35 protein-coding genes and 1 pseudogene (2 of these 36 cut by a window edge) are annotated in these 57671 nt (G+C 39.1%); 20 read left to right on the top strand and 16 right to left on the bottom strand.

All coding sequences use genetic code 11. The features are described from left to right. The 3 genes from IPP61_19090 to IPP61_19080 form a co-directional block, all read left to right on the top strand. Positions 1–26, top strand: the 3' end of a protein-coding gene (locus IPP61_19090) for an ATP-binding cassette domain-containing protein (protein ID MBL0327234.1). The gene continues 889 nt to the left of window position 1, outside the view; the window shows 26 of its 915 coding nt (coding positions 890–915); its start codon lies off the left edge, out of view; it ends in the stop codon at positions 24–26. Positions 27–35: 9 nt separating this feature from the next. After that, positions 36–1385: an ABC transporter permease gene (locus IPP61_19085; GenBank protein ID MBL0327233.1), complete on the top strand. Its 1350-nt coding sequence runs from the start codon at positions 36–38 to the stop codon at positions 1383–1385. Between the two features lie 160 nt (positions 1386–1545). Then, on the top strand, positions 1546–3045 hold the full coding sequence (locus tag IPP61_19080) for a peptide MFS transporter (GenBank protein ID MBL0327232.1): 1500 nt from the start codon (positions 1546–1548) through the stop codon (positions 3043–3045). Positions 3046–3079: 34 nt separating this feature from the next. Here IPP61_19080 and IPP61_19075 read toward each other — a convergent pair whose 3' ends face one another. Together IPP61_19075 and IPP61_19070 are read right to left on the bottom strand one after the other, a co-directional pair. Beyond that, positions 3080–3409 (bottom strand): translation initiation factor, encoded by a 330-nt coding sequence (locus IPP61_19075; GenBank protein MBL0327231.1) that lies wholly within the window; start codon positions 3407–3409, stop codon positions 3080–3082. 49 nt (positions 3410–3458) lie between these two features. Then, a complete protein-coding gene (locus tag IPP61_19070) occupies positions 3459–4325 on the bottom strand; it encodes a diacylglycerol kinase (protein ID MBL0327230.1) in 867 nt (288 codons plus the stop codon). Positions 4326–4359: 34 nt separating this feature from the next. Here IPP61_19070 and IPP61_19065 point away from each other — a divergent pair, with 34 nt between their 5' ends. Both IPP61_19065 and IPP61_19060 read left to right on the top strand, forming a co-directional pair. Then, positions 4360–4782, top strand: a complete 423-nt coding sequence (locus IPP61_19065; protein ID MBL0327229.1) for a nuclear transport factor 2 family protein — start codon at positions 4360–4362, stop codon at positions 4780–4782. A gap of 41 nt (positions 4783–4823) precedes the next feature. Further along, positions 4824–5240 (top strand): MaoC family dehydratase, encoded by a 417-nt coding sequence (locus IPP61_19060; protein ID MBL0327228.1) that lies wholly within the window; start codon positions 4824–4826, stop codon positions 5238–5240. Between the two features lie 76 nt (positions 5241–5316). Here IPP61_19060 and IPP61_19055 read toward each other — a convergent pair whose 3' ends face one another. The 3 genes from IPP61_19055 to IPP61_19045 form a co-directional block, all read right to left on the bottom strand. After that, positions 5317–5496 (bottom strand): histone H1, encoded by a 180-nt coding sequence (locus IPP61_19055; GenBank protein MBL0327227.1) that lies wholly within the window; start codon positions 5494–5496, stop codon positions 5317–5319. 133 nt (positions 5497–5629) lie between these two features. Beyond that, entirely contained in the window at positions 5630–6877 is a 1248-nt protein-coding gene (locus tag IPP61_19050) for a pyridoxal phosphate-dependent aminotransferase family protein (protein ID MBL0327226.1), read from the bottom strand. Positions 6878–7035: 158 nt separating this feature from the next. Further along, the gene (locus tag IPP61_19045; protein ID MBL0327225.1) at positions 7036–7683 is read right to left on the bottom strand and encodes a ribulose-phosphate 3-epimerase; all 648 of its coding nucleotides are present in this window, start codon (positions 7681–7683) and stop codon (positions 7036–7038) included. A gap of 197 nt (positions 7684–7880) precedes the next feature. Here IPP61_19045 and IPP61_19040 point away from each other — a divergent pair, with 197 nt between their 5' ends. The 9 genes from IPP61_19040 (at position 7881) to hslU (ending at position 33966) form a co-directional block, all read left to right on the top strand. Beyond that, positions 7881–8243, top strand: coding sequence for a hypothetical protein (locus tag IPP61_19040; protein ID MBL0327224.1), 363 nt, complete (start codon positions 7881–7883; stop codon positions 8241–8243). A 343-nt stretch (positions 8244–8586) separates the two neighbouring features. Continuing rightward, positions 8587–10428, top strand: coding sequence for a hypothetical protein (locus IPP61_19035; protein MBL0327223.1), 1842 nt, complete (start codon positions 8587–8589; stop codon positions 10426–10428). 2 nt (positions 10429–10430) lie between these two features. After that, entirely contained in the window at positions 10431–17423 is a 6993-nt protein-coding gene (locus tag IPP61_19030) for a hypothetical protein (GenBank protein MBL0327222.1), read from the top strand. Positions 17424–19015: 1592 nt separating this feature from the next. After that, complete coding sequence (locus IPP61_19025) at positions 19016–20458, top strand: hypothetical protein (GenBank protein MBL0327221.1); 1443 nt, start codon at positions 19016–19018, stop codon at positions 20456–20458. A gap of 277 nt (positions 20459–20735) precedes the next feature. Continuing rightward, positions 20736–21098, top strand: coding sequence for a hypothetical protein (locus IPP61_19020; protein ID MBL0327220.1), 363 nt, complete (start codon positions 20736–20738; stop codon positions 21096–21098). A gap of 202 nt (positions 21099–21300) precedes the next feature. Then, on the top strand, positions 21301–27402 hold the full coding sequence (locus IPP61_19015) for a hypothetical protein (protein MBL0327219.1): 6102 nt from the start codon (positions 21301–21303) through the stop codon (positions 27400–27402). A 31-nt stretch (positions 27403–27433) separates the two neighbouring features. Continuing rightward, positions 27434–30358, top strand: a complete 2925-nt coding sequence (locus IPP61_19010; GenBank protein MBL0327218.1) for a DUF11 domain-containing protein — start codon at positions 27434–27436, stop codon at positions 30356–30358. A 112-nt stretch (positions 30359–30470) separates the two neighbouring features. Beyond that, on the top strand, positions 30471–32360 hold the full coding sequence (locus tag IPP61_19005) for a DUF11 domain-containing protein (GenBank protein MBL0327217.1): 1890 nt from the start codon (positions 30471–30473) through the stop codon (positions 32358–32360). 217 nt (positions 32361–32577) lie between these two features. Further along, positions 32578–33966 carry an ATP-dependent protease ATPase subunit HslU gene (gene hslU / locus IPP61_19000; protein ID MBL0327216.1) on the top strand — a complete coding sequence of 463 codons (1389 nt, stop codon included), beginning with the start codon at positions 32578–32580 and terminating at the stop codon, positions 33964–33966. A gap of 15 nt (positions 33967–33981) precedes the next feature. On the opposite strand, the gene IPP61_18995 is transcribed toward hslU, so the two are convergent. After that, positions 33982–34509, bottom strand: coding sequence for a DUF255 domain-containing protein (locus IPP61_18995; protein ID MBL0327215.1), 528 nt, complete (start codon positions 34507–34509; stop codon positions 33982–33984). A gap of 188 nt (positions 34510–34697) precedes the next feature. On the opposite strand from IPP61_18995, the gene IPP61_18990 reads away from it, so the two are divergent. After that, entirely contained in the window at positions 34698–35888 is a 1191-nt protein-coding gene (locus IPP61_18990) for an amidohydrolase (GenBank protein MBL0327214.1), read from the top strand. Between the two features lie 415 nt (positions 35889–36303). On the opposite strand, the gene nth is transcribed toward IPP61_18990, so the two are convergent. Together nth and nspC are read right to left on the bottom strand one after the other, a co-directional pair. After that, positions 36304–36990, bottom strand: coding sequence for an endonuclease III (gene nth / locus IPP61_18985; protein ID MBL0327213.1), 687 nt, complete (start codon positions 36988–36990; stop codon positions 36304–36306). A 6-nt stretch (positions 36991–36996) separates the two neighbouring features. Further along, entirely contained in the window at positions 36997–38133 is a 1137-nt protein-coding gene (gene nspC, locus IPP61_18980; protein ID MBL0327212.1) for a carboxynorspermidine decarboxylase, read from the bottom strand. Positions 38134–38433: 300 nt separating this feature from the next. Between nspC and IPP61_18975 the strand changes: the two genes are divergently transcribed. Continuing rightward, positions 38434–39297 carry a hypothetical protein gene (locus IPP61_18975; protein ID MBL0327211.1) on the top strand — a complete coding sequence of 288 codons (864 nt, stop codon included), beginning with the start codon at positions 38434–38436 and terminating at the stop codon, positions 39295–39297. A gap of 24 nt (positions 39298–39321) precedes the next feature. Here IPP61_18975 and IPP61_18970 read toward each other — a convergent pair whose 3' ends face one another. From IPP61_18970 to IPP61_18950, 5 genes and pseudogenes are all read right to left on the bottom strand, one after another. Next, entirely contained in the window at positions 39322–39930 is a 609-nt protein-coding gene (locus IPP61_18970) for a hypothetical protein (protein MBL0327210.1), read from the bottom strand. Positions 39931–40073: 143 nt separating this feature from the next. Next, positions 40074–42916: pseudogene (carB, locus tag IPP61_18965) on the bottom strand (carbamoyl-phosphate synthase large subunit). Between the two features lie 157 nt (positions 42917–43073). Next, the gene (locus IPP61_18960) at positions 43074–44615 is read right to left on the bottom strand and encodes a DUF814 domain-containing protein (GenBank protein MBL0327209.1); all 1542 of its coding nucleotides are present in this window, start codon (positions 44613–44615) and stop codon (positions 43074–43076) included. Continuing rightward, positions 44608–45522 (bottom strand): phosphatase, encoded by a 915-nt coding sequence (locus IPP61_18955; protein ID MBL0327208.1) that lies wholly within the window; start codon positions 45520–45522, stop codon positions 44608–44610. The genes IPP61_18960 and IPP61_18955 overlap by 8 nt, the downstream gene beginning before the upstream one ends. Before the next feature lie 77 nt (positions 45523–45599). Further along, a complete protein-coding gene (locus tag IPP61_18950; GenBank protein MBL0327207.1) occupies positions 45600–46130 on the bottom strand; it encodes a hypothetical protein in 531 nt (176 codons plus the stop codon). A gap of 256 nt (positions 46131–46386) precedes the next feature. On the opposite strand from IPP61_18950, the gene IPP61_18945 reads away from it, so the two are divergent. Then, positions 46387–47208, top strand: coding sequence for a hypothetical protein (locus IPP61_18945; GenBank protein MBL0327206.1), 822 nt, complete (start codon positions 46387–46389; stop codon positions 47206–47208). Positions 47209–47308: 100 nt separating this feature from the next. Here the strand turns inward: IPP61_18945 and IPP61_18940 are convergent, their stop codons facing one another. The 3 genes from IPP61_18940 to IPP61_18930 form a co-directional block, all read right to left on the bottom strand. Beyond that, entirely contained in the window at positions 47309–48073 is a 765-nt protein-coding gene (locus tag IPP61_18940) for an FkbM family methyltransferase (GenBank protein ID MBL0327205.1), read from the bottom strand. A 467-nt stretch (positions 48074–48540) separates the two neighbouring features. Beyond that, positions 48541–48888, bottom strand: a complete 348-nt coding sequence (locus IPP61_18935) for a hypothetical protein (GenBank protein MBL0327204.1) — start codon at positions 48886–48888, stop codon at positions 48541–48543. Positions 48889–50511: 1623 nt separating this feature from the next. After that, on the bottom strand, positions 50512–50703 hold the full coding sequence (locus IPP61_18930; GenBank protein ID MBL0327203.1) for a hypothetical protein: 192 nt from the start codon (positions 50701–50703) through the stop codon (positions 50512–50514). 209 nt (positions 50704–50912) lie between these two features. Here IPP61_18930 and IPP61_18925 point away from each other — a divergent pair, with 209 nt between their 5' ends. From IPP61_18925 to IPP61_18915, 3 genes are all read left to right on the top strand, one after another. Beyond that, positions 50913–52700, top strand: a complete 1788-nt coding sequence (locus IPP61_18925) for a site-specific DNA-methyltransferase (GenBank protein ID MBL0327202.1) — start codon at positions 50913–50915, stop codon at positions 52698–52700. Next, a complete protein-coding gene (locus IPP61_18920; GenBank protein ID MBL0327201.1) occupies positions 52697–55501 on the top strand; it encodes a DEAD/DEAH box helicase family protein in 2805 nt (934 codons plus the stop codon). Before IPP61_18925 ends, IPP61_18920 begins: the two co-directional genes overlap by 4 nt. Positions 55502–55809: 308 nt before the next feature. Beyond that, positions 55810–57671, top strand: partial view of a histidine kinase gene (locus IPP61_18915; protein ID MBL0327200.1) — the 5' portion only. Its footprint extends 1183 nt past the window's final position; the window shows 1862 of its 3045 coding nt (coding positions 1–1862); its start codon is at positions 55810–55812; its stop codon lies beyond the right edge, outside the window.

Raw genomic sequence — 57671 nt, 5'->3', positions numbered from 1 at the left:
TTAAAGCAGTTAATCAATCAAACTAAAACCAGATTATGAAAAATATTTTACTGATTATTCAAAGAGAGTATCTGTCAAGAGTAAGGAAAAAGTCATTTATTATTATGACCATTCTTGGACCCTTGTTAATTGGTGCCATGTATGCTGTGGTAATTTATGCGGCAATTTCTTCTATTGATCAAAAGCAGATTATGGTTAAGGATGAAAGCGGACTTTTCAATGGGAAATTCAAATCTTCAGAAGAATTTGTATTTACGTTTTCGGAAGAAGGTATCGATAAACTTAAATCCCAGCTTGGAAAAGACAAAAAAGACGCCCTGGTGATTATTCCTGAAAATATTATGTCTGAAGGCTCAGGTGTTAAGATTTTTGCACAAAAAGGTGTTAGTCTGGAGCTCCAGAATAAAGTTGAAGGAGTCATAGAAAAGGAGATAGAAACCATAAAACTTACCGAGGCGGGTATCACAAAGAGTGTTTTGGAGAGTGCCAAAATGAATGTGAAATCTGAAACCCTCAGTCTGTCAGAAGGTTCTGAAAAGAAAAGCAGTGCTGCTGCAGCATCGGCTGTGGGCGGAATAAGTGCCTTTTTGATCTATTTAGCAGTGTTTATTTATGGTGCTCAGGTGATGCGTGGAATCACCGAAGAGAAAACCAGCCGAATAGTGGAGGTTATTATTTCATCGGTTAAGCCTTTCCAATTATTAATAGGTAAAATAGTAGGAGTAGCTCTGGTGGGCTTAACTCAATTTGGCTTATGGATTGTGCTTTCTGGCGGTGTAATATTTTTTGGACAAAAACTAGTTGGTGAAAAAATGATGGAATCCCAAAACGCAATTTCACAGGCACAAATGGCTAATTTACCACCCGAAGCCCAGGAAATGGCCAAAAAGAACATGAAAATGGGCTCAGGAATGGGTGCAGCAGGTGGTGTTTCAGAGATTATGGATGCTCTTGAAACTCTCCCAATGGCCACTATTATTGTTTCTTTCCTTTTTTATTTTTTAGGAGGTTACTTGTTGTATAGTGCATTATTTGGAGCAGTGGGTGCTGCAGTGGATAGTGAAACCGATACCCAACAGTTTATGATGCCCATTACGATACCTATCATAGCGGCATTTATGATGGCACAGTTTGTAATCCGTGACCCCAACAGTAATCTGGCCATCTGGACATCCATGATACCATTTACTTCGCCAATCATCATGATGGTGAGAATTCCTTTTGGAGTACCGGTTTGGCAAATAGTTATTTCTGTCTTATTATTGATAGGAGGATTTGTATTTACTACCTGGTTGGCTGCCCGAATCTATCGTGTAGGTATCCTGATGTATGGTAAAAAAGTAACCTGGAAAGAGCTTGGGAAATGGCTGTTTTATAAGGGATAAGAGAGTGAAGTTTAGGATTAAAAAAAGGAGAATAGTCGACTATTCTCCTTTTTTGTTATTTAGTATGTTTGGTGGTTTGTCTTTTCATTTGTAAGTTTGATTTCTGACATTAGAATTAACCTTTATCAAACTATATTTAATAAACCAAATAAATAAGAAAATGCAAGATAAATCATTTTTTGGCCATCCAAGAGGGCTTTTTGTATTGTTTTTAACCGAAATGTGGGAGCGTTTTGGCTATTACGGAATGCGTGCCATTTTGTTGTTGTTTTTAATAAGCCCAACTGCCAGGGGAGCCATGGGTTTGCCAGAAGCTGAAGGCACCTCCATTTATGCTCTTTATGTGGCTTCAGTTTATCTGCTCACACTACCTGGTGGTTGGATTGCAGACAATATTTTGGGTCAGAAAAAATCAATAATTTATGGAGGGGGATTGATTACACTGGGTTACGCTATTTTGGCAATTTCAAGTAGTCCATCTACATTTTATATTGGTCTGGTCGCAGTTGCCTTTGGTACAGGCTTGCTAAAAGCCAACATCAGTACCATAGTAGGTGAGCTTTATCCCGAAGGAGGAAGGAAAAGGGACGAAGCATTTTCTATTTTCTATATGGGAATCAACGTGGGTTCTACTTTAGGAATCGCGATGGTTGGCTATATTGGCGAAAAAGTAAACTGGCATTTGGGATTTGCAACGGCTTCTATTGCTATGCTTTTTGGACTAATCACCTTTATTTTTATGGGTCGCACTTACCTTAAAGGAATTGGTGATGAACCATCAGCCAAAGTGAAGGTTTCTGATACCAATGCAGTGGTTCATCCACCGATTAATAAAAATGTACTTTACATTATAATTGGAGCATTGGTGGTGTTATATGCAGCATTGCATTTTACCGGAAAAATTGATTTTTCCAATGCCCAGGGTTTAGCCAATGCGGCAGGAATTATCATAGTATCAATCACGATTGCCTATTTCCTTTTCATTTTGCTTGGTGGTGGTCTTAATACAGTTGAAAAGAAAAGAGTCGCGGTATTAGGAGTTTTATTTTTTGCAGTTTCTATATTTTGGTCAGGATTCGAGCAGGCTGCAACCTCTTTTCAGATATTTGCTTCCAGGCATACAGAAAGAACATTTTTTGGCTGGGAAATGCCTTCTTCATGGTTTCAGTTTTTCAATGCAGCATTTATCGTGATGTTGGCACCTTTGGTAAACAGCCTTTGGGCATTTCTTGAAAAACGAAATATGAATCCTTCAACTCCCGTGAAATTTGCCATCGGTTTGATATTAATGGGTGTTGGATTTTATGTGATGGTTCTAGGTGCCAATATTGCTGTTACCGGTGTGAAAGCATCTTTTATTTTCCTTTCTGTAACTTATGTATTGCATACTATCGGTGAGCTTTCAATTAGCCCCGTTGGTCTGAGTTCCTACACCAAGCTTGCTCCAAGACAATATGTGAGTCAGTTTATGGGTATCTGGTTTGTAGGTGCTTCTTTGGGTAACCTCATTGCCGGTATTTTTGCCGGTGGATTTACCGAAGGAAATTTACAACAAATGCCTTCATTGTTTAATCAGGTATTTGTGATAGGGATAGTTTCGGGATTGGTATTGTTGCTATTTGCCAAGCCTATCAAAAAGTGGATGGGTGGAATTGAATAAATGCCATATTTTATAAAAAAGAAAGCGGGAAGTTTTAACCTCCCGCTTTTTTTGCTTTATAGCCTTCTTTTAAAAGAAAAACCAGTATCTTATCCCGGTGATCTCCCTGTATCATTATCTCTTCATCTTTGGCAGAGCCACCTGAGCCACAAAGGTTCTGTATTTTTTTCTTTAAATTATTCAAATCATCCTCAGTACCTATAAATCCGGCAATCCGACTTACCACTTTACCGCCACCTTTGCGGTCGAGCCAGATTTTTAAATTTTGCTTTTCATTGGAAAGCGTTTTGGCAACTGCATTATCATCCTGATATTGATAATCTGGATTGGTAGAATATACTATACCTCCTTTATTGTTTTTCATATTATAAAATATTGATAATCAGTCAAATATTTCTTTTTTTTCAAAAATATTAAATCATAATTCCCAAGGCATTTTCCTTTATGGAAACTGAGATTCGGTCTGTTTCCAATTTCAGAGACTCGCCATCGATATGGATCAGCCATTGAGGCTGTCCTTTTAATTCAAAACTTTTCCCCCGATAATACTCCACGTATTTTGAAGTTCTTATTTTTCCTGCCATAAGCAAATAGCCCATCATGGTGCCGTACCATTTTGGGTGTGGACCAATAATGGAGCAATCGAGCATTCCATCATCTAAAATAGCATCCGGGGCTATAAATGCGTCATTCCCAAATTGGTTTGCATTGGCAAATGTCAGAGAAAAGTATTCCACCTCCTGACCTTGAAAGGCAACTTTTAATGGGGTATATCCAAAATAAGTCTGAAGAATGATTTTTACATAATTTGACAAACCTCTTTTATGGCTCCCTTTAGCAAAATGATAGGCACAAAGGGCGTCAAATCCAATACCGGATGTGCAGAAAAAAGGCTTTTCATTAATAAAACCTACGTCAATAAATCTTTTTGTACCATGGATAGCTTGTTGAAGAGCCTTTTCCCAATTCATAGAAATTCCCAGTGCCCGTGCCAGGCCATTTCCCGAGCCTACCGGAATAATAGACAGGCTTCCTTTGGTCTCAACCAATGCCGAGGCTACTTCGTTTACGGTGCCATCACCTCCAACAGCTACAAATTGCGAGAATCCTTTGGCAAGATATTCTTCTACAATTTCAAATGCATGACCTTTGTATTGTGTTTTTACGATTTCTGCCGACAAATTTTGCCCGGAAATTGTGTTTAGAATTGCTGAAGAAAAATCAATTTTCTTGGACCCGGCAATTGGGTTAATTATAAAAATGGAAGTTTGATTCGTCAAGTTTTTAAGATAATTTTGAAAAAAGTATACAAAAATGGGGAAAGTATTTTTAATAATCGTATTCATCTGGATGAGTTTTTCAGGTTTTGCTCAAAAAAAATCAGAAATCATGGAGGTTTTAAATCGTCAGCAGGAAAACTGGAACAAAGGAGACATCGAGACGTTTATGCAGGACTATTGGAAATCAGATGAGCTCAAGTTTATAGGAAAAAACGGAGTTGTAAAAGGATGGAATGCCACCCTTGACCGCTATCTTAAAAGTTATCCTGATCGTGCCACAATGGGCCAACTTAAGTTTGATATCAAAGAAATTGATTTTCATTCCAAAAAATCGGCCTGGGTTTTGGGTCAATGGCATCTAACCCGTCCTGAGAAAGGTGATGTGGGTGGTTTTTTTACATTAATATTTAAAAAAATTGATGGAAAATGGGTGATTGTAAGTGACCATACCAGCTAGTTTTTTTCTATTTTTGAGAAAATTTTATAAGTAAACCAGAAATGAAAGAAAAAATACCCGTAGGAGCGAAATTTCAACACGATTTTAGTTTTTCACAGGCTGATGTACAAGCTTTTGCTGATTTAACTGGGGACCACAATCCCATACATCTTGATGCCGAATACGCAGCCACCACCAAGTTTAAGGTACCGATTATACACGGACACCTTAGTAGCAGTGTATTTACACGGTTTTTGGGTATGGAGGTTCCGGGAGGTCCCGGCTCGATTTATATGAAACAGGAAACGGAATATTTGAGACCTATGATAGTTGATGTGCCTTATCAGGTAGTTTTTGAAGTGATAAGCGTTGATGCTACAAAACATGTTGCTCAGATAGCAACACAGGTAATCAATAAAGAAACCGGTAAAATGACCATCAGAGGCGTGGGGACACTTATTAATGAAGAATTATATTAAAAAATACTGACACAAAAAAAGCCGGTCCTTTTTGGGAACGGCTTTCATAATTTCTTTAAGATTCACATTTAGAAAATCAAAGACCTGCATTTTTCATTGCCTGAACTTCAGCTCTTACTGCTTTTGCCCACGCACCTACATCTTGCATACCTTTTCTAACTCTGGTACCGGCGGCCTTGTTTTTCTTGTCATAAAATTTGTCAAAGTCATCTTTCAAAGAAGTTACCAAATCATAAAGTTCAGAATACTTATTCATGAATTTAAAGGGGTTTTAAGTGTTAATAATACGTTTTCCGTGCAATTTAATATTATTTTCAAATAACCAAATTTAATTTTTAGAATAATTTTATTTTTTTCTGAAAAAATGGGATAAAACACTGTTTTTTTTATTATTCGGGCTTATAAGCACCTTCAGACAGCTTCTTTTTAACTTCTTCAAACTTATCCATAGTATATTCTACATCTTCAAGGGTATGCGAAGCGGTTGGAATTATCCTGAGTAAGATTACGCCTTTAGGTACAACAGGATATACGATAATTGAGCAGAATATACCCATATTTTCCCTTAAATCTTTGATAAGGTTGGTTACTGTAGGCAAATCATAATCTCCCTGCAAAAATACAGGTGTAACCGGTGAGGTTGTATTGCCAATTTCAAAGCCTCTTTTTCTGAACCCATCCTGCAGTGCATTTACGATGGTCCAGAGCTGGTCTTTGAGCTGAGGGTTTTTCTTGATAAGCTCCAGACGTTTCATTCCACCTAAAACAAAAGGCATTGGAAGAGCTTTGGCATAAGTTTGAGATCTGAGGTTATATTTCAGGTACATTACAATCTCTTTTTTTGCCGCAATAAAAGCACCGATAGCCGCCATTGATTTTGCGAAAGTACAGAAATGTAAATCTACAGCATCCTGAACACCAAAATGCTCAGGTACACCTGCTCCGGTTTTCCCCATTGTTCCGAATCCATGGGCGTCGTCAACCAATAGCCTGAATTTGAATTTTTTCTTTAACTCGGCAATTTTATCAAGACTACCTACAGCTCCAGACATCCCAAAAACACCTTCGGTAATCACCATTATTCCACCTCCTTGCTCTTCAGCTAGTTTAGTAGCACGTATTAGGTTTTTTTCGAGGCTTTCCATATCGTTGTGCTTAAAGGTATAGGTCTTTCCTCCTTTGGCACGATGAAGACGGGTACCATCAATCAGACAGGCATGCGATTCGGCATCATAAACGATGACATCACGGGGGTCAACCATGGCTTCAACCACAGACATAACACCCTGGTAACCATAATTGAGGAGAAAGGAATCTTCTTTTCCTACAAACTCTGCCAGTTCTTTTTCAAACTGCTCATGCAATTCAGTATTTCCGGTCATCATACGGGCACCCATAGGATAGGCAAGACCATATTCTGCAGCTGCTTTAGCATCAGCTTCTCTAACTTCCGGATGATTGGCCAAACCCAGGTAGTTGTTTAGCGACCAGTTGAGCATTTTTTTGCCGTTAAACGACATATATGGTCCTAGTTCGCCGGTAAGTTTTGGGAATGAATAGTAATGATGTGAATAATGAGCGTGTGAGCCGATAGGCCCCATATTATTGACTACTTTATCAAAAATATCTTCAATCATCTTGATTTTATTGGTAAACGTTCTCTGAAAAATTTTGCGAATTTAGCCATTTTCAGATAAAAAGAGTACAAAAAATCTAAAAATTGGGTACTGAAAATTAGATTTGGAGTCTTAAAGACCTAAATAATAAACTTTAGGAGTAAAAAATGCCCCAGGATTTATAAGGATTTGAGTTTTGAAATAATTTCCAGAGGATTTTGATGGTTAAAAACAAAACTTCCTGCCACCAAAGCATCCGCTCCGGCTTCTACAAGTTTAGCCCCAGTTTCCAGATTGACACCACCATCTATTTCAATAATGGTTTCAGCATTTTTTTGCAAAATAAGCTTTTTTAATTCTTTTACTTTCTGGTAGGTATTTTCAATGAATTTTTGACCACCAAAACCCGGATTAACCGACATCAATAATACCATGTCGCAGTCGGAAATGATATCCTGAAGGACAGAGACCGGAGTAGCCGGATTTAACACAACACCAGCTTTACAACCGGCTTCTTTGATCTGAGCCAAAGTCCGGTGGATATGCGGGCAAGCCTCCCAATGAACGGTTATTAAGTCAGCACCGGCTTTTGCAAAATCTTCAATGTATTTTTCAGGATTTACAATCATCAAATGTACATCCAGTGGCTTATTAGCATGCTTTTTAATGGCCTCTGTTACAGGAATCCCAAAACTGATATTAGGTACAAAAACCCCGTCCATTACATCAATATGAAACCAGTCAGCAGCTGATTGGTTGATCATTTCGGCTTCTTTTTGAAGATTGGCAAAATCAGAAGCTAATATTGAAGGGGCTATGATGGGCATTTTGAAATCTATTTTTTTACAAATGTAATGATTTGTCAAATATTTATCAATTTCTACCATTTACTCAGAATTTCGGGTAAACGGTTTAATGTAGGTTGACCATGAAAGTTTAAATGTGTTATTTAGATTTCACAAAGACCCAAAATATTGGGGAACAGGAGAAAAATTAACCCCTCAATTAAAATTTTACTAATGTCATGAACAATTATCAAAAAAAGGTTACCAGCGACAAGTTAATATTTAACTATGGTAAGCATGCCGTAGCTTTTAATTCCATCAAATACATTGAAAGTTTTGCTGGCAATTATTCCATGATCAGACTCGATGACAAAGGGTATATATGTAGCTCTTTTACCTTAAAACACTATACTTCACGCCTTGAAGGTGTGTATGATTTTTATTTGGCAAGAAAAGGTTTATTGCTTAATCTTAAATTTGTAGATGAAATAATCGAAGAAAAAGGGGCAAAATTGGTAAGGTTATCAACGGGAGAAGTTTTTAAATTATCGAGGAGAATCGGAGCAAGATTGGTTGATTATCTCCGTGAAAATACTGATTAAAATGGGTTAATTTATAGAATTGGTTAAAAGGAAAAGACACCTCAAAAGGGTGTTTTTTTTTGCAAAAAAAAAACTCAAATATTTGTTTATTTTTTGAAAAAGTTTTAAAAATCAGAGGTCAGAATTATGTAAAATTAACACGATTTAATGAGGGTGAAATTTTCCTGAAATTATATATTTTTCAAAAAAAAGGAAAAAATATTTTATTGTAATTATTTGACTAGTTGGTTGTTATAAAATAAGTAAAAATCATAAAGTTTTAGTGGCACAATTTTTGAATCCTTTTGTAAAAAATACAGGGCATTTAGTTCTGTAAGTTGGAGTTAAAATCCAAAAGGTATAAGTGCAATTTTTACAAAAAAGATATCAAAATAATCAGCCGGATGGCTCAAAGGCATTTCCTTACTCAAAAGTGAGGGTTTGCCTGTTTTTGTTATTCTTTTGGTTTGTCTCACAAAATGCTTTTGCAGTTATCAACTATTCCGGAGAAATTGCCGGAAATGAAGTTTTTCCTAACAGTTATGATCCGGCCATTATCACGAGTGTTGCAGCGGCTACTGCCACAAGTGGCACAATTGAATATAAATGGCAATACAGTACCAACGGGACCACATGGACTGATATTGCAAGTTCAAATTCTTTAACTTATAATCCAGCCACAATTACTACTACCACATATTATCGAAGATTGACCCGGAATGCTACTTCAGGAAGCTGGGAAGGAACTTCAAATATTGTTTCCAAAATTGTCACTGACCATATCATAACTACCCCGGCATCAATTACAGCCGGTAATTCAATCAATCTTGCATTTACGGGAACATATGATAATTGGTTAATTGATCAAATTACAAACGGGGATTTCAATGCAGGTATAAATGGTTTTTCTACTGATCTAGGTGGGACCAGGAGATGGATAGATAATCGTACAACAGATGTTTGGGGTGGAGCAGATAATGACTTCAGGGGAAGAGGCGGAGCCGGTATGATGTTTCTTATCGATTCAAGAAATACGCCCAATGACAGAGTTTGGTATGTTACTATCAATGTGACTGCAGGAAATACCTATGATTTAAGTGCTTACGTAAATGCGGTTGATGATCAAAATTTGCCTATTGTAAGTTGGTATGAAGGAACCACTGCATTGGGCACAGCAGTAAACACAACTGCTGATAATGGTTGGACACAAACATTAACTGCTACTTATACTGCGACAACTACAGGAGCAGTGGTATTTTCTATTCGAAATTCAAGATCTAACAATAACAATGATAGTAACGACTTTGCAATAGATGATATTACAATATATGAGCACACACCTATTACATATCAATGGACTGGACCCAGCGGCTTTTCAAGTACTTCCCTAAGTCCGGTTATTCCTAATGCCCAGAGTTTAAATAGTGGTATTTATACTTTAACAGTTACAAAAAACGGCTATTCTATTTCAATTTCTAAAAATATTACTGTATCAGCCACTCCTGTTATTTGTTTGCCACCTTCCGTTTCTCTGACTGGAACAAATATTTCTTGTTTTGGAGCAAATAATGGTAGTATCGCAGCAACAGGAACTTTTGGAAACGGGGGTACCGGAAGTCTTAGTTACCAGATTTTCGAAAATATACCCGGTTCGGCTGTTGTGGATTTAACCAGTAATTCCAATTATCCCAATAGTCCAAATAGTTCGATGCTGATTAATTCAGCAAAAGCACCTTCCAATTTTTTGGATACCTATGGTTCAAGAATGATTGGCTATATTGTACCCAGAACAACAGGAACGTATTACTTTTGGATATCTTCGGATGATAATAGTGAGCTTTGGTTAAGTACAACGAGCTCAGCAGCTAATAGGGTACAAATTGCCACCGTACCGGGTTGGACCAATCCAGAGGAATGGAATAAATACCCGGCAAATCAAAAATCAGCGGCTATTACTCTTACTGCTGGACAAATTTATTATTTTGAGATTTTGCACAAAGAAGGTGGTGGTGGAGATAACCTTGCTGTGGGTTGGTCAAGACCCGGGGATCCAACTGGGGCTCCATTTGAAATTTTACCTCCTTCTGCTGTACGGCCATTTATTCCATCGTCTTTGACCACCCCCGTATATCTATATAGTTTAAATGGAGGTGCTTTTCAATCATCTCCAAATTTTTCAAGTTTAACAGCCGGACCTATACAATAACATTGCAAGACTCTTATGGTTGTACGGCAACCGCAACCACAACATTAACTCAACCAGCCTCATTTACTTCAAGTGCTACTTCTAATTCTCCTATTTGCTCAGGCCAGGATTTGGATCTTACTGCTGGGAGTGTAAGTAGTGCCTCGTATAGTTGGGCTGGACCCAATGGCTTTAGTAGTACAAGTCGCACACCAAGTATCAACAATGCAACCTCAGCAGCAACAGGAATTTATACCTTAACTGTTACCAGAAGTGGTTGTTCTCAGACTTATACTACCAATGTAACAGTTACGGCGAGTCCTTCGGTTTCCAGGACATTTGTAAATAATACCTGTGGTTTTTCTAACGGAAGTATCGAATTTACAATAAATGATGATCCTGCACAAACCCAGATAAGCTTAAGTATAAATGGAGGAAGCACTTATACAACCATAAATGATAATGTAGGAACTTATACAATTAGCGGCCTTGCTGAAGGCTCATATAGTATAAGGGCAAGATGGTCTTCAGGAAATAGTTGTACCACTACAATTTCAACCGCCACGCTGAATGATGGAAATATTTTACAAGGTTTAAATATGATTTCAGATCCGGTAACCTGTGCAGGTACATCGGTGGTTATCTCTGGTTCTTCAAGCTCTGGTGTTTCACCATACTCATATTCTTGGAGTGGTGGTGGGTCAAGCTCTACAAAAACAGTGAGTCCTACTTCTACCTCAACCTATACTTTGACAGTTACAGACAACGCTGGATGTACTGCCACTGGAAATGTTGTGGTGAATGTGGTGAGTAGTCCTGGAGTGGTAATTAATACTGCCGATAGTTTAATTTGCGTAAATGGGTCTTCAACCATTAGCAGTACTATTGATGTTGTCGGAACTTATACTTATCAATGGCAGCAATCGCCGAATGGAACAACTGGGTGGGCTGATATTTTTGGAGCTACAGGAACCACCTTTAGCAATTCTTTTCTTACTGTTGGATCATATTATTACAGGCTCAGAGTAACGGGTTCTTCCGGAGCTTGTACTCCCGGACTTTCTAATGTATTTAAAATTAGAGTAGTATCTACTCCATCAGCAGCAGTGGTTGCTCCAGATTACATTACATGTATTGGTACGGTTGATACATTAAACGCAAGTGTATCTAATGGAGTAGGGTCAATTACATATCAATGGCAACAATCACCCAATGGAACATCAGGTTGGGCTGATCTTTCGGGTCAAACTGCCTCTACTTATTTTCCACCAGTTAGCACTCTGGGAAATTATTATTATAGAGTAATTGCATATATGACAGGGGTTGGTTGTTCTTATGCGGTTTCACCTAGCAGTACTTTTACTGTTCATAATCCAGGTTCAATAACTTTAAATCCTGCATTAACAGAAGTTTGTTTAAATGCTACTCAAACCATCACACCAACAGTGAGTGGAGTTAGTGGTGCATATTCGTATCAATGGCAAGTTTCACAGGATAATTCTACTTTTTCAAATTTGTCAGGGGCAACTGGGGGAACCTATAATGCATATACAGACTCCACCGGATTAAATTATTACAGAATTTTAGTGAATTTTAGTTCTTGTGGTTTGCAATTAACAAATTCAGTTGGTGTTCAGGTAAATGATGTTCATACTGTTAATGCCTGGATTACTAACCAACCCGTGTGTATTGGTGGTAGTACTCAATTACAAGGAGATGTACAAAATGCCACGGGAACCATAAGTTATCAATGGCAATCAAGAACATCATTATTTAGTTCATGGAATGATGTTAGTGGTGCCACATCAATAAATTATACTCCTCCAACTGCCACATCCGGAACGATATATTATAGATTGAGAGTAATAACCTCAGGTACAGGTTGTGGAACCCAATATTCACCTTCTATTACATTAAATATTGTTCCTCAGACCTCGGTTTCAATTACGCCAAGTAGTGCAGTAATTTGTATTAATGGGGTTTATTATCTTAATTCAACAATAACTAATGGTGTTGGGCCTTTTACATATCAATGGCAGGTATCATCCACAGGAGTTGGAGGACCTTTTACAAATATTTCAGGTGAAACCAATAATAATTATTTAATTCCTACAGCAACAACCAATACAAGATATTACAGGGTAGTGGTAAATGCTGCTGGTAATGGTTGTAACCCTGCAAATTCTAATGTACAGACTATTACGGTTTTACCAAGACCAAATGTGAGTGCAAATAATACCAGTAGTTTGGGTGGAACAGCAAACCAATGTTTGGGTACTTTAGTAAAATTAAATTCAAGCGTTTCAGGTTCTCCAACGGCAACCGGATATACTTGGTCCAGTGGATCAGGATTTACCAGTTCCTCACAAAATACAACGGCCTTATTGGCCACGGGTTCTTCCGGAGGTATTTATACTGTTACTGCAATGGGTTCGAATGGTTGTACCAATACAGCCACTACAAATGTAATTCTAAACACTAATTGTGCTGGATATTGTGGAACTGTTGTTGATATCAGACCCTTAAATCCTTCGGGTTGTTCCAATACTGATGGAAATATTACAGTAGATGAATTTGGTGGAAATAATTATGAGTCTAGTATGGATGGAATTACCTGGTACCGTGGCTACCGGGTTTATCCTAATTTGGGAGTTGGAACCTATCTTCTATTTTTAAGAGATTATACTTCAAAAATTATTTGTAGAACCGTCAATATTACAATAGAATCAAAAACAACTAGTTTTTACACTGGCGAGAATATTACAGGTTCTAATGGTTGTTTTGCAACCACAGGGGCTATTCAACTTTTAGGCGTTAATTCAACAGATCAGGTTTCCTGGATTTCACTAGCCAACAGGACATTTACTCCAGTTAATACTTTATCATCAAACACAATTACAGGATTAAAAGCAGGTACCTATTATGTTAGAGTAATTAGAGGTGGAATTTATTGCTTTAGTGAAAGAATTGTTACTGTTCCAAATACAGGTACTGCATGTCCCGCATCTGCAATTTGTTCGGTAGGACCTACAGTACCTAATCTATTTCCTAATGGTGATTTTGGTAGTGGTGCAACTGTCGCAGGACCAGTCTTGGGTACTAATGTTACTGGATATGGATATTCACTTCCATCTTGCAATGCTCCGAATGATGGTTTTTATTCGATTGCAAATACCACTGATTGTAACGGAGCATCACCTGGAGGTAATATTTTTGGAACTTGGATAATTTCGGAGGATCATACAACGGGGGATACCGGTGGATATATGATGGTAGTAAATGCTTCACACAACCCAGATGTGGTTGTAGAACAGACTATTTTAAATCTTTGTCCAAACACACAGTACAATTTTACTGCTTATGTAAGAAACCTAATTGATCCAGCTTATTACTCAACTCATATCTATCCAAATTTTTCATTTTTAATTGATGGAGTAATTCAGCACATAACTGGAAATATTACCAACCCTAACTGGAATTTGGTGGGATTTTCTTTTAAAACTGGTCCTACCACAAATCAGGCAATTTTTAGTATAAGGAATAATGCTCCGGGTGGAAACGGAAATGACTGGTTAATAGATGATATTACTGTTAATAAATGCCCCTTGGATATTGTATTAAGTGGTCAGACAGTGGCTTGTTTAGGAGCTACTAATGAAACAATAACAGCTTCTGTAACTGATCCTAATTCTGAACATGATTGGTATAAATGGCAAGAAAGTATTGATAATGGAGTAACATGGCAAGATGTAACCGGGGTATTACAGGGTACTTATGTCGGTACCACCATGAATGTTACGATCAATCTCCCAACACCAATTGTTTCAGCTTTAAGTGGAAAGCTTTACAGGATTAGAATGGCCACAACCTCAGCTACAGTTGATGATGTTCAGTGTTCAGTTATAAGTCAAATTACTCAGGTTATTGTACCACCGGTTGCAGTTTCCGTATCAGCACCTCAAACAATTTGTGAAGGCCAGTCTGCGACTTTAACAGCTACAGGTTCAGGAGGCACTGCACCATATACATATACATGGACCAATACTGCTTCAACAGGTTCACCAATAAGTGTTTCTCCTGTTGCAAATACGGTTTACACGGTGACAGCAAGAGATGTGGATAATTGTTCAGCAACTGCCACAACTTCAGTAACAGTTACTCCAATTCCTACTGCTAGTGCTGTTGGTCAAACCATTTGTTCAGGAAATTCTTTTTCTGTTTCTCCAACCACAAACATTGTAGGAACAACTTATACCTGGACTTCAGCATTGCAGAGTGGAACAGCCACAGGTTTTTCAAATCAAGCATCAGCAGTAAGCGGGCCTATTTCTCAGACATTAACTAATAACACTACAACCAGTGCGGTAGTTAGATATACAGTGACCCCTTATAATGGAATTTGTGCAGGTACAAATTTTACATTTGATGTTACTGTGAGGCCAACGATTGTAATTACTAATCCTGGTCCACAGACCGTATGTTCTGGTACTGCATTTAGTAGAACACCCACTTCAAATATTGCAGGTACAACCTATACATGGACTGCAGCTATTACAACTACCCCAACTTCGGGCACTATTACTGGTTTTTCAAACAATGCTGTGGCATCAGCTGCTCCTATTACGCAAACATTAACTAATTCTGGGACAACCTCCGGTGTTGTAACCTACACAATTACCCCTGTTGCAAACGGTTGTAATGGAACGCCATTTACTTTTGATATAACCGTTCAGCCAACAATAGTAATTACAAACCCAGGTCCTCAGACTATATGTTCGGGTGCAAGCTTCAGTAGGACTCCTACCTCAAATATAACAGGTACTACTTATACATGGACGGCAGCAATCACGACTGCCCCAACTGCAGGAACTATTACTGGATTTACAAATAATGCAGTAGCATCAGCTGCACCTATCAGTCAAACTTTAACAAATACAGGTACAACAAATGGGGTGGTTACTTATACTATTACTCCAGTGGCCAACGGTTGTAATGGTACACCATTTACTATTGCCATTACTGTTCAGCCTACAATGGTAATAACTAATCCTGGAAATCAAACCATTTGTTCTGGAGCTAGTTTTAGCAGGACTCCAACCTCTAATATTGCGGGAACTACCTATACATGGACAGCAGCAATAACCACTGCTCCAACATCTGGAACTATTACAGGTTTTTCAGATAATGCAGTAGCTTCTTCTCCACCAATTTCTCAAACATTAACAAATAATGGTACAACGAATGGTGTTGTAACATATACTGTAACTCCTGTTACAGCAGGGTGTACAGGTACACCTTTTACTTTTGCTATAACTGTACAACCGACTTTAACAGCAAGTTTAGCCAACCCGGCAACGATCTGTTCAGGAGCAAGTGTAGCATCAGTTGCACCAACAGCCAATATCGCAGGAACAACCTACACCTGGACGCTGCCAACGATGAGTGCAGGAATCAGTGGTGGAGCAGCACAGGCAACCGGTGTAGCAACTTTCTCAACAGGAGCCTTGACAAACTCAGGAGCAGCCAACGGCACAGCGACTTATACGGTAACGGCAACGAATGCAGCAGCATGTAATACAGTAACCTTTACAGTAGTAGTAACGATTAGACCAACCTTAACAGCAAGTTTAGCCAACCCGGCAACGATTTGTTCAGGAGCAAGTGTAGCAGCAGTTGCACCAACAGCCAATATCGCAGGTACAACCTACACCTGGACGCTGCCAACGATGAGTGCAGGAATCAGTGGTGGGGCAGCACAGGCAACCGGTGTAGCAACTTTCTCAACAGGAGCATTGACAAACTCAGGAGCAGCCAACGGCACAGCGACTTATACGGTAACAGCAACGAATGCAGCAGCATGTAATACAGTAACCTTTACAGTAGTAGTAACCATACAACCGACCTTAACAGCAAGTTTAGCCAACCCGGCAACGATCTGTTCAGGAGCAAGTGTAGCAGCAGTTGCACCAACAGCCAATATCGCAGGAACAACCTACACCTGGACGCTGCCAACGATGAGTGCAGGAATCAGTGGTGGGGCAGCACAGGCAACCGGTGTAGCAACTTTCTCAACAGGAGCATTAACGAACTCAGGAGCAGCCAACGGAACAGCGACTTACACAGTAACAGCAACGAATGCAGCAGCATGTAATACAGTAACATTTACAGTAGTAGTAACCATACAACCGACCTTAACAGCAAGTTTAGCCAACCCGGCAACGATCTGTTCAGGAGCAAGCGTAGCAGCAGTTGCACCAACAGCCAATATCGCAGGAACAACCTACACCTGGACGCTGCCAACGATGAGTGCAGGAATCAGTGGTGGGGCAGCACAGGCAACCGGTGTAGCAACTTTCTCAACAGGAGCCTTGACAAACTCAGGAGCAGCCAACGGCACAGCGACTTATACGGTAACGGCAACGAATGCAGCAGCATGTAATACAGTAACCTTTACAGTAGTAGTAACGATTAGACCAACCTTAACAGCAAGTTTAGCCAACCCGGCAACGATCTGTTCAGGAGCAAGCGTAGCAGCAGTTGCACCAACAGCCAATATCGCAGGAACAACCTACACCTGGACGCTGCCAACGATGAGTGCAGGAATCAGTGGTGGGGCAGCACAGGCAACCGGTGTAGCAACTTTCTCAACAGGAGCATTAACGAACTCAGGAGCAGCCAACGGCACAGCGACTTATACGGTAACGGCAACGAATGCAGCAGCATGTAATACAGTAACCTTTACAGTCGTAGTAACAATACAGCCAACCTTAACAGCAAGTTTAGCCAACCCTGGCAACGATCTGTTCAGGAGCAAGTGTAGCAGCAGTTGCACCAACAGCCAATATCGCAGGAACAACCTACACCTGGACGCTGCCAACGATGAGTGCAGGAATCAGTGGTGGGGCAGCACAGGCAACCGGTGTAGCAACTTTCTCAACAGGAGCATTAACGAACTCAGGAGCAGCCAACGGCACAGCGACTTATACGGTAACGGCAACGAATGCAGCAGCATGTAATACAGTAACCTTTACAGTCGTAGTAACAATACAGCCAACCTTAACAGCAAGTTTAGCCAACCCGGCAACGATCTGTTCAGGAGCAAGTGTAGCAGCAGTTGCACCAACAGCCAATATCGCAGGAACAACCTACACCTGGACAGCACCAACAATGAGTGCAGGAATCAGTGGTGGCGTAGCACAGGCCACAGGAGTAGCACAATTCTCAACAGGAGCATTAACGAACTCAGGAGCAGCCAACGGCACAGCGACTTATACGGTAACGGCAACGAATGCAGCAGCATGTAATACAGTAACCTTTACAGTAGTAGTAACCATACAACCAACCTTAACAGCAAGTTTAGCCAACCCGGCAACGATCTGTTCAGGAGCAAGTGTAGCAGCAGTTGCACCAACAGCCAATATCGCAGGTACAACCTACACCTGGACGCTGCCAACGATGAGTGCAGGAATCAGTGGTGGGGCAGCACAAGCAACTGGAGTAGCACAATTCTCAACTGGAGCCTTGACAAACGCTGGAGCAGCCAACGGAACAGCGACTTACACAGTAACAGCAACAAATGCAGCTGCATGTAATACAGTAACCTTTACGGTAACAGTAACAATACAGCCGACCTTAACAGCAAGTTTAGCCAACCCGGCAACGATCTGTTCAGGAGCAAGTGTAGCAGCAGTTGCACCAACAGCCAATATCGCAGGTACAACCTACACCTGGACGCTGCCAACGATGAGTGCAGGAATCAGTGGTGGGGCAGCACAGGCAACCGGTGTAGCACAATTCTCGACAGGAGCATTGACAAACTCAGGAGCAGCCAACGGCACAGCTACTTATACGGTAACGGCGACGAATGCAGCAGCATGTAATACAGTAACCTTTACAGTAGTAGTAACAATACAACCAACCTTAACAGCAAGTTTAGCCAACCCGGCAACGATTTGTTCAGGAGCAAGTGTAGCAGCAGTTGCACCAACAGCCAATATCGCAGGAACAACCTATACCTGGACGCTGCCAACTATGAGTGCAGGAATCAGTGGTGGGGCAGCACAGGCAACCGGTGTAGCAACTTTCTCAACAGGAGCATTAACGAACTCAGGAGCAGCCAACGGCACAGCGACTTATACGGTAACGGCAACGAATGCAGCAGCATGTAATACAGTAACCTTTACAGTAGTAGTAACAATACAACCAACCTTAACAGCAAGTTTAGCCAACCCGGCAACGATTTGTTCAGGAGCAAGTGTAGCAGCAGTTGCACCAACAGCCAATATCGCAGGAACAACCTACACCTGGACGCTGCCAACGATGAGTGCAGGAATCAGTGGTGGAGCAGCACAGGCAACCGGTGTAGCAACTTTCTCAACAGGAGCCTTGACAAACTCAGGAGCAGCCAACGGCACAGCTACTTATACGGTAACGGCGACGAATGCAGCAGCATGTAATACAGTAACCTTTACAGTCGTAGTAACAATACAGCCAACCTTAACAGCAAGTTTAGCCAACCCGGCAACGATCTGTTCAGGAGCAAGTGTAGCAGCAGTTGCACCAACAGCCAATATCGCAGGAACAACCTACACCCTGGACGCTGCCAACGATGAGTGCAGGAATCAGTGGTGGGGCAGCACAGGCAACCGGTGTAGCAACTTTCTCAACAGGAGCATTAACGAACTCAGGAGCAGCCAACGGCACAGCGACTTATACGGTAACGGCAACGAATGCAGCAGCATGTAATACAGTAACCTTTACAGTCGTAGTAACAATACAGCCAACCTTAACAGCAAGTTTAGCCAACCCGGCAACGATCTGTTCAGGAGCAAGTGTAGCAGCAGTTGCACCAACAGCCAATATCGCAGGAACAACCTACACCTGGACAGCACCAACAATGAGTGCAGGAATCAGTGGTGGCGTAGCACAGGCCACAGGAGTAGCACAATTCTCAACAGGAGCATTAACGAACTCAGGAGCAGCCAACGGCACAGCGACTTATACGGTAACGGCAACGAATGCAGCAGCATGTAATACAGTAACCTTTACAGTAGTAGTAACCATACAACCAACCTTAACAGCAAGTTTAGCCAACCTGGCAACGATCTGTTCAGGAGCAAGTGTAGCAGCAGTTGCACCAACAGCCAATATCGCAGGTACAACCTACACCTGGACGCTGCCAACGATGAGTGCAGGAATCAGTGGTGGGGCAGCACAAGCAACTGGAGTAGCACAATTCTCAACTGGAGCCTTGACAAACGCTGGAGCAGCCAACGGAACAGCGACTTACACAGTAACAGCAACAAATGCAGCTGCATGTAATACAGTAACCTTTACGGTAACAGTAACAATACAGCCGACCTTAACAGCAAGTTTAGCCAACCCGGCAACGATCTGTTCAGGAGCAAGTGTAGCAGCAGTTGCACCAACAGCCAATATCGCAGGTACAACCTACACCTGGACGCTGCCAACGATGAGTGCAGGAATCAGTGGTGGGGCAGCACAGGCAACCGGTGTAGCACAATTCTCGACAGGAGCATTGACAAACTCAGGAGCAGCCAACGGCACAGCTACTTATACGGTAACGGCGACGAATGCAGCAGCATGTAATACAGTAACCTTTACAGTAGTAGTAACCATACAACCAACCTTAACAGCAAGTTTAGCCAACCCGGCAACGATTTGTTCAGGAGCAAGTGTAGCAGCAGTTGCACCAACAGCCAATATCGCAGGAACAACCTATACCTGGACGCTGCCAACTATGAGTGCAGGAATCAGTGGTGGGGCAGCACAGGCAACCGGTGTAGCAACTTTCTCAACAGGAGCATTAACGAACTCAGGAGCAGCCAACGGCACAGCGACTTATACGGTAACGGCAACGAATGCAGCAGCATGTAATACAGTAACCTTTACAGTAGTAGTAACAATACAACCAACCTTAACAGCAAGTTTAGCCAACCCGGCAACGATTTGTTCAGGAGCAAGTGTAGCAGCAGTTGCACCAACAGCCAATATCGCAGGAACAACCTACACCTGGACGCGCCAACGATGAGTGCAGGAATCAGTGGTGGAGCAGCACAGGCAACCGGTGTAGCAACTTTCCAACAGGAGCCTTGACAAACTCAGGAGCAGCCAACGGCAAGCTACTTATACGGTAACGGCGACGAATGCAGCAGTAATACAGAACCTTTACAGTCGTAGTAACAATACAGCCAACCTTAACAGCAAGTTTAGCCAACCCGGCAACGATCTGTTCAGGAGCAAGTGTAGCAGCAGTTGCACCAACAGCCAATATCGCAGGAACAACCTACACCTGGACGCTGCCAACGATGAGTGCAGGAATCAGTGGTGGGGCAGCACAGGCAACCGGTGTAGCAACTTTCTCAACAGGAGCATTAACGAACTCAGGAGCAGCCAACGGCACAGCGACTTATACGGTAACGGCAACGAATGCAGCAGCATGTAATACAGTAACCTTTACAGTCGTAGTAACAATACAGCCAACCTTAACAGCAAGTTTAGCCAACCCGGCAACGATCTGTTCAGGAGCAAGTGTAGCAGCAGTTGCACCAACAGCCAATATCGCAGGAACAACCACACCTGGACGCACAACGGCAGGAATCAGGGGAGCACAGGAGGGTAGCACACCACAGGGCATTAACGAACTCAGGAGCGCCACGCACGCCTCGTAACGCAACGAAGCAGCAGCAACAGTCCTACAGTGTAGTAACCATCAACCAACCTTAACAGCAAGTTTAGCCAACCCGCAAACCCCCCCCCCCCCCTCACCCCCCCCCAGTTTGCAACGGCAACCATTGTTCAGGAGCAAGTGTAGCAGCAGTTGCACCAACAGCCAATATCGCAGGTACAACCTACACCTGGACGCTGCCAACGATGAGTGCAGGAATCAGTGGTGGAGCAGCACAGGCAACCGGTGTAGCAACTTTCTCAACAGGAGCCTTGACAAACTCAGGAGCAGCCAACGGCACAGCTACTTATACGGTAACGGCGACGAATGCAGCAGCATGTAATACAGTAACCTTTACAGTCGTAGTAACAATACAGCCAACCTTAACAGCAAGTTTAGCCAACCTGGCAACGATCTGTTCAGGAGCAAGTGTAGCAGCAGTTGCACCAACAGCCAATATCGCAGGAACAACCTACACCTGGACGCTGCCAACGATGAGTGCAGGAATCAGTGGTGGGGCAGCACAGGCAACCGGTGTAGCAACTTTCTCAACAGGAGCATTAACGAACTCAGGAGCAGCCAACGGCACAGCGACTTATACGGTAACGGCAACGAATGCAGCAGCATGTAATACAGTAACCTTTACAGTCGTAGTAACAATACAGCCAACCTTAACAGCAAGTTTAGCCAACCCGGCAACGATCTGTTCAGGAGCAAGTGTAGCAGCAGTTGCACCAACAGCCAATATCGCAGGAACAACCTACACCTGGACGCTGCCAACGATGAGTGCAGGAATCAGTGGTGGGGCAGCACAGGCAACCGGTGTAGCAACTTTCTCAACAGGAGCATTAACGAACTCAGGAGCAGCCAACGGCACAGCGACTTATACGGTAACGGCGACGAATGCAGCAGCATGTAATACAGTAACCTTTACAGTAGTAGTAACAATACAGCCAACCTTAACAGCAAGTTTAGCCAACCCGGCAACCATCTGTTCAGGAGCAAGTGTAGCAGCAGTTGCACCAACAGCCAATATCGCAGGAACAACCTACACCTGGACGCTGCCAACGATGAGTGCAGGAATCAGTGGTGGAGCAGCACAGGCAACAGGGGTAGCAACTTTCTCCACAGGAGCCTTGACAAACTCAGGAGCAGCCAACGGCACAGCGACTTATACGGTTACGGCAACGAATGCAGCAGCATGTAATACAGTAACCTTTACAGTAGTAGTAACCATACAACCAACCTTAACAGCAAGTTTAGCCAACCCGGCAACGATTTGTTCAGGAGCAAGTGTAGCAGCAGTTGCACCAACAGCCAATATCGCAGGAACAACCTACACCTGGACACTGCCAACGATGAGTGCAGGAATCAGTGGTGGGGCAGCACAGGCAACCGGAGTAGCAACTTTCTCAACAGGAGCATTAACGAACTCAGGAGCAGCCAACGGCACAGCGACTTATACGGTTACGGCAACGAATGCAGCAGCATGTAATACAGTAACCTTTACAGTAGTAGTAACCATACAACCAACCTTAACAGCAAGTTTAGCCAACCTGGCAACGATTTGTTCAGGAGCAAGCGTAGCAGCAGTTGCACCAACAGCCAATATCGCAGGAACCACCTACACCTGGACGCTGCCAACGATGAGTGCAGGAATCAGTGGTGGAGCAGCACAAGCAACAGGGGTAGCTCAATTCTCAACAGGAGCCTTGACAAACTCAGGAGCAGCCAACGGCACAGCGACTTATACGGTAACAGCGACGAATGCAGCAGCATGTAATACAGTAACTTTTACAGTAGTAGTAACAATACAACCGACCTTAACAGCAAGTTTAGCCAACCCGGCAACCATCTGTTCAGGAGCAAGTGTAGCAGCAGTTGCACCAACAGCCAATATCGCAGGAACAACCTACACCTGGACACTGCCAACGATGAGTGCAGGAATCAGTGGTGGGGCAGCACAGGCAACCGGAGTAGCAACTTTCTCAACAGGAGCATTGACAAACTCAGGAGCAGCCAACGGCACAGCGACTTATACGGTAACGGCAACGAATGCAGCAGCATGTAATACAGTAACCTTTACAGTCGTAGTAACAATACAGCCAACCTTAACAGCAAGTTTAGCCAACCCGGCAACGATCTGTTCAGGAGCAAGTGTAGCAGCAGTTGCACCAACAGCCAATATCGCAGGAACAACCTACACCTGGACGCTGCCAACGATGAGTGCAGGAATCAGTGGTGGGGCAGCACAGGCAACCGGTGTAGCAACTTTCTCAACAGGAGCATTAACGAACTCAGGAGCAGCCAACGGCACAGCGACTTATACGGTAACGGCAACGAATGCAGCAGCATGTAATACAGTAACCTTTACAGTCGTAGTAACAATACAGCCAACCTTAACAGCAAGTTTAGCCAACCCGGCAACGATCTGTTCAGGAGCAAGTGTAGCAGCAGTTGCACCAACAGCCAATATCGCAGGAACAACCTACACCTGGACGCTGCCAACGATGAGTGCAGGAATCAGTGGTGGGGCAGCACAGGCAACCGGTGTAGCAACTTTCTCAACAGGAGCATTAACGAACTCAGGAGCAGCCAACGGCACAGCGACTTATACGGTAACGGCGACGAATGCAGCAGCATGTAATACAGTAACCTTTACAGTAGTAGTAACAATACAACCGACCTTAACAGCAAGTTTAGCCAACCCGGCAACCATCTGTTCAGGAGCAAGTGTAGCAGCAGTTGCACCAACAGCCAATATCGCAGGAACAACCTACACCTGGACGCTGCCAACGATGAGTGCAGGAATCAGTGGTGGAGCAGCACAGGCAACAGGGGTAGCAACTTTCTCCACAGGAGCCTTGACAAACTCAGGAGCAGCCAACGGCACAGCGACTTATACGGTTACGGCAACGAATGCAGCAGCATGTAATACAGTAACCTTTACAGTAGTAGTAACCATACAACCAACCTTAACAGCAAGTTTAGCCAACCTGGCAACGATTTGTTCAGGAGCAAGTGTAGCAGCAGTTGCACCAACAGCCAATATCGCAGGAACAACCTACACCTGGACACTGCCAACGATGAGTGCAGGAATCAGTGGTGGGGCAGCACAGGCAACCGGAGTAGCAACTTTCTCAACAGGAGCATTAACGAACTCAGGAGCAGCCAACGGCACAGCGACTTATACGGTTACGGCAACGAATGCAGCAGCATGTAATACAGTAACCTTTACAGTAGTAGTAACCATACAACCAACCTTAACAGCAAGTTTAGCCAACCCGGCAACGATTTGTTCAGGAGCAAGCGTAGCAGCAGTTGCACCAACAGCCAATATCGCAGGAACCACCTACACCTGGACGCTGCCAACGATGAGTGCAGGAATCAGTGGTGGAGCAGCACAAGCAACAGGGGTAGCTCAATTCTCAACAGGAGCCTTGACAAACTCAGGAGCAGCCAACGGCACAGCGACTTATACGGTAACAGCGACGAATGCAGCAGCATGTAATACAGTAACTTTTACAGTAGTAGTAACAATACAACCGACCTTAACAGCAAGTTTAGCCAACCCGGCAACCATCTGTTCAGGAGCAAGTGTAGCAGCAGTTGCACCAACAGCCAATATCGCAGGAACAACCTACACCTGGACACTGCCAACGATGAGTGCAGGAATCAGTGGTGGGGCAGCACAGGCAACCGGAGTAGCAACTTTCTCAACAGGAGCATTGACAAACTCAGGAGCAGCCAACGGCACAGCGACTTATACGGTAACGGCAACGAATGCAGCAGCATGTAATATTGTTACGTTCACGGTTGTTGTGACGATTAATCCTGTAATCACCATGAATCCGATTGCAAATGATACCCTCTGCCATACAGAAGTTTTACCTGCAATTATTTTTTCAAGTACCCTGGGAACATCTTATTCCTGGACCAATAGTAATACCTCAATTGGTTTAGCTGCCAATGGAACTGGTGATTTGCCGTCATTTACAGCATTAAATTCTGGATTGAGTGTTGCCACAGCAACAATTACAGTTACACCTTATATTAATTCTTGTCCTGGAAATAATCAAACTTTCACAATAATTGTGAATCCGGTAATAACAATGAATCCTGTTTCGAATGATACAGTTTGTAGTAATGGACTTTACACAGGCAAATCATTCACAGGAACGTTGGCAACTAGTTATACCTGGACAAATAGTAATCCATCTATTGGTCTTTCGGCTAGTGGAACTGGAAATATTACTTTATTTACTGCTATTAATAATGGAGTATCTCCAATCACAGCGACTATTACAGTAACACCTTTAATAAACAATTGCCCCGGAAATACTGAAACATTTACAATCACTGTTTTACCTCAATTGGGAGCAAACATTGATCTTGATGATATTACAATATGTCAAACTGGTTCTATTACTTTAAATGCAAATATTACAAATCAAAATGGACCAATTGATTATCAATGGTCTAATTCTCAGGATGGAACCACCTGGAGTATAATTCCATCAGCAAATTCAAATAGTCTGGTTATTAACGGTTCAGCTGTAGATACTGTCTATTATAAAGTAGGTGTTAGAGCATCTGGAATCGGTTGTAATTACATGGATTCGGATAGTTCTGTTGTGATTGTTGTTCCGAATTTAAGTGTTAATGTTTCAATTCCTAGCTTTACTTTATGTCAGGGGGGAATTTTACAAATTGATGCTAATACAACCAATGGAACAGGAATTATCACATATCAGTGGCAGATTTCTTCTGATAATATTTCATTTATAAATATTCCGGGAGCCATTGGTGACAGTCTTTTGGTACCTACTTCAACTGTTGGAGTTAATTATTTTAAGGTTATTGCTACTGCAAGTGGTATCGGTTGTGGAACTTCAACATCTTCTGTTTCCACAGTAACCGTTGTTCCGAATTTATCGGTTTCAGTAGATATTCCAAATATAACAGTTTGTGAAGGGGCAAGTACAACGATTACTGCCACTCCTCATAATGCAACCGGCACTATTTCATATCAATGGCAGGTCTCGGCGGATAGCATAAATTTTGTAAATATTTCTGGTGCGAATAGTAATACAGTTCTGGTAAATACTGCGACCTCTGATACTTTGTTTTACAGAATTATAGCTACTGCAAGCGGGGTAGGTTGTGGAATGGATACTTCCTCAACAAGCAGAGTAATCATTGTTCCAAATTTAACAATCAGTGTAAATGTAGCAAATATGTCTATTTGCCAAAATTCACCTTTAGTTTTAAAAGGAAACCCATCTAATGGCACAGGTACAATTACTTTTCAATGGCAGCAGCTGGTCGGAGTTGTTTATAACAATATTCCGGGAGAAAATACAGATAGTTTAATTGTAAATACCGGAACTCCCGGTTTAAGAGGATACAGACTAGTTGCCACCGCCTCCGGAGCTGGTTGCGGAACCACAAATTCGGATCCGGCATTGGTTACCATTTATGCAAACCCAACAATATCAATTACCGCAGGAGAGTTTTGCACAGATTCTGATATCCAATTGGCTTCATCAGGGGGAAATATTTACAGTTGGACAGGCCCGTCAGGATTTAATTCAAATCTACAAAATCCATTAATTAGTAATGCAGATAGTACAACTCATAATGGTACATATTATTTGATGGTTACAGATTCTAACGGTTGTATTAATAATGATTCAGCTACAGTTTCAATCCTTCCTTTACCTCTACCTCCTTCATTATCAGGAAGTCAGATTTGCGGTCCGGGAAGCGTAAACCTGGGAGGGTCAAATTGTACTGGAACAATTACATGGTTTGATCAGCAATTTTCAGGAAGTGGTATAGCAACTGGTACGAATTTTGCTACTCCAATATTAAGTGAATCGAGAAATTATTTCGCATCGTGTATTTCGCCTAAAAATTGTTCTAGCACCTTTAGAAGTACTGTTGAAGCTAGAATAAATACTTATCCTGTCACACAAGTATTAGCAATTAATCCGACATGTGTTGGAAAACAAGTTCTGGATAACGGAATGCTAATATTGACAAGATTTAGAGAAAATGAAATGTATTCATTTAATCAAGGGGCAACATACAATTCAGGAACTGCCAATACGCCAGCTGTCATCCCTGTTAACGGGATAGTTTCAGCAACAATCGCAGGGCCAACCAAACTAAGTCCGCAGTCATATACAATAAGAATTATTAGTGCAGAAGGTTGTCCGATTGATCAAACAGTAAACGTAACAAATGTGTGTTTAGAATGTGAGATTCCGTACTGTCCTCCGGCAAATGTGGAAAAAACAAAATAGAAAAAACAATTTTAATTTATACTAATTTATCATGGAAAACAATTATTTGAAAATCAGACTTGCGTCTGTTTTTGGAGAAAAAACTTCAGTTTGGGTGGCCTCACTCACACTGGCGTTTTTGATGTTGTTTGCACATTTGTCAACGTACGCCCAGGTATGTAATCCTGCTCTGGCAATGACGATTACGACATTTGATGCATCCGACTCTGTCACTGCCAATGCCAAAATCAAGGTCAGTGGTATCCAAAACAGTGCAAGCAGAATCGGTTTAAGTGTAGGAAACTCCTACTCGGGCCCGGCATTTGGAGCTTCACCAACCTATGCCTCGCTGGTAGGTGGAATTGTAGATTCTACTTTACAAACTCCTGCAACTGCTCCCGGAAGGCAATACACCTTAAGAGTTTACAACTTTGATGGCTCTTGTTTTACTGACTCTACCTTTTATCTGCCCTATGTAAACTACAACTACACGCCTCAATTTGTTGATATTGAGACAACAATTACACGCTCCCCATCTGGCGATGTGCCAATGGGAGATACAGTCACAGTCACAGTTGCGGTTATTAACAGAGGGTCATTGACTGCAACTGGCGTTACTTTTGAGGTTGCTTATGCTGCAGGATTGACTTATTTCTCGAATGTTCCAAGTATTGGAACTTATTCTGATGCAACTAAGATATGGAATATTGGATCAATTGCTCCTGGTCCTGGAGGTACAGTGAGTTTGACAATGCGTTACATTGTTACCACAAGAGGTATTAAAGAAATTACAGCGGAAACTTTAACGCTTGACCAGTTAGATTTGGATTCCGGTCCTAAACCAACTATACAAGATGCAAACATTGAAGATGATGAAGGACAAATATGTATCACTACTCACCGGGATTGGTGTCCAGGTGATGAATATACTTTTACTTTGGCAAGTGGTATTTACACTGATGTAGTTTGGCAAAGAAGTACAGATAATGGAGCAACTTGGTCAACAATCACTGGAACCAATACTTTTGCTGATGTGACAGGATCGGGTTTAGTTATTAAGCAGATGGGTGATTACAAATATTACAAGGATTCTTCAGCATTATCTTGCGGTTTTGAAGGTTGTTGTCCAATTAAAGTAATTCCTGGTCTTCCTCCAATTTTGACAACTCCTACTAATCAGGTGATTTGTTTTGGAGCTCCTGCACCAGTTATTGAGTCAGCAAATACTCAGGCAGGTTATACTTCTACTACCAACGATACTTATGGTATTCAGGATGAACTTCCTCCATTCCTTTCTGATCAGGGAAGTTTTAGATATCAGTGGTGGAACAATAATGGCCCAAGTAATCCTACTCTTGACTCATTGACAGGGGAAGATACACTTAGATTAAATACCTTACCAACTGCTCCTGGTATATACCACTACAGATTAGTTTCTGAACAAAACGGTCATATTTCTTGCAGAGATACTACTGAGGTAACATTTACTATTAACGAACTTCCAATTCCGGTTGCTTCTTCCAACTCACCAGTTTGTGCTGAAGATACCATATTTCTTCAGGCATATAACTCCGAACCGAGCAATCCAATCAATCCAATTTTACCATTGACATGGAGCTGGTTAGGGCCTGACGGTTGGACATCTGCCGACTCAGTTGACAGAAGATTATTGGCAACAGAGGCTATGGAAGGTAACTATGTTGTTAGAGCAGCATATACCGCTAATACTTTGGAATGTGCTAGTACAGATACAGTTTTTGTAACTATTAATCCGCTTCCAGACAGACCAAATGCTATAGATACAGCTTATTGTCAGTTCATTGCTGCCAAAAGATTGTCTGCTCTTTTAAGCTCACCGGTTATTGATCATAATGGAGATAGCCTAAGATGGTGGCATGGCCCGGTTCTTCCGACTTCGGTTGACCTGCCTGATACTACTTCATTAATCGGTCATAATGTAGGACCATTTGCCAACACAGCAATCGTTGGCCAGGATCTCTGGTTTGTAGCACAGGTCGATGCCAATAATTGTCAGTCCCATCTCGATACCGTTCGAATAGACATTTGGGATCAACCAGATATGCCAACGGTACAGGATGTTGCATGGTGTCAAGATTATCCATCAGCACCGCTTACTGCTGTACACTCTCCTGGTAACTATGCTTTGATTTGGTATGGTTTGGATAAAACTGACCTTCCTGGTGACTCAACTGTAACTTATCCTGCTCCTCCCACTGGTGTTGTTGGAACGTTTACCTACTGGGTTTCACAATATGATAGTACACATAATTGTCAGTCAGATACTATTGATTTCGATGTAATTATTCATGATACTCCTGTTCAGCCTAATGCTGCCGATCCCGTATATTGTTTGAATCAAACAGCAACACCTTTTGATCATACCATTCTACAGGCTCCGAATGATTACCTTACATGGTATTGGTTAACTGACTCATTGGCTCGTCCGGCTACACCTCCTACACCATCTACTGCGGTAGCAGGAGCGACATGGGGATATGTAACTCAGACCAAAATGTATTTGTCACCTATCAACGATACCCTGCGATGCGAATCTCCGCGTGAGCCATTCCTCGTAACTGTTAATCCATTGCCGGTGGCTACTGTGATTCCTGTAAGTGCAATTTGTTTGGGAACTTTGACTCAAAACAACGGTATGCTCGTGTTGAACAGATTCCGTGACAACGATACAGCAGCCTGGAACTTAGGAAATACCTATAATCCAACTGCCAGTACAGGTCCAGCAGATTTAGCTGGAAATCATTTGGTTAACCCAATTCCTTCACATGGTATTTTGGTATCTAATTTACCAAACCCATCGGGACCATCGGATAACTATACAGTAAGGGTTACCAATGAATTTGGTTGTATAATTGACGTAACAGAACCTTTAATTGCCAAAGACTGTACTTGTCCTGGTGGATATTGTGAGCCTGCTACAGTTACAAAAACAAAATAATCTAGGATAATTTTAAAAGAGTATTCCTGAAAACTAAAATAGTAAGTACCTGATTCAATTCAGGTATTTACTATTTTTGATAAAAAAAGGAAACCAACAATACCCAAAAAAGATGGTAAATTTCAATTTGAATTACCGCATAAAAAATCCTCAAAGTCACATATTTCTTATTGGACTTTTCCTGATTCTATTTTCTAATTTTTCAGTAAAAGCTCATACCGATTCTCTGAATACTTTTTGCAAATATCCATCTTTTTCAACTCAAAGTACTGATGTAACTTCTCCAACCGCTTCAGATGGCTATCTGAGGGTATATAATATTTATGAAGCCACACATTATGAAATTATAGAAGGAAATAATACTCCTTTTGATTTTGGGCAGGCATTGCCACTTGAAAAAGGTCAAACTCAATTTGAAATTAAAAATATTTCGAATCCTACCGGGTCAAAGTTTTACCGGGTAAGATTTTATAATGGAAAAGAGACCTGTTTTACCGATCAAACAATAATTTTCCGTCATGTTAATTTTGCGACAAACCGCGATTATGTAAGGGTACAATTGGTGCAAGGAGTTGATAATTCAACACCCAAACTCGACGAAATAGTAACTTTTACTACTATTATCCAAAACAAAGGAACAAAAGAATCATTACCTCTTGAGGTGCGATTGATTCAAAGTGTAAATCTCGAAACCGTACATTATTTTGCAGAACAAGGGCAGTTTACCACTGTTGGGAATATCTGGAAAATTGGAGTATTAGCCGGTGGAAAATCTTTGAAACTCGTTATAAGAGCCAAAGTAAAATCGCAGGGACTCAATTATCTGTCTTCATACATCTCGCAGGAGGGAGTAATTGATTATAGTTATGACGAAGCTTTAACTATTGGTAATGAGGGTGAAAAAAGAGCTGGCACAAGCTGTACCACAGTTCCGATTGGCATTTCCAATAATGAAGTTTATAATATTGTTCTGAAGCAATATAAAGGCGTAAAGTGGTATTATAAAGACGCTTCAGGAAACTTTTCTGAAATCAACGACAAAACAAATTCAAATCTTGCAGTTATAAATCCGGATAGTTCACTTACGGTAAAAATGGGTGGGGAGTTTTCGTTTTCAAAGAAAGTTGGCGATTGTAATATTTCCAGTTGTTGTCCGATTATCGTCGAAACCTGTTCAGGCCCGCCAATTGTCATTGACTCGGTTTATTGTAACGCCTCCATTGACAGTTATAATATTTTGGCACATCTTGAAAATGATAAATACAGTATTATTGAGAAGGTGTTTTTTGCAATGTCAAACCTCAATTTTCCCGTATTGACCAATTATCTTTCCCGAATCAACGCACTGCCACTTACTTCGAGTTCGGGTTTTGTGACTTCACTTGGAAATAGTAAATTTAAAATTGAAAACATTCCTGCATTTATGCCAAATGTTACCCTGGTTTCCAGTGATTTGTCAGGAAAATGCCGAAATATCAGAATAGTAAATGCTCCTAACTGTACTTCTCGTCCTTTGGGGTTGCCTTTACTTGACGAAACTGTTCAATATAAAAATGAGAATAAATCAGCTCCAGCCTTTGTTGTAATAAGTAAAGAAGTTGATACTGAAATAGTGTGGTTTGAAGACGAGTTGGCTCAAAAAGAATTACACGTAGGTAAAAAATATAGAGCCAAAAAAGTCGGCACTTATTATGTAGCTTACAGAGATAAAAACACAAAAGCACTGGGACCCACTACAAGAGCCTATCTCAAAGAATTACAATTAGAAAAACCCGGGAAATTCGGTGGTGAAGATGTGTGCGATTGTGATAATCCATTGATGGTACCATTTGGCGATGTGGGTGACATCACTACTGCCAAAGCATACCCAAATCCAGTAAGTGACATACTTACCGTTGAATATCGTGTACCAGCAAGTACAAATCGGGCTGAACTGAATTTTACCAACGTAAATGGTCGCCTGATAAAAAATATTCCCCTCGAAAAACAAAAAGTGAAGTAAAAGTAGAAACCTATAAATGGGTTGATGGACTATATTTCTACAGTTTGATAATTGATGGAGTGAGAACCATCAGCCAAAAAATTGTAGTTTCACATCAATAAAAATTCCCAAGTCATATCCGGGGTTTTTTATTCTGAAAATGTTTTTTTTAATCATTTCCTTGTTTTTCATTGTAAAGCCTCAATAATTCATTTTTTTTGCATACAATTTTTTTTAAATGAATATAGAAATACAAAATCTGACTCCGGGTCAAATTGTGGCCGAGCTTGATAAATATATTATTGGTCAAAAAGACGCTAAAAAAAACGTAGCCATCGCTCTTAGAAACAGGTGGCGACGAATGAACGCCTCAGAAGATATGAGAGCCGAGATTATTCCCAATAATATTCTGATGATAGGCTCAACCGGTGTTGGTAAAACCGAAATCGCACGCAGACTCGCAAAATTGGCCGATGCCCCGTTTACTAAAGTTGAAGCTTCGAAATTTACAGAAGTGGGCTATGTCGGCCGTGATGTGGAAAGTATGGTCAGAGACCTGGCCGAGCAATCCATAAATATTGTCAAAACCAAAAAGAAAGAAGAGGTTAAAATCAAGGCAACGGAAGCCGTTGAGGAAAAAATCCTTTCAATTCTTATTCCCCCTGTAAAAAAACCGGCAGGCCTCAAAAAAGTGGTTGAAGAACAGCATATTGAATCAGAAAAGTCTGATTATGAATTAAATATTCAAACCAGGGAGGCTTTCAGAGAAAAAATCAAAAAAGGCGAACTCGATAACCGTAAGATAGAAATTGATGTAGCCGGTCATGGTATTGCTCCCATAGGGGTGATGGGTGGGCCCATCGACGATGTTTCAATGATGAATATTCAGGAAATGATCGGAGGTTTTTTGCCAAAAGGAAATAAAAAACGGAAAGTCACGGTGGCCGAAGCCCGTAAAATCATGATGGAGGAGGAATCCGCCAAACTGATTGACATGGACGAGGTAAAAGAAGAAGCCATCTGGAAAGCCGAAAACCTGGGAATTATTTTTATTGATGAAATTGACAAAATTGCCTCAAGTGGTGGAAAATCAGGCCCGGATGTGAGTAGGGAAGGGGTTCAACGAGATTTGCTCCCAATAGTCGAAGGCTCTACAGTCAACACCAAACACGGAAGTATTAAGACAGACCACATTCTGTTTATTGCTGCCGGAGCATTTCATGTTTCAAAACCATCAGATTTAATTCCTGAACTTCAGGGTAGATTTCCGATCAGAGTCGAGCTGGAAGCTTTGACAGAAGACAATTTTTATCAGATATTAAAAACCCCAAAAAACGCACTTACAAAGCAATATACAGCAATGCTTGAGGCAGAAGGGGTCAAACTGGAATTTACAGACGAAGCCCTCAGAGAATTGGCATCTCTCGCTTTTCAAGCCAACTCAGAAGTCGAAAATATTGGTGCAAGAAGACTTCAAACGGTTATGAGCCAATTGCTCAATGATGTGCTATTTGACGTGCCGGAGTTAATCCCTGCGGGAACAGTCGTAAACGTTAGTCGGGAAATGGTGACTGAAAGACTTGCCAACCTTATCAAAAATAAAGACCTGAGTCAATATATTTTGTAAGAACTGAATTTTGATCTAAAGTTTAATACTTTTGAATAGATTCTTATAAGTACCTGCTTTATAAGCTTCGAAATTTTCCTTTTTGTGGTAATTTCCCCCAAAGTAAGTTATGATTGGGTGAAAAGCTTTGGCATCCTGATATCCAGGAATGGGCTGAATCATATTAAATTTTTCGTCGAGATAAACCAGGCTTGGATAGCTCATCTGACCCTGGAGTAATGCAACGGCAGCCATATTGGCCCTGTTGCTTTCATCATATTTATATACCTTTCCTGCAATTTTAATATCTTTTTTTCCTTCAGCATCAAGTTTTACAGCGTAATAATTGGCGTTGATATATTTGGCTACTTCTGAGTTGGAAAAAGTGTTTTTGTCCATCACTTTACACCACCCGCACCAATCGGTATAAACATCAACTATGGTTTTCTTAGGCGTAATCTGGTTGCGTCTGTAGGCTTCTTCTATACTTATCCAGTTGACTTTTGTCTGCCCGAAACCAATATTTGACATCAACAAAAGTCCAACAAATACTATATTTTTCATTTTAAAAATTTCAATTTTTTAGATTAAACGCAAATAGCATTCCAAAAATTTCAAAATATTATAAGATGTTTATAACGAGAAATTTATGAGGTAACTTTCTGGAAAATATTGGCAAAATTTTTCAAAAAAAATATCAAATCAATGTTTATGCCTGCAAAAGCACTAATTTTGAAGCAAATTTGGCGTTTATGGAATTAGAACAAAAGATAAAAGGTCTGGCAAGGGACTTTTTTGATTTTTCAGTAAAAAACAGAAGATACCTTCACCAGCATCCTGAATTATCTTTTCAGGAAAAAAATACGGCTGCCTATATATCCAAAACTCTGAAAGAAATAGGTTTAGAGGTAAGTGAAGGTATTGCCGGCAATGGATTGGTGGTTTTGATAAAAGGAAATAATCCCGATAAAAAGACAGTTGCACTTCGGGCTGATATTGATGCCTTGCCCATAGAGGAAAAAAATGATGTGCCCTATAAGTCACAGAATCAGGGTATTATGCACGCCTGCGGTCATGATGTACATACTGCTTCTTTGCTTACTGTTGCCCGTATTTTGAATTCCCTGAAAGAAGAATTTGAAGGAACTATAAAACTAATTTTTCAGCCAGCCGAGGAAAAAGCTCCCGGTGGTGCCTCGCTCATGATTAAAGAAGGCGTGTTGGAGAGTCCGGCAGTGCAAAGTATTCTTGGACAACATGTTGCACCCAATATTCCGGTTGGGAAAATTGGATTCAGAGAAGGCATGTACATGGCCAGTACTGATGAGATATACATGCGTGTAATAGGAAAAGGAGGACATGGTGCTGCACCGCATCAGGCAGTTGACCCAATAGTAATTGCCTCACACATCATAGTGGCCTTGCAACAAATAATCAGCCGTAACCGAAATCCGGCCTCACCTTCGGTGCTTACATTTGGAAAAATGCAGGCCGATGGTGCTACCAATATTATTCCCGGTGAAGTTTATATTGAAGGAACTTTTCGGTGCATGGATGAACAATGGCGGGCTGAAGGAATAGAAAGAATGAAAAAAATGGCACAGGGAATGGCCGAATCAATGGGAGGAAGCTGTGAATTTTGGATTGAAAAAGGATATCCTTATCTCAAAAATCAACCGGAATTGACCCGCAGAACCCGCTCAGCTGCCGAAAAATACGTGGGTACCGAAAATATAGTAGATTTGGACCTGTGGATGGGTGGAGAAGATTTTGCTTTTTATAGTCAGGTAGTTGATGCCTGTTTCTACCGCCTGGGTACCAGAAATGAGGCAAAAGGCATAGTTTCGGGTGTTCATACTCCTACATTTGATATTGACGAACAAGCTTTAATCTTTGGTCCCGGATTAATGAGCTATTTGGCTATCTCAGAGCTTGCCTCATAGTTTCATAACCAGATATTTTGAGTTTATTGCCACTTATCGAATCTAAATAAAAATATTGGATTTTGGCACTGAATTAGCATAATTTAGTTCAGGAATTATATATTTATGCTATTTTATGTAAATTTGTTTATTCAGTTAGCAGGCTCAGTCACACTATATCTTTGGTTCTTTTCTAATGGAAAGTTTTTTTATTTTTTAAATAAATATAAAAACTCGAATCCGATATTTTTGTTTTGCCTGCTTTTCGGTTTTATTGGTTATCCGGCAATTCTCGCTTTTTGCTATAAATTGTCGTGGGATTATTACTATGATAATCTTTACCTAACGGCTTTTCTTTATACCATTGCCCCAGTAATTTGTTTTTTGATAGGCTTGAAAGTTTACATAATTCTTGACCACAAAAGATGAGGCTTTGTTAGTTTATTGAAGGTAGTTTTTTATCATTTTCAGCGACACCTTCTTTTAAAATCCTGGGGTAAGAATCGCAGAGATTTTTCAATCCACAAGCTTCACATTGAGGATTACGAGCCATACAAGTATATCTGCCATGTAAAATCAACCAGTGATGTGCTTTGGGGATGATGTCATCAGAAAAATATTTTATCAGTTCTTTTTCTACCGCCAGCGGAGTTTTGGCTGTCCTTTTTACCAATCCCAGCCGGTGCGAAACCCTGAATACATGAGTGTCAACAGCCATAGTGGGTTGATTGTGAATCACTGAGGCAATCACATTGGCGGTTTTTCTGCCCACACCAGGCATTTTGGTTAGCTCTTCTACTTTATCAGGCACTTCATTCTTAAATTCCTCCGTAAGTATTTTAGCCATGCCTACCAGGTGTTTTGCTTTATTGTTGGGGTACGAAATACTCCTGATATATTCAAATACCTCATCAGTGTCAGTTCGGGCAAGAGTCTGTGCATTGGGAAATCTTTTGAAAAGTTCCGGTGTAACGATATTTACTCTTTTGTCGGTACATTGGGCCGAAAGGATAACAGCAACCAATAATTCGTATGGGTTTTTATACTGCAGTTCTGTTTCAGGGTTGGGCATATTTTCCTGAAAATAAGCAATCAACCCATCAATTTTTTCCTTCTTTTTCATGAAAGCTTAAATCTTGTCTTTAAATGTTTCATAACCAAAAGATTTGAGCAGTTCAAAAGTATCATTTTCATGCCAGATACCAATGGAGGGCAAGCCAACACCATTAAAAGTGGTAGTTTTGACCATCGTATAGTGAATCATATCATCAAAAATCACCGTATCGCCGATCTGAAGCGGTTTTTCGAAAGAATAGCCGCTCATAAAATCACCCGCAAGGCAGGTCATTCCTCCCAGTCGGTAGGTAGGTTTGCCTTTTTCAGGCTCAGTTGCTCCCCATACTTTCGGCTTGTAGGGCATTTCAAGTGTATCGGGCATGTGTGCCGCAAATGAAACATCCAATATCGCCACATCTACTCCCTGAGCGTCCACTATATCAAGCACTTTGCTTCTCAGGTAGCCGGTTTGCCAGGCTATGGCTGATCCCGGTTCCAGAATTATTTCCAGATTATAGGTAGATTTTAACCTTTTTATGATTCCAATCAAATGCTGATGGTCATAGCCTTGACGGGTCATCAAATGCCCGCCACCCAGATTAAGCCATTTAATCTGATGCAGCAAATCGCCAAATTTCTCCTCAATATGTACCAGTGTGCGTTCGAGCGTGTAGGAGTCGTTTTCACACATGGTATGTGAATGTAGGCCCTCAATTCCCTCTGGTAAGGTATCTCCCAAAGCATCCCGGGTAATTCCCAATCGGGAACCCACTATGCAGGGATTATACATATCGGTTTCTACCTCAGCATATTGCGGGTTGATTCTTAGCCCCATCGAAATCTTTCTGTCAGAGGCTTGTACCTGATCTTTAAACTGATTGTACTGATTGAGCGAATTAAAAGTAATATGGCTGCTATAGCTCATCATTTCTTCAAATTCCTCAGGTTTATAAGCTGGGGCGTAGGTATGGGCATGGCAATGCATCTCCTCAAAAATCAAACGGGCTTCGTTGAGCGAACTTGCTGTGGCTCCAGCCAGATATTTTTTAACCATCGGAAAGGTTTTATACATCGAAAAGCCTTTCAGGGCAAGGATGATTTCCGCACCGGATTCTTCCTGCACCCATTTCAAAAGTTCAAGGTTTTTTCTAAGGAGTTTTTCCTCCAAAACATAACAAGGCGAGGGAATCTGCGAAAAATCTATTGGCATCAAGCTTAATTTTTTCTGCAAAATTAGGGATATCTTTTAGGAAAAATGGAAAGTGGAGGTGGAAATAAGAAAATTTTAAGATTATTAAAAGCTGCATTGCTTGTGGATTGTTAGGTTAATCAAAAAGGGATAGTTTTTTAATACGAAAATTATTTTTTCAAATAGTCTAAAATAAAAAATTGTATTTCTTCTCTAGAAAATTCATACCATAAAAAAGTAACCTAACTCATTGAAATTAAAAATTATAAATACTAAATTTAGTATTTATAAAATGTCTTTTTCTTTAAATAAATTTTCAACATGAACATAATCACACTTTGGTTTGAAAGGATATTCAATAAACTTGAAGCAGGGCTTTCAGGAAAGTTTTTTGACAAACAACTGAGTACGGTATTGGTTTTTGTATTTTTAGTTAGCCAGCTTATAGCATTGGCCAATGATTTAATGCCCGATATGGTGCCCGTTTTTCTGAAAAGTGTCAACCATTTTTCGGGAATAACCATCACATTCAATTTTCTGCTCTATTTTGAGTTATTGGGGTTGATATTTGTGATTCCGCATTCTATTGCCAATAGTATTGGAAAACAATATGAAATTCTGAGTTTAATCTTACTGAGGTCGGCCTTTGAAGAGTTTGCTCATTATGATTTTCATGCCGGATTTGAACAAAATCTTCCTGAAATCCTGAAGATGTTTTCTGATGGGGCTGGGGCACTCATAATTTTTGGTTTAACGCTCATATTTTATGCATTCCAAAAACACCGCCAAATTACGATGGAACCCGGTGATAAAGAGATATTTATTCGATTGAAAAAGGTGGTTGCTTCAGGCGTTTTTCTTAGTTTTATTTTTATTGGTTTTCGTGACCTCAATCACTTGTTTCATTCGGGGCATTTTGTGCAATCATTTCAGTTGTTTTATCTGATGTTGATTTTCGCAGATATGCTTTTTTTGCTTATTTCACTGCGATATGAAATTCATTACGCCAATATCTTCAGGTATTCGGCTTTCGTTTTGATTACCATTTTTATCAGGATGTCATTACTTGCACCGGTATATTATAATGGTGTAATGGGCGTTTTCTCTGTTTTATTTGGGATTTCACTTATTTATTTACACAATCGCTATTTTGAAGTTTTGAAACCGGAAAGTGGAGGGCATTGAATTTGGTTGTCAGGCTTTGGTATATTATAAACTACTGATTATTTTATTTATTTTATCAATAGTTTTATAAGTGATTTTATCAATATTTTTCTCTTTATCTATCAAAATTGACCATCTTTCGGTCTTGAAATTTCTACTCGATTTATTGTTTCCTTTTAAATTGGGAGACAATGAAACATTAAAACAAAGTGCATCTTTTGGATAGTAAGCAAAAAATATTGGGATGTCAGACCCCGACATTTTTTTGTAAAGATTTGGAACCACTAGCAATCCAACGATAGATATGGCAACTCCTAATACTTTTTCAGGTGTCTCTGTTACTTTTCCACCGCAAAATTTGAAGCTTATGAAATTTTGTTCACCTGGTGTTATTTTATGAAGTTTATAGGGGTAAAAGCTATTATTGAATTTTTTTATTGAATACTCCATCATTTCATCAATTCTTTCTGCATATTGAATGGGTACATCCTTGGTTACGCTCCAATCAACCGCCAATTCTTTTAGATTTGACCTTTTTGCTTCCGGTACTTTTATGTGTGAGCCAACACAAGATTGAAGGAGAAGAATTGCAGATATAAAAAGTAAAATTTTATAATTTTCAAATATAGAAAATGGATTTTCAGTTGATTTCATATTGGGATTATATTAGATTTTCCATCAATAAAAAGCAGCATTTTAAATGCCAAAATTTATTTTTTTAAAAAAAAGTGGGATAAATTTTTTAGAAAAAAAATAAACCCTTCAATTTACTGAAGGGCTTATAAATAATATTTATTTTACCTACTCATATACATATTCCTTTCAGAATACACTTGCAGGAAGAAATCATCAGTCAGATCATCAATAAAAAAAATGCCTTCACCGGTTGACTTCATTTCAGGTCCCAATTCTTTGTTTACATTAGGGAATTTATTGAAAGAGAATACCGGAATTTTGATGGCAAATCCTTTTTGAACCGGTTTAAATTCAAAGTCAGTCACCTTATTTACTCCCAGCATTACTTTGGTGGCATAGTTTACATAAGGTTCCTGATATGCTTTACAAATGAACGGAACAGTCCTTGATGCCCTTGGGTTGGCTTCGATTACATATACAATTTCGTTTTTGATAGCAAACTGTATATTGATTAATCCTTTGGTATCCAATGCGATAGCAATACGTTTGGTGTATTCTTCGATTTGTTTCAAAACATTTTCACTCAGATCAAAAGGCGGCAAAAGGGCGTATGAATCGCCGGAGTGAATTCCCGCGGGCTCAATATGCTCCATGATTCCAATGATGTAAGCATTTTCTCCATCACAAATGGCATCGGCTTCGGCTTCGATGGCATTTTCAAGGAAATGGTCCAAAAGAATATTGTTATCAGGAATATCGCTCAGGATTTTCAAAACATGCTGCTCCAGTTCGTTTTCGTTAATCACAATTTTCATACTTTGACCACCCAAAACATAGCTAGGACGAACCAATAAGGGGAATCCAAGTTTTTTGGATACCTCAACCGCCTGATCTGCTGTCCTTACGGTATCAAATTTGGGATATGGTATATCAAGTTCGACCAGTTTTTCAGAGAAACGGCCCCTGTCTTCCGCAAGATCCAATGCCTCGTAGCTGGTGCCAATGATTTTGATGCCATATTTGGTGAGTTTTTCTGCCATTTTCAAGGCAGTTTGTCCACCCAACTGTACGATTACGCCTTCAGGCTTTTCATGCTGAATGATATCCCACACATTTTCCCAGAAAACAGGCTCAAAATACAATTTATCGGCGATATCAGGGTCGGTTGAGACCGTTTCAGGGTTACAGTTAATCATGATTGTTTCATAACCACATTCTTTGGCGGCCAGCACTCCATGCACACAAGAATAGTCAAATTCAATACCTTGTCCGATACGGTTTGGTCCGGATCCCAGCACCACAATTTTCTTTTTATCACTTACAACAGACTCATTGTCAGGGTTTTCGAAAGAAGTATTGAAGGTAGAATAAAAATATGGGGTTTCGGCAGGAAACTCAGCAGAGCAGGTGTCAACACATTTAAACACCCTCTTGATATCAAGATCATTGCGTTTTGGTTAACTTCACTCTCTTTACATCTGAGCATGTGGGCAATCTGCCGGTCAGCAAAGCCCATCTTTTTGGCCTGAACCATCATTTCAGAAGGAACGTCCTGAATGGAAAATTCTTCCATTTTATGTTCCAGCTGTACCATTTCTTCAATCTGCCGCAAAAACCACTTATCGATTTTTGTGAGTTTTTGAATCGTATTAAATGAAATTCCTGCCTTGAAAGCATCATGAATATGGAACAATCGGTTCCAGCTCGGATGCTCCAGACTATATTTTAACTTTTCAGTGTCTTTTTCTTCTTTACCATCGGCACCTATTCCATTTCTCTTTATTTCCAGAGATTGAGCTGCTTTTTGCAATGCTTCCTGGAAATTGCGGCCAATACCCATGGTTTCACCCACAGACTTCATCTGAAGACCCAGCTTGCGGTCACTTCCGGGGAATTTATCAAAGTTCCATCGAGGAATCTTTACAATCACATAATCTATGGCCGGCTCAAAAAACGCCGAAGTAGAACCTGTGATCGGGTTCATCAATTCGTCAAGATTATAACCGATGGCCATTTTTGCAGCAATCTTGGCAATTGGATAACCGGTTGCTTTCGACGCCAAAGCTGAGGAACGACTCACCCTGGGGTTGATCTCGATGGCGATGATTTCGTCGGTATCTGGATGCAATGAAAACTGGACGTTACACCCTCCGGCAAACTGCCCGATTCCGTTCATCATTTTGATAGCCATGTCCCGCATTTTCTGATAGATAGTGTCAGGCAATGTCATGGCAGGGGCTACTGTGATGGAGTCACCAGTATGTACTCCCATCGGATCAAAGTTCTCGATGGTACAAATGATTACAATATTCTGATTATGATCCCGAAGAAGCTCCAATTCATATTCTTTCCAGCCCATTATTGATTGCTCTATCAACACCTCATGAACAGGAGAGGCATGTAAACCGTGATTTAGTGCAGAATCAAATTCTTCAGGTGTATTTACAAATCCGCCCCCGGTACCACCAAGGGTATAAGAAGGACGTATTACCAAAGGGAATCCAATTTCCTGTGCAATTTCTTTACCTTCCAGAAAAGACTTGGCTGTGCGGCCTTTACAAACTCCCACGCCCAGCTCAAGCATTTTCATTCTGAACAGTTCGCGGTCTTCGGTAGTCTCAATGGCTTTGATATCTACACCTATGATGCCCACATCGTATTTTTTCCAAATACCGGCTTTATCGCAGTCAATGGCAAGATTTAAGGCTGTTTGGCCTCCCATAGTAGGGAGCACATGCGTGATAGGTTTGCCAATTTCCTGATGTTTTTTCAGGATTTCAATGATTGATTTTTTCTCGAGTGGCTTTAGATATACATAGTCGGCATTCATGGGGTCTGTCATGATGGTTGCCGGGTTGGAGTTTATCAGTGCTACTTCAATTCCTTCCTGTTTAATTGATCGGGCGGCCTGGGAGCCGGAGTAGTCAAATTCACAAGCTTGTCCTATGACAATGGGCCCTGAACCGATGATCAGGACTGACTTAATGCTAGAATCTTTAGGCATTTTTTTTTGGAGAGGTTTCGATTTGATTATCGAAGTACAAAGTTAATAAAGAATGACTTTACAGCCTTGAAAAATTTTGAAAAAAAGCTACTAAAAGTATCAATTGTGATTTCTCTAAGGATTTTTATTGTTTTTTTTAGGCGTACTTTGTTTAATTTCAACCAGAAAAAGGAGCAACTATCAATACCTTTTCTTTATCCACAATCACCTGACCAGCAGGCATTCCCTTGCCTTTTCTTACGTGTTTTTTTTGGGTAAAAATAACCGGAACTACGGTTTCACTGCTTCTTTTTGAATAAAATGCCGCAATGGATGCCGCGTGCTCCGCCACGAAGTCCGGTATGGCTTTTTTGTTGGGATTTTTTATCACTACATGTGAGCCTGGGGTATCACGGGCATGAAGCCAATAATCTTCTTTTTGTGCATGTTTTTGGGTGAGCAGGTCATTGTTTTTAGCATTTTTTCCAACCCAAATCTCCCAGTTTTCAAAATTAAATACTCTGAACGGACTTTCCTGATTTTTGATATTTTCGGTCCTGGTTTCTACTTTTTGAAAGTTTTTTAGCTCTTTAAGTGACTCAATGGATTCGATTGTAAGTAGTTTATTTTCAAGAAAATCTATCTTTTTTTCTGCTGCATTAATGTTGGAATCAATGGCCTCAATTTCTATTTTTTCGTTTTTACTTTTTCGGTAAAAATTCTCTGCATTTTTTTGTGGAGAGAGGTCCTTTTTTAGTTTTATGGTAATTTTTTGCTGATTGTAGAAATCATCCAACTCTACACTTTCTTGTCCTGAATTAATCTGGTGAAGGTTGGCCATCAGGATATTGGCAATCTTTTCTTTTGATGTGCCATCAAGCAATGCAAAGAGTTTATTTTCAGTGTTTTCTTTATAGTTTTTTGTTTTCAGAATTTCCTTTTCAAGCTGCTTTTTTAATTTTTCTTTTTCTGAGAAAAAAGTAATTTCTTTTTGGTAAAAAATATAAAAATCATTGATAGCCGCAGTAGCCGTGTCAAATGTTTTTAATTTTCCCGGAAAATCAAGCAGACTTAAAACCGGCTTTTCGTTGAGAAAACCTATGTGGAATTTAGGGCTTTCAAATTGGGTAATAAACTGATTTACTATTTTCCATTTTTCAGATAAATCCTCATTATTTACCTGATTTTCAATAATCTCAGAAGCAGTTTTTCCTAATGTAAACCAGGTTTTTCTGATATTTCCATTGTTTTGAATAAACGAATCCAGGCTGAAATCGGGCTTTTTGCCAAAATCAATTAATTGCAGATTTTTATCTGTCAAAAGGGCATTGTTAAATAGATAAATCAATATTTCTTCCTTGAAAATCAGCAGATTGGGCCTGTTTCCGAAAAACTTAAAAACGAGTTTGTAATTATTTTGAATTTGGATATAAAATGCCCTTTCGTGTTCAAAGACCTCAATTTTCAGTACCTCCAGTCCATAGATTTCTTCCCAAAGATTCACCGAATTCCGACGAGCCCTGCCAAAACTTTCCAAAATAGTAACACTTGAAAAATCAGGACGCATCGTAGCTTTTAAGAACGTTTCTTTTTGATTTTTGGTGAAGCCCAAAACGAGCTCATCTTTTTCCTGGCTGAAACAAACCTCAAGTATTGCACCCGTAAGACTGGTGTTGAATTCTGAACTTAAATGCTTAAGAAAGAAGTAGTTGTTATGCATTTTCTATTTTTGCCATTACGCCTTCTTTCAGTGCAAAATTTGAGATTTTGATTTGTGCAATATGGTATGTTTGCAAAAGGAATTTAATCAGAATCGTGGCTACCACCATCATATCGACCCTCAGCGGAATCATACCACCGATTTTAGATCTTTCTTCATGGTTGGCAAAAACTATAAGTTCGTAAGCATGAGCAAATTCTTCTATCGGGTACTCGAATCCATGGATTTCATGTGGGGCAAAATCACCCCGGTTACGCCAGAAAAACATATCATTCAGGGTATCAAATGAGCCGGAAGAACCAATCAAAATTTTTGGTGAATATTGATGCACTGCATTGGTCAGGGGCAATAAGGTCTCCCGAAGGTATTCTTCCAGTCGGTTGATTTCAGAGACCGGAATCGGGTCTTTTTTCATAAAACGCTCCAAGAGCCTTTGGCCCCCGATTTCGAAAGATTGCAACCAGAGCACTTTTTCGGCATTACAAATGATAAACTCAACACTGCCACCGCCAATATCCACAATAAGTGAAGGGTATTCGATTGTAACGGCCTGTTTTACACCCTGATAGATGAGTTCAGCTTCTTCTTTTCCGTCGATTACATTAATCTTAATACCTGTTTCTGCCTTCACTCGTTCCAGAAATTCGGTCTGATTGCCCGCATTTCTGACGGCACTGGTTCCAAAAGAATGAACGTTTTCGGGAGCAACTTCAAATTCGGTTATTTTGGATTTAAACTCTCCTAAGACTCCCAGAGCCCTTTGTATGCCATCTTCGGTTATGAAACCTGCATTGATGCCCCCCATGCCGATTTTGGCAGCTTTAGAAGTTTTGTAAAGCACCTGGTGGTTTTCTACAATCATCAGATGAAAAGTATTGGTGCCGAGGTCAATGATGGCGTATTTCATTTCTTGAGAATTTTGGACAAAATTACCAAAAAAATCAGGGAATGCGGACTTGAATTTAACAATAAATTGATTTCAATTTACGCCTTCATTTTTTCTATAAAACTATCATAAATCTCCTTAATTTCACCTTTAAAATTATCATCAGTCAGGCGAGTTTTCATGAAAGTTTTACCATCATTTTTAAGCTCATCAGGTAAAACCAAAATGATAGGGAAGGCTTCGCAATGGCTGCATTTTTGGCCTGAAATATTTTTTACTTCATTGAACACCAGGTTGTACCCGAATTTCTCATCTTTTTTCTCAAATGTACTTCCACAACAAGTCACAAACACCAATGATTTGATTTTATCAAGATTACTTTTTACAAAATTCTTCAAAGGGACAATAAATTTGCCCATAAAAATAGGTCCGCAAAGTATTACCCTGTCATAATCTTCGAGCTTAGATTTTATGGGTTTATTTCCAAAATTTATACCCATAAGCATCAATAAATGACTGTTGATTTTGGGTATTATTTCTTCGATCGGGCAATCAAAATCTTTGGCGATTCTTTGTGCAAGGTATTTGTTGCTGCCATTGTGGGAAAAATACAATACGATGGTTTTCATTTTTCTTTTACTAAATAGAACATTATAAAAATATGATAATCAGATTATTAAAATTTATTCTTCTATTTCATATTTATTCAAATTAATACCTTTTTTAAATATCATCCTAGAGAATATTGATGGTCGGTTGCTGTAAAATCAGGTTTTAAAACATTTTCAGAATTAAATACAATTTTGTTTGGAGATTATTGAAATAATATCGTTATTTTTATATTGTTTTTATATTCAACAATCTGATAGTCAATGATATTGTAAAATGAAAAAGGCAATGTTTTATCTGTTGGCCATTCCGATGCTTGCAGGTGATGTATTTCAGGAATTAGGAATTAATGCCACCGAAGGCCAGTCTTATTTTTTTAATTCAGTTACGCTGGGAAGCACATCCTTCCCGGGAGGAGCAGCCAAAATCCCCAATGATCAAAAAGTGCGGGTAATTAGATTTTTGGGAGAATACTTCCGGAAATATTACAAAACTGAAGATTTTAAAGGCCGCTACGACACCTGGTGGAAAGAACAGGAACCTGAAAAACCCGAAACGCCTGAACAACGCTTGGCTAGAGAAAAACTGGAAAGAGAAAATCAGGAGAAAGAAGGGGAGAGAAACGCCCTGGAAGGTGAAAAAGCTCTGAGAAAGCAAATTGCCGAAACCAAAGACGCTGCCATGAAAAAACAGCTGCAGGAAATTTTGGAAAGTACCCTAAAAATTCAAAAGCAATTAAAGGAACAGCTTAACAATCCTGAGTTTAAGAAACAAATGAAGGAAATGGAGACGTTTCAAAAACAAGCCTATGAAGAGGAATACAAAATAAAAGCCGCTGAGTACCAAACCGACCTCGGGCGATGGAATGCAATAAAGAATCCCGATGTTTTGCTCAAAGAAAAGCTGGAGGAATTTCTCGACCGAAGTGCTGATATTGATTTCTCAGCTAAACTCAAAGAGCAATATGGCCACAAGGTTTTTGTAAACCCTGACTTTGAATCCAAAGACAGTTTCTGGAAACTATGCTTCCGAGCCGGAAAACCTGCTATGGAGGCAGCCAGAGCGATTGCTATTGAGTGGTTGGGAGAGATGAAGTAGATTTTTAAAATATTAAAACAATAACAAATTCTTTTTTGATTCTATCAGGTTTTTAAATGAAAACTGCCTGAGAAAGATGAGTATTTTTAGTTTTAAATAATTATTTATTGAAAATTAAATTTGCAAAACCCGGAATTTCGGAGGAATGAGTTATGAGCCTGTCAGGTCCATCAACCCATAAACATTTATAATCTTTTTTATTGAAAAAATCAAAAACACTTTCTTTGGTTTCTTCCCTTACTTCAATGAGAAATGTTGTTTCGGGTAAATCGATTGTCAATCCGGAAATCACTTCATATTCAAAACCTTCTACATCAATTTTTACAAAATTTGGATTTCCAAATGATTTAATTAAAGTGTCAAATTTCATTAAACTTACTTTTGTAGAAAAACCTTTAAAGTTATTGCCTACAAATTGTTTTTTAAATGAGCCCATCCTTCCCCCTGTTTCAGTGTCTCTGAAAAAATCCAACTCAGAGTCTTCATTTCCAACCCCGCAATTAATGCAACTTACATTGATGCACTGATTGATATTCATGTTAAACTGTAAAAAAGAAAAATTTTTATAATCTGGTTCAAATGAGAATACTTGACCATTTTGTCCGACTAATTCACTGAAAGGAATCGCATATTGTCCAATATTACCCCCAATGTCGAATACAATATTTCCAGGATAGATATATTTTGGTAATTTTTGCTGGATATTCTCCTCATATTTTATGGTTTTTTGGAATAAAAAATTGAGATGTTGTGCTTTTTCATAATACAGGGTTTTATTAATTCCACTGTATTTTTTTCCTGTAATCTCTCCTTTAGTGATAAATTTTAAAAAATGTCTAATTATTGCAAACGCAAATTGTTTCATCAATGATTTATTTATGAGGGCGGTTAGAGTTCAATTTTCTATAGAGTTATAACGTTTAAATATTTTTTGAGAAAATTATTCGAAATTGAAAAATCAGGATTCCCTTTTTTTTTTTTTAAATTCTCAAAAATATACTAATAAAACCCACGAATTTATAACCACTTATTTACTTTAACAAAGAAAACTCCTGCTTTTTGGATAATTCGGTTCTATATTTTTTGGTGTTTAAAATTATTTTTTGCCCGGGAAATCAATCTTTATATTTGAGTTACACCTATTTCAAACTTTGATTTAGAATCTAAAAAAACATTCTAATATTTTTCTATATTTTAAGAATGTATTAATTGCAGGTAGGTTTTTAGTTTTTTTTGCGGTTGAAAACCAAAGTGTTAAATTTTACATATAAACAATTAGCAAAAGAAATGGGCCAATCTACATTGACCCACTTCCACAAAAAAGATCTACAACTATTCAGTTTTTGCGACCCTCTTTGGTTTTTTCTTCAGAGACTTTTTGGTGCCTCCGGCCATCTGGTATTGATTGGAATCTTTGCCAAATTTGGCTCCAACTCCGATCAACATCCTTTCTGAAAAATCCCTAAGTACCGTCTCCTTTTCAGTAATACGGTTTCTTAGTTCACCCAAACTGGCAACCTGGGTATTGTACTGGTTTACCAGGGCTTCCACATCAGTGATGGCTGTCTGGTAATTGTCAACAGTGAGACCATTTCCGAGGTCCAAATCGGCTGCAATCGATCGCACTCCGGCGATCCTTGAAACTGCAGAGGTCAGAGTACTACTCTGTGTTGTTTTCATCTTAAATCAATGTTTAAAATGAGAAAAAATGGCCCCGGAACTTGATAAATCTCAAATGTTGACATAAATTGAATCGTCAAATTACATTTACGTCATCAGGCTTCTCCTTTTTTGGGGAGGCCTTTTGATTTTTATGGTCGGCCCGGAGACCGGATATAACTGATATTCAGTTCAATTTTTACAAACAAAACAAACACAATTCTCCCTTGTTTGATCGCTTTTTTTAGCAATCAAACCGCTTTTTTGGTCATTGACAAGGTGGGTTTGCTAAAATTATATCCATTATAATCCTGGATATTTTTCATCCACTCTTCAATAACCTTATTATGGTTAAGAGTTCTGGCAACAATACGGGACAAGCCCTTTTCTTTCTAAACAGCTGAGGAGAAAGTGTTTCGATTAGTTCTATACAAAGCTAAGGAAAATTAAAATTACCGACCAAATTTTTTCGCAAATCGGACCATTTATTTTTTAAATTAAACGTATTTTTGGTGTTAATTAAGGGTAGGAAAAGTGGAGGTTTTTAAGGAAATGTATTTGTTAAGTCCCTGATGATGAAGTATTTAAATATTATATTTTTTTAAATACTTGAATTGTTCTTTTGATTGTATTTTTAAAAAATAATTTTGTTAACAATTAAAAAGTTTTTTCAATAATCAATAATTTCATTTTCTGGAATAATAAATTCATCTAAATGTTTATCTTCTATTTTATTTACTTCATCTTTTAATTCTTCTAATTCAACATCTATCTTATCTTAATCTTCTTCTAACTGATTCTTGAAGTTCTTCAATCAAGTTTCTTTAAAGTCTTCAACCAAATTGTTTTTCATTCTCTCGAATCATTTGAAATTTGATTTGATAACATATTCCTATATATAATTTAAACTTGTTCATTCCTTTGCAAAAAACATTTCTTCTTTAGTAATGGATGTTTCTTGCTTTGCAACAAACGTTTCTTCTTTAGTAATACATGTCTATTCCTTTATAACAAACATCCATTCTTTAGTAATGCATGTTCATTGGCTTATAAAAAACGTTTGCTACTTAGTAACAAACGTTCATTGGTTTATAACAAACATCTTTTCTTTAGTAACGCATGTTTGTTGGCTTATAGAAAATGTTTTTTGCAAAGCAAAACTTGTTTTGTATACTTGTCCTATTTTTTTAAACATGAAGATATTTAAGGAATTAAAGGCCTGAAAAATTCTAACTTTCTAACTTTCCACCTTTCCAACAGAATACCTGCTGCCAACTCACTGCTACCTAAATTTCGCAAAAGCCACAAAGAAGGCACAAAATGCACAAAGGTTTTTTTTTAAACATTAATGGCATGAAGGGATTAAGGACATTTAGAATTCACTCTTTCCAACTTACCACCTCTAAATAACTGTTGCCTACTGCCTGTTGCCTATCTCCTTAAATTACACAAAATCCACAAAGAAGACACAAAATGCACAAAGGATGGTTTTAGATTTAGCCATGAAGGACATTTAGAGTCTGATATTTCAATCATAATCTTCCAAAAACTTAGCATATACTAATATTTTAAAGAAAATTACTCCTGCACTATTTTCAAAAACAATGATTATTTGAGTAGTATTGCATAAAAAAACTGTAAAAACTATCGATTAAACCAAAGCGTGTAAGAAATATATTCAGCGTTTAGCTTAAAAATCCTGTTATCAGAAACTACCACTTTCAGAAAAACAACGGGGATGAAGCAAAAAACGCCTGCGGTCATGCGTGGGCGTTGCTTTATTTTGTTGTTTGGGCTGTGGTAGGCCTCTGATAGCGAATAATTGCGACGTTCCACGTTTTTTTATTTGTAATGACCGTATGACCAAGCTTAAAGAAACTCTGCTCGACATCCTCAAAGAAGACCAAAGACTGTTTGACGAACAGGCTGAACTCAAAGAAAATCTGCTCAGAGAACTCATTGACCAGTATGACCCCCAACTCATAGGGCTGCTTTTAAACCACGAAATCACTCGACAAAAGTTCTTTGTTTCTGCCGGAAAAGCCATGGTTTTTAAAGGCAATGACTTCAAGTTTTTTATTGACGAAAACAAGCTCGACAATAGCTATACCCAATTTGAAAACAAAATAGGGCTTAAAGTTGGAAGTAGGCTGCTGAGAGAATACCGTGATGTGGTGCTCAATTTCCCCTACAAAGACTGCGTGCTGGAGGGCGGACAAAGTACTGAGGAGGGAACAGATACCTATTTTGAATACAACAAGGAATCAGGCAACTATGACGAAAAGAAGGCCAGACGGAAAGAAATATTTTTTAATCAAATACTGGCCAAAGATGAGATAGACCGTCTTTTTGAACCCAAGGCTTTTGCCAATGTGCGGAAATACCAAAAAGATGAGAATGGTAGTATTACTGAAAGCGAAGCAAAAGAATTTACCAGAGACAAAAATGGGGATATAAAAGATAACCTTATCATCAAAGGAAACAATTTATTGGCCTTGCATAGCCTGAAAGAGCAGTTTAGAGGGAAAGTGAAACTAATCTATATTGATCCGCCTTACAACACAGGAAATGATAGCTTTGCTTATAACGATAATTTTAACCATTCTTCCTGGTTGGTTTTTATGAAAAACCGGCTTGAAATTGCAAAGGAACTATTGAGAGAGGATGGCAGTATTTGGATTAATATTGATGATGATGAAAGCCATTATTTAAAAGCATTAGGAGACAGTATTTTTGGGAGACATAATTTTATAGCAAACGTAATTTGGGAGAAGAAATATGCTCCACAAAATGATTCAAAATATTTTTCTGACAACCATGACCATATTTTAATTTTCGCCAAAAATAGTCCAAGTTTTTCTGTAAATCTTCTACCAAGATCAGAAGAAATGGATAATAGATACAGAAATCCAGATAATGACAAAAGAGGCGTTTGGACATCTGATAATCTACTTGTAAAAACTTATTCAGCTACATATGATTATCCTATTAAAAATCCAGTTGGAAGAATTATTAACCCACCTAACGGTAGTTGCTGGCGTGTTTCAAAAGAAAAATTTGAAGAATTAAAGACTGATAATCGTATTTGGTTTGGAGAAAAAGGGGAAAATGTTCCACGTTTAAAAAGGTTTCTGTCGGAAGTACAACAAGGTAGTACTCCCTTGACAATTTGGAAACATCAAGAAGCGGGACATAATCAAGATGCAAGACGTGAACTTTTTGAATTGGTTGAAACAAATATTTTTACAACACCAAAACCTGAAAAACTTTTATATAGAATAATAACTATTGGCTCTAATGAAAAAGACATAATTCTTGATTTCCATATAGGAAGTGGAACTACCGCAGCAGTGGCTCATAAAATGAATCGTCAGTTTATTGGGATTGAGCAAATGGACTACATTGAAAATGTAACCGTTGAAAGACTAAAAATGGTAATTGAAGGAGAGGAGGGTGGAATCTCAAAAACTGTAAATTGGCATGGTGGAGGTTCCTTCATCTATCTCGAACTCGCCAAAAACAATCAAAATGCCCTTGAAAGAATAGAAGCCGCAGGTTCTTATGAAGAATTGATGACGTTTTTTGATGAAATGTATGAGCGGTATTTCCTGAATTATAACGTCAAAATCAGGGAATTTAAAGAAAAAGTATCCCAGGAGCCGGCATTTAAAAATCTTCCACTAGAAAGACAAAAGCAGATATTCGGCAAAATGTTGGATCTTAATCAGCTGTATGTCAACCGCTCCGATATGGAAGATAGTCGCTTTCAACTCAGCGAAAATGACATAACTGCAACCCATAATTTTTACGGTAAAAATCCCACTTTTTTATGAATCTATTTCCCGAAAAATATCTATTTGATGAACTAAAGCCCAAAGCTTATGATTTGGATATTCCTAAGCTCAAGCTTTCAGATTATAGTTATATTACTGACAATCTGCGGTTTCCACTATTCAAATGGCAGGAAGAGGCTTTGCTCAATTTCCTGACTTTTGAGGCCATTAAAGATGCCGAAGAGGATACTTCGCCCACTCATTTGCTGTTTAACATGGCGACAGGGTCGGGAAAAACACTCGTAATGGCAGCTACTATTTTGTATTATTATAAAAAAGGCTACCGGCATTTTATATTTTTCGTCAATCAAAATAACATTGTAGGTAAAACCGAGGAAAACCTTTGCAATGCAGCCCATAGCAAATACCTTTTTCAGAAAAATATTGTAATAGATGACCAAACGGTCAATATCAAACAGGTCAATACATTTGATGATTTCAGTGACGACATCCAGATTAAATTCACTTCGATTCACTCACTGCACAATGATGTTTATAAGATTAGAGAAGATAATGTTTTTTTAGAAGATTTACAGAATCGCAATATCGTGATGCTTGGCGATGAAGCCCACCACCTGAATGCAGACACTAAAAAGAATAAAAACATTCAAACGGAAATACTAGCCATAAAGGAACTTTCAGAAAATGCCTCGCAAGATGACATTGAAAAAAGTTGGGAGCATACAGTTATTGATCTACTATTAAACAAAGAAGGGAAAAAAGGGATAAATAAAAACGTGCTGCTCGAATTTACGGCCACAGTTCCCGAACACAGCGAGGTAAGAAGAAAGTATTTGTCTAAAACCATTGTCAAATTTGACCTTAAAGATTTTTTAAAAGCGGGTTATACCAAGGAAATCAATCTGGTGTCGTCTAGTTTTGATAAAAAGAAAAGGATATTGCAGGCACTCCTTTTTAATTGGTACCGGCACAAAATAGCCTTGAAATACAACATTCCCCATTTCAAGCCGGTGATATTGTTTAGAAGTAAAACAATCGATGTAGCCGACAGCAATAATTCCAAAGATGACTATCTTTTCTTTAGAAATCTGGTGGATAGTTTGAGTGCTTCTGATTTTGATTTTCTGAAAGAAATAGATGAGCATAAGTTTATGGACATCACCGAAACCTACCAGAAAGGTCAGAGTCGAATCATTGATGTAAAAAGATATATCTCAGACAATAGTCTGCAAATCAGAGAGATCATAGCATATATTCAATATCAATTTGCTGACCACAATTGTGTCATTACCAACTCCAGTACCAACAAAACTAAAAAGGAAAAGACAGATGCCGAAACTGAGCGGCTGCTCAATAGTCTGGAAGACAAAGACAATCATATTAGGGCTATTTTTACAGTTCAGCGGCTTACCGAGGGTTGGGATGTGCAGAATCTTTACGACATTGTGAGGCTCTATGAAGGCCAAAATACCGGAGGCTCAAACAAAGGGAAAAGTGGAGGTGCCACCACTTCAGAAGTACAGTTGATTGGTCGGGGCGTTAGGTATTTCCCATTTGAATATGATAATAAAGAACGGAACCGCCGGAAATTTGATAATGACCTGAACCATGAGCTGCGGGTATTGGAAGAATTTTATTTTCACAGCGACAATGACGAGCGGTATCTGAGCGAACTCAAAAAAGAACTCAAAGATAAAGAATGGCTCACAGACCAAAAGAAACTGAAGACTTTTGGGTTAAAGGAGAAATCTTTATTTGATTCAAATTATCCCAACATTTTTGTCAATAAGCGACTTGATAATCCCAAGAGAAGGAAAAGTACTCTAGAGGAAATAGGTAAAGAATTCAATTTTGAATATACCATAGGAGCCTTAAACCTTAATGAAACTGCATTAAATCTGGAAAAAGGGGAGACGGACAAAACCAAATACGCCACAGGATCCAGCGAATTTGGTACAATGAATATGAAATTGAAAGAGTTTGATTTGCATCTGATAAGAAAGGCAATCAATAAAATTTCGGTTAAAGAAAATTCCTTGTTCAGGTTTCAGCGTCTCACGAAGGAGCTGAATATCAGCTCAATGGATGAATTACTAAAAGATGAATTTCTGGGGGCATTTCCGATACAAATCAAACTTCCAACAGGACTTTATAATCAGATAGGGGGCACAAAGAAGCATATTTTCATGATTGATTCAGAAGAATTACTGAAAATATTGATGCGGTTTTTTGAGAAAATCACAACAGAATTAGGACTGGTTTCTAATCCATACGTTGGTTCGGAGCTTGGTCATGTGCCTGTCAAAGAGCTTTTTGGAACTTTCAAAACCAAGTCTGTCATAGAAGATGATAAAAACTCGAAAATCGAAGAATTAATCAAAGATAAAGACTGGTATATTTTGGATGGATTTCATGGTACCACGGAGGAGCAATCACTTATAGAGTTTCTGAGCGGCATTATGGGTAACTTTGAAAGCCAATATGAGAAAGTATCTTTATTGAGAAATGAAGAAGTTTATAAAATCTACGATTTTGAGCAAGGACGAGGTTTTATGCCGGATTTTCTGCTGTTTCTAAAACAGAAAGAAAAGGACCTGTATTACCAGATTTTTATCGAACCCAAGGGCGACCAATTTAAAGATGCTCAGGGCAATTTCTTCGGCTCAAAAGAAGGCTGGAAGGAAATATTTATGCAACAGATTAGTCAAAAGTATGGCCAGGAACCTTACCTGAAAGCAGAAAACAATGACTTTATTTTATATGGATTGCCTTTGTACAACAAGAAAAATGAGGCCACATGGAAACAAAGCTTAATTGAGAAATTGGGCGTTGGGATTTGAGTATTTGATCGAGCGTTAATATAAGGTTAGAAAAGAAAAAGCTAAAAATGGGATAGGGGTGGGAGATATTTTTGGATTTGGAATTATTTCTTTTCATTTAGAAATAATGAGTTTTTACGGTTCTGAATATTCTGGAATAGCAAACATGATATTTTATTTAGCCCATTCCAACTATTTTATTTATATCATCTGATTCAGGTAAACTTAAGGGACGTTTAAGTTAATTTTTACCAAATAATAAATATTCTGACTTTTTATTTAATGGTTAGATATTTAATGATAATTTGGAAGATTAAACTGAATTCAAAATGAAATATCCTGACACAAAAAGTAAAAAATGGATTTTGCAGTTTTTTCTACTTGCCTTTTTTAGCAATAATCTTTTTTCTCAAAATCTGCCTCATAAAATCTACACCATAAATGATGGTTTGGCCGGGATGCAATGTTTCAATGTTTTTAAGGATTCCAGAGGGTTTATTTGGACCATTACCTCAAATGGGCTTTCAAGATTTGATGGCGAGTACTTTACTAATTTTAATACGGAAAATGGGTTGGAAAATAACACCAGATTTTCAAATCTTATTGAATTGTCTGATGGTCGTATTTGCTTCTTAAATGGCAAATATTTACACGTTTTTGACAATAAAACTTTTTATAAGTTTAAGCTTCCAGAGTTTTATAGGTTTCAACATAACCTGGTTCTTTATAATTATGGAGAAAATGAAGTTTTATTTTTTCTTTCTAATACAAAGAAAGCCGAACATAAATATGTACCATATTTATTTAATCTTCACACGAAAATTTATAAGAAAGTTTCATTTCCTGATTTTAATGAAAGAGAGGTTTTTATTCCAGCCTACTATGATGATATCGAAAAAGTTTTCTTAGGTTTTAAATATAAAGATAATTTAAAAATAGGATTATATAAATATAAAAATGGGAAATATGAATTTATGCTCAAGTCTAGTGTGGATGGAGAATATCATTTAACATTTTCTAACAATGGAAGACTTTTCGTTGGAGTAAAAAACAAAAATTTAAAAACTTATTTATATTATTATCAAGAAGGAAATTTAAAACTTTGGCAAGAATCAGATTCAAAGAGTGAAAAAATCATTAACGAAATTGATCAAGATGCAATAGAAGAAAAAGATGGCTCAATTTTTTATATTGAAAAAGGTTCCCAAAAAAAAGAATTGATAAGTGATCGCATTGGTAACGCATCAAACTATATAATTGACTCCCTTAATCAAATTATTTGGATTGCTACAGAGAAAGGCCTTGTGTCATTTTTTAATAATGGGATAAAAAATATTTCTGAAAAAGATGCCGGTAATGTTTGGAGCGTTTCGGAAGACAAATATCAAAATATCTGGATGATATCTTATGGTCCGGAATCTAAAGTTTGGAATGGAAAAAGCTTTAAACCAGTAGTTGACCATAAGAAATTTTTTCCTTTTTTTTCTGAGGATAAAATCTTAAGAACTACTAAAGAATCTAATTTATTTTACTTTGGCTCTACGAAGGATAAACTTGGAAATATCTGGTTACCCCATGGCTCAGCACTTTTTAAAACAAACGGAAAGAAAATTGATAAACCTTTTAATCTTGGGTCTTTTTTCAGTTACTATGATAAGGATAAGGATATCATAGTATCAGGTGGGGCTTATGGAGTTCATATAATAGACGCTATTACATCAAAAACTAAATTATTCCTGGAAGGGGGAAAGGATTTGATTGAATATCCCAATTATATGTACATATACAAGGACTTGAAAGGGCGGTATTGGATTGGTGGCTGGGGAGGAATGAACAGATTTGAAAACTTTGAAGATTTATTAGCCAGAAAATCAAGGGAATATAAAAAAAGTAAAGGAAATATCCCATTCAGAGGTTTCATTACTATGCATGAAGATTCCTATAAAACTTTGTGGGTGGGAACTACCGACGGATTATATTATTATGAAGATTCCGAAGATAAATTCATAAAAGTTTTGCAGGACAGGTTAAAAAGGTATGTAATGTTTATTGGAAACATTTCCAAAGACAAACTGATTATTGGAATTGATGCAGGGTTATTGATTTTACAAATTGACAATAAATCAAAAGAGAAAGTTTCGGTAGTAAAGCTTTACAATAATAACAATGGCTATGATGGACTGGAACCTGG

The organism is Cytophagaceae bacterium, assembly GCA_016722655.1.
In the GTDB taxonomy this organism is placed as follows: Bacteria; Bacteroidota; Bacteroidia; order Cytophagales; family Spirosomataceae; genus Leadbetterella.
This window is presented reverse-complemented; position numbering and strand designations above follow the sequence as displayed.

Bases quoted from the DNA above. Each gene is read 5' to 3' on its own strand.
- IPP61_19055 (MBL0327227.1), bottom strand. From the start codon at position 5,496: ATGAATAAGTATTCTGAACTTTATGATTTGGTAACTTCTTTGAAAGAT.
- IPP61_18990 (MBL0327214.1), top strand. From the start codon at position 34,698: ATGGAATTAGAACAAAAGATAAAAGGTCTGGCAAGGGACTTTTTTGAT.
- IPP61_18935 (MBL0327204.1), bottom strand. From the start codon at position 48,888: ATGAAAACAACACAGAGTAGTACTCTGACCTCTGCAGTTTCAAGGATC.
- IPP61_19065 (MBL0327229.1), top strand. From the start codon at position 4,360: ATGGGGAAAGTATTTTTAATAATCGTATTCATCTGGATGAGTTTTTCA.
- IPP61_18995 (MBL0327215.1), bottom strand. From the start codon at position 34,509: ATGAAAAATATAGTATTTGTTGGACTTTTGTTGATGTCAAATATTGGT.
- IPP61_19050 (MBL0327226.1), bottom strand. From the start codon at position 6,877: ATGATTGAAGATATTTTTGATAAAGTAGTCAATAATATGGGGCCTATC.
- IPP61_19060 (MBL0327228.1), top strand. From the start codon at position 4,824: ATGAAAGAAAAAATACCCGTAGGAGCGAAATTTCAACACGATTTTAGT.
- IPP61_18920 (MBL0327201.1), top strand. From the start codon at position 52,697: ATGAATCTATTTCCCGAAAAATATCTATTTGATGAACTAAAGCCCAAA.
- IPP61_18950 (MBL0327207.1), bottom strand. From the start codon at position 46,130: ATGAAAACCATCGTATTGTATTTTTCCCACAATGGCAGCAACAAATAC.
- IPP61_18960 (MBL0327209.1), bottom strand. From the start codon at position 44,615: ATGCATAACAACTACTTCTTTCTTAAGCATTTAAGTTCAGAATTCAAC.
- nspC (MBL0327212.1), bottom strand. From the start codon at position 38,133: ATGCCAATAGATTTTTCGCAGATTCCCTCGCCTTGTTATGTTTTGGAG.
- IPP61_19025 (MBL0327221.1), top strand. From the start codon at position 19,016: ATGAGTGCAGGAATCAGTGGTGGGGCAGCACAGGCAACCGGTGTAGCA.
- IPP61_18970 (MBL0327210.1), bottom strand. From the start codon at position 39,930: ATGAAATCAACTGAAAATCCATTTTCTATATTTGAAAATTATAAAATT.
- IPP61_19015 (MBL0327219.1), top strand. From the start codon at position 21,301: ATGAGTGCAGGAATCAGTGGTGGAGCAGCACAGGCAACCGGTGTAGCA.
- IPP61_19075 (MBL0327231.1), bottom strand. From the start codon at position 3,409: ATGAAAAACAATAAAGGAGGTATAGTATATTCTACCAATCCAGATTAT.
- IPP61_18925 (MBL0327202.1), top strand. From the start codon at position 50,913: ATGGTTTTTAAAGGCAATGACTTCAAGTTTTTTATTGACGAAAACAAG.
- IPP61_18945 (MBL0327206.1), top strand. From the start codon at position 46,387: ATGAAAAAGGCAATGTTTTATCTGTTGGCCATTCCGATGCTTGCAGGT.
- IPP61_19045 (MBL0327225.1), bottom strand. From the start codon at position 7,683: ATGCCCATCATAGCCCCTTCAATATTAGCTTCTGATTTTGCCAATCTT.
- nth (MBL0327213.1), bottom strand. From the start codon at position 36,990: ATGAAAAAGAAGGAAAAAATTGATGGGTTGATTGCTTATTTTCAGGAA.
- IPP61_19010 (MBL0327218.1), top strand. From the start codon at position 27,434: ATGGAAAACAATTATTTGAAAATCAGACTTGCGTCTGTTTTTGGAGAA.
- IPP61_19080 (MBL0327232.1), top strand. From the start codon at position 1,546: ATGCAAGATAAATCATTTTTTGGCCATCCAAGAGGGCTTTTTGTATTG.
- IPP61_19020 (MBL0327220.1), top strand. From the start codon at position 20,736: ATGAGTGCAGGAATCAGTGGTGGGGCAGCACAGGCAACCGGTGTAGCA.
- IPP61_18955 (MBL0327208.1), bottom strand. From the start codon at position 45,522: ATGAAATACGCCATCATTGACCTCGGCACCAATACTTTTCATCTGATG.
- IPP61_19085 (MBL0327233.1), top strand. From the start codon at position 36: ATGAAAAATATTTTACTGATTATTCAAAGAGAGTATCTGTCAAGAGTA.
- IPP61_18975 (MBL0327211.1), top strand. From the start codon at position 38,434: ATGAACATAATCACACTTTGGTTTGAAAGGATATTCAATAAACTTGAA.
- hslU (MBL0327216.1), top strand. From the start codon at position 32,578: ATGAATATAGAAATACAAAATCTGACTCCGGGTCAAATTGTGGCCGAG.
- IPP61_19040 (MBL0327224.1), top strand. From the start codon at position 7,881: ATGAACAATTATCAAAAAAAGGTTACCAGCGACAAGTTAATATTTAAC.
- IPP61_19005 (MBL0327217.1), top strand. From the start codon at position 30,471: ATGGTAAATTTCAATTTGAATTACCGCATAAAAAATCCTCAAAGTCAC.
- IPP61_18940 (MBL0327205.1), bottom strand. From the start codon at position 48,073: ATGAAACAATTTGCGTTTGCAATAATTAGACATTTTTTAAAATTTATC.